This window comes from Virgibacillus sp. LDC1, from assembly GCF_025792345.1.
Lineage (GTDB): Bacteria > Bacillota > Bacilli > Paenibacillales > Paenibacillaceae > Paenibacillus_AQ > Paenibacillus_AQ lautus.
Genome location: NZ_JAOXLZ010000001.1, coordinates 461374 through 519044, shown reverse-complemented (window position 1 = coordinate 519044; position 57671 = coordinate 461374). Strand labels below are relative to the sequence as shown.

At 51.3% G+C, this 57671-nt stretch carries 54 protein-coding genes (2 of these 54 only partly in view); 15 read left to right on the top strand and 39 right to left on the bottom strand.

Features of this window, described 5'->3' with window-relative positions:
• Both OHJ21_RS02385 and OHJ21_RS02380 read right to left on the bottom strand, forming a co-directional pair.
• Nucleotides 1–179, bottom strand: partial view of a carbohydrate ABC transporter permease gene (locus OHJ21_RS02385; RefSeq protein WP_100536156.1) — the beginning only. Its footprint begins 742 nt before the window's first position; only the first 179 of its 921 coding nucleotides appear in the window; its start codon is at nt 177–179; its stop codon lies beyond the left edge, outside the window.
• A gap of 20 nt (nt 180–199) precedes the next feature.
• Nucleotides 200–1129, bottom strand: coding sequence for an ABC transporter permease (locus OHJ21_RS02380; RefSeq protein ID WP_100536155.1), 930 nt, complete (start codon nt 1127–1129; stop codon nt 200–202).
• A 315-nt stretch (nt 1130–1444) separates the two neighbouring features.
• On the opposite strand from OHJ21_RS02380, the gene OHJ21_RS02375 reads away from it, so the two are divergent.
• Complete coding sequence (locus OHJ21_RS02375) at nt 1445–3181, top strand: sensor histidine kinase (RefSeq protein ID WP_100536154.1); 1737 nt, start codon at nt 1445–1447, stop codon at nt 3179–3181.
• Entirely contained in the window at nt 3178–4800 is a 1623-nt protein-coding gene (locus OHJ21_RS02370) for a response regulator (RefSeq protein ID WP_100536153.1), read from the top strand. The genes OHJ21_RS02375 and OHJ21_RS02370 overlap by 4 nt, the downstream gene beginning before the upstream one ends.
• A gap of 138 nt (nt 4801–4938) precedes the next feature.
• Here the strand turns inward: OHJ21_RS02370 and OHJ21_RS02365 are convergent, their stop codons facing one another.
• The 7 genes from OHJ21_RS02365 to OHJ21_RS02335 all read right to left on the bottom strand — a co-directional run bounded on the left by OHJ21_RS02365 (nt 4939) and on the right by OHJ21_RS02335 (nt 11896).
• Complete coding sequence (locus tag OHJ21_RS02365; RefSeq protein WP_100536152.1) at nt 4939–6015, bottom strand: Gfo/Idh/MocA family protein; 1077 nt, start codon at nt 6013–6015, stop codon at nt 4939–4941.
• Between the two features lie 218 nt (nt 6016–6233).
• The gene (gene rbsB, locus OHJ21_RS02360; protein ID WP_100536151.1) at nt 6234–7151 is read right to left on the bottom strand and encodes a ribose ABC transporter substrate-binding protein RbsB; all 918 of its coding nucleotides are present in this window, start codon (nt 7149–7151) and stop codon (nt 6234–6236) included.
• Nucleotides 7152–7166: 15 nt separating this feature from the next.
• Nucleotides 7167–8135 carry a ribose ABC transporter permease RbsC gene (gene rbsC, locus OHJ21_RS02355; protein WP_076320794.1) on the bottom strand — a complete coding sequence of 323 codons (969 nt, stop codon included), beginning with the start codon at nt 8133–8135 and terminating at the stop codon, nt 7167–7169.
• Nucleotide 8136: 1 nt separating this feature from the next.
• On the bottom strand, nt 8137–9618 hold the full coding sequence (locus tag OHJ21_RS02350; RefSeq protein WP_100536150.1) for a sugar ABC transporter ATP-binding protein: 1482 nt from the start codon (nt 9616–9618) through the stop codon (nt 8137–8139).
• Nucleotides 9619–9633: 15 nt separating this feature from the next.
• The gene (gene rbsD, locus OHJ21_RS02345) at nt 9634–10032 is read right to left on the bottom strand and encodes a D-ribose pyranase (protein WP_100536149.1); all 399 of its coding nucleotides are present in this window, start codon (nt 10030–10032) and stop codon (nt 9634–9636) included.
• 2 nt (nt 10033–10034) lie between these two features.
• On the bottom strand, nt 10035–10913 hold the full coding sequence (gene rbsK, locus OHJ21_RS02340; RefSeq protein WP_100536148.1) for a ribokinase: 879 nt from the start codon (nt 10911–10913) through the stop codon (nt 10035–10037).
• Complete coding sequence (locus OHJ21_RS02335) at nt 10913–11896, bottom strand: LacI family DNA-binding transcriptional regulator (RefSeq protein WP_100536147.1); 984 nt, start codon at nt 11894–11896, stop codon at nt 10913–10915. The genes rbsK and OHJ21_RS02335 overlap by 1 nt, the downstream gene beginning before the upstream one ends.
• A gap of 237 nt (nt 11897–12133) precedes the next feature.
• On the opposite strand from OHJ21_RS02335, the gene OHJ21_RS02330 reads away from it, so the two are divergent.
• The 5 genes from OHJ21_RS02330 (at nt 12134) to OHJ21_RS02310 (ending at nt 17859) form a co-directional block, all read left to right on the top strand.
• Nucleotides 12134–13114 carry a carbohydrate ABC transporter permease gene (locus tag OHJ21_RS02330; RefSeq protein WP_100536146.1) on the top strand — a complete coding sequence of 327 codons (981 nt, stop codon included), beginning with the start codon at nt 12134–12136 and terminating at the stop codon, nt 13112–13114.
• A complete protein-coding gene (locus tag OHJ21_RS02325; protein WP_100536145.1) occupies nt 13111–13935 on the top strand; it encodes a carbohydrate ABC transporter permease in 825 nt (274 codons plus the stop codon). Before OHJ21_RS02330 ends, OHJ21_RS02325 begins: the two co-directional genes overlap by 4 nt.
• A gap of 139 nt (nt 13936–14074) precedes the next feature.
• On the top strand, nt 14075–15436 hold the full coding sequence (locus tag OHJ21_RS02320) for an ABC transporter substrate-binding protein (protein ID WP_100536144.1): 1362 nt from the start codon (nt 14075–14077) through the stop codon (nt 15434–15436).
• 232 nt (nt 15437–15668) lie between these two features.
• Nucleotides 15669–16574 (top strand): arginase, encoded by a 906-nt coding sequence (gene rocF, locus OHJ21_RS02315; RefSeq protein ID WP_326112535.1) that lies wholly within the window; start codon nt 15669–15671, stop codon nt 16572–16574.
• A 94-nt stretch (nt 16575–16668) separates the two neighbouring features.
• Nucleotides 16669–17859: an ornithine--oxo-acid transaminase gene (locus OHJ21_RS02310; protein ID WP_486019261.1), complete on the top strand. Its 1191-nt coding sequence runs from the start codon at nt 16669–16671 to the stop codon at nt 17857–17859.
• 13 nt (nt 17860–17872) lie between these two features.
• Here the strand turns inward: OHJ21_RS02310 and OHJ21_RS02305 are convergent, their stop codons facing one another.
• Nucleotides 17873–18838 (bottom strand): arsenic resistance protein, encoded by a 966-nt coding sequence (locus OHJ21_RS02305; RefSeq protein ID WP_486020991.1) that lies wholly within the window; start codon nt 18836–18838, stop codon nt 17873–17875.
• Nucleotides 18839–19062: 224 nt separating this feature from the next.
• Here OHJ21_RS02305 and OHJ21_RS02300 point away from each other — a divergent pair, with 224 nt between their 5' ends.
• Nucleotides 19063–19968, top strand: a complete 906-nt coding sequence (locus OHJ21_RS02300) for a TIGR01777 family oxidoreductase (protein WP_100536141.1) — start codon at nt 19063–19065, stop codon at nt 19966–19968.
• Between the two features lie 72 nt (nt 19969–20040).
• Here OHJ21_RS02300 and OHJ21_RS02295 read toward each other — a convergent pair whose 3' ends face one another.
• The gene (locus tag OHJ21_RS02295) at nt 20041–20631 is read right to left on the bottom strand and encodes a YdhK family protein (protein WP_486019260.1); all 591 of its coding nucleotides are present in this window, start codon (nt 20629–20631) and stop codon (nt 20041–20043) included.
• Between the two features lie 206 nt (nt 20632–20837).
• Here OHJ21_RS02295 and OHJ21_RS02290 point away from each other — a divergent pair, with 206 nt between their 5' ends.
• From OHJ21_RS02290 to OHJ21_RS02275, 4 genes are all read left to right on the top strand, one after another.
• Nucleotides 20838–21770, top strand: a complete 933-nt coding sequence (locus OHJ21_RS02290) for a helix-turn-helix domain-containing protein (RefSeq protein WP_486019259.1) — start codon at nt 20838–20840, stop codon at nt 21768–21770.
• A 121-nt stretch (nt 21771–21891) separates the two neighbouring features.
• Nucleotides 21892–23778 carry a class I mannose-6-phosphate isomerase gene (locus tag OHJ21_RS02285; protein ID WP_486019258.1) on the top strand — a complete coding sequence of 629 codons (1887 nt, stop codon included), beginning with the start codon at nt 21892–21894 and terminating at the stop codon, nt 23776–23778.
• The gene (locus OHJ21_RS02280; protein WP_486019257.1) at nt 23765–24769 is read left to right on the top strand and encodes an ROK family protein; all 1005 of its coding nucleotides are present in this window, start codon (nt 23765–23767) and stop codon (nt 24767–24769) included. The genes OHJ21_RS02285 and OHJ21_RS02280 overlap by 14 nt, the downstream gene beginning before the upstream one ends.
• Before the next feature lie 21 nt (nt 24770–24790).
• Nucleotides 24791–27280, top strand: a complete 2490-nt coding sequence (locus OHJ21_RS02275; RefSeq protein WP_486019256.1) for a glycoside hydrolase family 38 N-terminal domain-containing protein — start codon at nt 24791–24793, stop codon at nt 27278–27280.
• Nucleotides 27281–27387: 107 nt separating this feature from the next.
• Here the strand turns inward: OHJ21_RS02275 and OHJ21_RS02270 are convergent, their stop codons facing one another.
• The 20 genes from OHJ21_RS02270 to rpmG form a co-directional block, all read right to left on the bottom strand.
• Entirely contained in the window at nt 27388–27624 is a 237-nt protein-coding gene (locus tag OHJ21_RS02270; protein WP_041621962.1) for a DUF6953 family protein, read from the bottom strand.
• 85 nt (nt 27625–27709) lie between these two features.
• Nucleotides 27710–28429: a YwiC-like family protein gene (locus OHJ21_RS02265; RefSeq protein ID WP_486019255.1), complete on the bottom strand. Its 720-nt coding sequence runs from the start codon at nt 28427–28429 to the stop codon at nt 27710–27712.
• A 51-nt stretch (nt 28430–28480) separates the two neighbouring features.
• Nucleotides 28481–29995, bottom strand: coding sequence for a nitrate/nitrite transporter (locus OHJ21_RS02260; RefSeq protein WP_486020990.1), 1515 nt, complete (start codon nt 29993–29995; stop codon nt 28481–28483).
• A 167-nt stretch (nt 29996–30162) separates the two neighbouring features.
• The gene (locus tag OHJ21_RS02255; protein WP_071223733.1) at nt 30163–30810 is read right to left on the bottom strand and encodes a response regulator transcription factor; all 648 of its coding nucleotides are present in this window, start codon (nt 30808–30810) and stop codon (nt 30163–30165) included.
• Nucleotides 30807–31889, bottom strand: a complete 1083-nt coding sequence (locus OHJ21_RS02250; RefSeq protein WP_100536133.1) for a sensor histidine kinase — start codon at nt 31887–31889, stop codon at nt 30807–30809. Before OHJ21_RS02250 ends, OHJ21_RS02255 begins: the two co-directional genes overlap by 4 nt.
• A complete protein-coding gene (locus OHJ21_RS02245) occupies nt 31886–32350 on the bottom strand; it encodes a GAF domain-containing protein (RefSeq protein WP_100536132.1) in 465 nt (154 codons plus the stop codon). The genes OHJ21_RS02250 and OHJ21_RS02245 overlap by 4 nt, the downstream gene beginning before the upstream one ends.
• 51 nt (nt 32351–32401) lie before the next feature.
• Entirely contained in the window at nt 32402–33094 is a 693-nt protein-coding gene (gene narI / locus OHJ21_RS02240) for a respiratory nitrate reductase subunit gamma (RefSeq protein ID WP_100536131.1), read from the bottom strand.
• Complete coding sequence (gene narJ, locus OHJ21_RS02235) at nt 33081–33659, bottom strand: nitrate reductase molybdenum cofactor assembly chaperone (RefSeq protein WP_486019254.1); 579 nt, start codon at nt 33657–33659, stop codon at nt 33081–33083. The genes narI and narJ overlap by 14 nt, the downstream gene beginning before the upstream one ends.
• Nucleotides 33652–35187 carry a nitrate reductase subunit beta gene (gene narH, locus OHJ21_RS02230; protein WP_100536129.1) on the bottom strand — a complete coding sequence of 512 codons (1536 nt, stop codon included), beginning with the start codon at nt 35185–35187 and terminating at the stop codon, nt 33652–33654. Before narH ends, narJ begins: the two co-directional genes overlap by 8 nt.
• The gene (locus tag OHJ21_RS02225) at nt 35177–38851 is read right to left on the bottom strand and encodes a nitrate reductase subunit alpha (RefSeq protein WP_486019253.1); all 3675 of its coding nucleotides are present in this window, start codon (nt 38849–38851) and stop codon (nt 35177–35179) included. Before OHJ21_RS02225 ends, narH begins: the two co-directional genes overlap by 11 nt.
• Before the next feature lie 246 nt (nt 38852–39097).
• Nucleotides 39098–40072 carry a Gfo/Idh/MocA family protein gene (locus OHJ21_RS02220; RefSeq protein ID WP_394057027.1) on the bottom strand — a complete coding sequence of 325 codons (975 nt, stop codon included), beginning with the start codon at nt 40070–40072 and terminating at the stop codon, nt 39098–39100.
• A 33-nt stretch (nt 40073–40105) separates the two neighbouring features.
• Complete coding sequence (locus OHJ21_RS02215) at nt 40106–40567, bottom strand: hypothetical protein (RefSeq protein ID WP_394057029.1); 462 nt, start codon at nt 40565–40567, stop codon at nt 40106–40108.
• A 143-nt stretch (nt 40568–40710) separates the two neighbouring features.
• Complete coding sequence (locus OHJ21_RS02210) at nt 40711–41313, bottom strand: hypothetical protein (RefSeq protein WP_486019252.1); 603 nt, start codon at nt 41311–41313, stop codon at nt 40711–40713.
• Nucleotides 41306–43039, bottom strand: coding sequence for a sensor histidine kinase (locus tag OHJ21_RS02205; RefSeq protein ID WP_486019251.1), 1734 nt, complete (start codon nt 43037–43039; stop codon nt 41306–41308). The genes OHJ21_RS02210 and OHJ21_RS02205 overlap by 8 nt, the downstream gene beginning before the upstream one ends.
• A gap of 26 nt (nt 43040–43065) precedes the next feature.
• Complete coding sequence (locus OHJ21_RS02200; RefSeq protein WP_486019250.1) at nt 43066–43746, bottom strand: response regulator transcription factor; 681 nt, start codon at nt 43744–43746, stop codon at nt 43066–43068.
• Nucleotides 43747–44055: 309 nt separating this feature from the next.
• Nucleotides 44056–44244, bottom strand: a complete 189-nt coding sequence (locus OHJ21_RS02195; protein ID WP_100539301.1) for a hypothetical protein — start codon at nt 44242–44244, stop codon at nt 44056–44058.
• Between the two features lie 189 nt (nt 44245–44433).
• Nucleotides 44434–45336, bottom strand: a complete 903-nt coding sequence (locus tag OHJ21_RS02190) for an alpha/beta hydrolase fold domain-containing protein (RefSeq protein WP_486019249.1) — start codon at nt 45334–45336, stop codon at nt 44434–44436.
• A gap of 213 nt (nt 45337–45549) precedes the next feature.
• A complete protein-coding gene (locus OHJ21_RS02185) occupies nt 45550–46158 on the bottom strand; it encodes a DUF1349 domain-containing protein (protein WP_486019248.1) in 609 nt (202 codons plus the stop codon).
• Nucleotides 46159–46263: 105 nt separating this feature from the next.
• Complete coding sequence (locus tag OHJ21_RS02180; protein WP_486019247.1) at nt 46264–46737, bottom strand: hypothetical protein; 474 nt, start codon at nt 46735–46737, stop codon at nt 46264–46266.
• Between the two features lie 111 nt (nt 46738–46848).
• Nucleotides 46849–46998, bottom strand: coding sequence for a 50S ribosomal protein L33 (gene rpmG / locus OHJ21_RS02175; RefSeq protein WP_098742858.1), 150 nt, complete (start codon nt 46996–46998; stop codon nt 46849–46851).
• A 304-nt stretch (nt 46999–47302) separates the two neighbouring features.
• On the opposite strand from rpmG, the gene pdxR reads away from it, so the two are divergent.
• Entirely contained in the window at nt 47303–48739 is a 1437-nt protein-coding gene (gene pdxR, locus OHJ21_RS02170; protein WP_486020989.1) for a MocR-like pyridoxine biosynthesis transcription factor PdxR, read from the top strand.
• A 136-nt stretch (nt 48740–48875) separates the two neighbouring features.
• On the opposite strand, the gene arsC is transcribed toward pdxR, so the two are convergent.
• The 6 genes from arsC to OHJ21_RS02140 all read right to left on the bottom strand — a co-directional run bounded on the left by arsC (nt 48876) and on the right by OHJ21_RS02140 (nt 53961).
• On the bottom strand, nt 48876–49295 hold the full coding sequence (gene arsC, locus OHJ21_RS02165) for an arsenate reductase (thioredoxin) (RefSeq protein WP_394057039.1): 420 nt from the start codon (nt 49293–49295) through the stop codon (nt 48876–48878).
• A gap of 29 nt (nt 49296–49324) precedes the next feature.
• Nucleotides 49325–50617 carry an arsenic transporter gene (locus OHJ21_RS02160; protein ID WP_100536120.1) on the bottom strand — a complete coding sequence of 431 codons (1293 nt, stop codon included), beginning with the start codon at nt 50615–50617 and terminating at the stop codon, nt 49325–49327.
• Between the two features lie 148 nt (nt 50618–50765).
• Nucleotides 50766–51089: an ArsR/SmtB family transcription factor gene (locus OHJ21_RS02155; protein WP_100536119.1), complete on the bottom strand. Its 324-nt coding sequence runs from the start codon at nt 51087–51089 to the stop codon at nt 50766–50768.
• A gap of 64 nt (nt 51090–51153) precedes the next feature.
• The gene (trxB, locus tag OHJ21_RS02150; RefSeq protein WP_486019246.1) at nt 51154–52116 is read right to left on the bottom strand and encodes a thioredoxin-disulfide reductase; all 963 of its coding nucleotides are present in this window, start codon (nt 52114–52116) and stop codon (nt 51154–51156) included.
• A gap of 63 nt (nt 52117–52179) precedes the next feature.
• Nucleotides 52180–53586, bottom strand: coding sequence for an NAD(P)-binding domain-containing protein (locus OHJ21_RS02145; protein ID WP_486019245.1), 1407 nt, complete (start codon nt 53584–53586; stop codon nt 52180–52182).
• A 60-nt stretch (nt 53587–53646) separates the two neighbouring features.
• Nucleotides 53647–53961, bottom strand: coding sequence for an ArsR/SmtB family transcription factor (locus OHJ21_RS02140; RefSeq protein ID WP_394057044.1), 315 nt, complete (start codon nt 53959–53961; stop codon nt 53647–53649).
• Nucleotides 53962–54277: 316 nt separating this feature from the next.
• Here OHJ21_RS02140 and OHJ21_RS02135 point away from each other — a divergent pair, with 316 nt between their 5' ends.
• Nucleotides 54278–54787, top strand: coding sequence for an arsinothricin resistance N-acetyltransferase ArsN1 family A (locus OHJ21_RS02135; protein WP_394057046.1), 510 nt, complete (start codon nt 54278–54280; stop codon nt 54785–54787).
• Between the two features lie 43 nt (nt 54788–54830).
• On the opposite strand, the gene OHJ21_RS02130 is transcribed toward OHJ21_RS02135, so the two are convergent.
• Nucleotides 54831–56420, bottom strand: coding sequence for a sensor domain-containing diguanylate cyclase (locus OHJ21_RS02130; RefSeq protein WP_100536114.1), 1590 nt, complete (start codon nt 56418–56420; stop codon nt 54831–54833).
• A gap of 263 nt (nt 56421–56683) precedes the next feature.
• Here OHJ21_RS02130 and OHJ21_RS02125 point away from each other — a divergent pair, with 263 nt between their 5' ends.
• Nucleotides 56684–57262, top strand: coding sequence for a putative glycolipid-binding domain-containing protein (locus OHJ21_RS02125; RefSeq protein ID WP_486019244.1), 579 nt, complete (start codon nt 56684–56686; stop codon nt 57260–57262).
• Nucleotides 57263–57461: 199 nt separating this feature from the next.
• Here the strand turns inward: OHJ21_RS02125 and OHJ21_RS02120 are convergent, their stop codons facing one another.
• Nucleotides 57462–57671: the 3' end of an NCS2 family permease gene (locus OHJ21_RS02120; RefSeq protein ID WP_326112348.1), read on the bottom strand. Its footprint extends 1092 nt past the window's final position; the window shows 210 of its 1302 coding nt (coding positions 1093–1302); its start codon lies beyond the right edge, outside the window; the stop codon is at nt 57462–57464.

Sequence of the window (57671 nt, the reverse complement as noted above, 5' to 3'; positions counted from 1 at the left end):
CCATTCGCAACCGCCGCCGGCTCGCTGAACGAAGCGATGATGATGAAGTACAGCGGATAAATTAACACGATCAGCATCAAGACAGCGAATACATACAGGCCGATTTCCAGCACCTTGTCGGAAGATCGGGTATTCCTCTGCCGCGGCGCCGTCTTCTCTCTTACTTCCACTACACCCATAGAACCCTTCCTCTCTTGCGTTACCACAAACTGTTTTCGCTGTATTTTTTCGAAATCTGGTTGACCAGAATCAACAGAGCAAAATTAATGACCGTATTAAACAAATTGATGGCCGACGAGAAGCTGTATTGGCTGCTCAGCATCCCGATTTTGTACACATACGTGGAGATGACCTCACTGGAGGTAATATTGAGACTGTTTTGCATAAGGTAAACCTTCTCGAAGCCGACGCCAAGCAAGCTGCCGATCCGCAATATAAGCAAGGTCACGACCGTAGGCATCAGCATCGGAATATCGATAAACCGGATTTTCTGCCACCGGCTTGCCCCGTCCATCGTGGCCGCTTCGTACAAGCTGGGGCTCACCGCAGATAAAGCCGCGATATAGATAATGCTGTCCCAGCCCGTATGCTGCCACACGTCCGACCATACATACACGCTGCTGAACAAGCCGGCCGATCCCATCAGGTTCGGCGCTTGTGCACCGAAGAGCCGGAAGATATTCCCGATCAATCCCGAGCCCGGCGAGAACAGAATCAGCATGAGTCCCACCATCACGACCGTGGATATAAAATGCGGCATATAGGTTACGGTCTGGAAGAAGCGCTTGAACCCATTCTGGCGCATTTGATTGACCATCAAGGCAAGCATGATCGGAATCGGGAATGTCGCCACGCTGTATAAGCTGATGACCAGCGTATTGGTAATGGTTGACGAGAATTGATAGGAGTTAAAAAACTTCTCGAAATACTTCAGGCCTGCCCAGGGGCTGTCCATAATCCCGAGAGCGGGACTGTAATCCTTGAATGCGATCAAGATCCCGTACATCGGTACGTAAGAAAACAACAAAACCAGCACTACCGCAGGCAGCAGCAGCAAATACAGGCCCCAATTTTTTCTGATCCGCCCGAGGGTTGGGTGTGTGGTTCTATTCAGTTGGCCTGCTTTCAAATCGATTCCCCTTTCTGTACTCGTCGTCGTGAATCCGGTATGTCACGTAAGCAATTTCAGTATACTTCGCTCCGGAATCGTTATTTGGACCTCATGATGTCCTATTCGGACCTTCGCCTTGTTCCAGTTCAAGGAATCCTCGAGTCCCCATGCAAAGCATGCTATTATCCGGACTTTACGATGTGGTATCCGGACTTTATGGAAAATGCGCTCTCGTTCGCTCCTGTTTTTTTCGTCTTTTCCATTTATAATGATCAGTACCACTATTAAAACGCTTACATGTACAGGCGAATTGAAAGGAAACACGGCATCCCTATGGTTAAAGCACTCAATAACAAGCCTTATCCCATCCGTCACTATGTGAAAATCATGCTCTTTATCTCGATTTTTGCCCTCGTGGTGGATCTCGTGATCAGCTTCGCTTCCATCTTCATCGTGAAGCAGCAATCGACTCGATATTTGCAGGATACGGCGAATCTGTATATCAGGCAGATCAATCATGACTTCTCCTACATCAACCACTATATGGGCTGGACGCTGGCGAATGATGAGAGCATCAAGATCATGGATACCCTCGGCACAGACTACGTGGATTACATCAAGTCGAGCGAAAGAGTGCATAAACGGTTCAACGAGCTTCAAAAAAACTACGGCCAAGAATACAACTTCTTCTTCTATTTAAAAGAGCAGGATTTTTTCCAGAACTATGCGCCCATGTCCCTATCGTATACGGAGTTCCTGGAGCTAAAGGAACAGATCGTCTCCCTCACGGATTCCAAAAACGTATACGAAACGTTCTACTCCAACTGGAATCCGATCCTTGTTCAGGACACGCATTACATCATCAACATCGTCCCTTACCATAACCGGTATCTGATCTGCCTCATCTCCGCTGACGATCTGATCCGGCCGCTCCAACAGCTGGATTTGGGCGAGGACGGTTACGTTTCTCTTGTGGATGATCAAGGGGCAGCCCTTTCGAGTGCCGGTACCGGCGAGCTGGGGGCCAAGGTCGAAGCTGCCAAAGCTTCCCCCTTTAGCTTGTCACAACCGCGGACAACGGTCACTGAGGGATTCTCGAACGCCTCCTTCAACGTGCAGCTGGTCATTCAATTCGGCGTATTTGAGACCATCATGATCGCCCAACTCCTCATTATGCTGCTGTTTGTTATACTGACGTGCACGCTCAGCGTGGTTATGCTGTATTTCAAGAAGAAGGTGTTAAAGCCGATTCAGAATTTCTCGGAAAACGTAAGGCGCATCCATGAGGATAGCGAAAATTTGGATTTCATGAGCAGCGAGATCATCGAGCTCGAGCAGGTCAACTCCCAATTCAAACACCTGATCGAACAGATCAAGAAGTTTAAAATCGATATCTACGAGCAGGAGCTGGAGAAGCAAAGAATCCAGCTGGATTATATGAAGCTGCAGATCAACCCCCATTTTTTCCTGAACTGCCTGACGAACATCTACAGCATGGCGCAAATGCAGATGTTTAAGGAAATCGAATATATGTCGCTGTCCACATCCAAATATTTTCGTTACATCTTTCAAAGCGGCGATAACCTCGTGCGGCTTGCGGACGAGATCGAGCATGTCCGGATTTACCTGGAGATTCAGAAGCACCGCTACCGCGATGCCTTTTCTTATCATATCGGGTTTGAACAAGAGCTTGCCGGCCTCACGATCCCCCCTCTGGTGCTCCAGACCTTTATTGAAAACGCGGTGAAATACGCCGTATCCAGAGATCAGGTGCTGCAAATTCGCCTGACCGTCAGCTTGCAGGTGGAGGACGATAAGCCTTACGCGGTCATCCGGATCTCCGATACCGGCCCCGGCTTTCCGGAAGACGTATTGGATAAGCTGGCAAACGGTAAGCCGCTGGATCAAAGCGAAGGGAAACACATCGGGATCATGAACACCCTTCAGCGGCTGGAGCTGCTCTATCATCGCAGGGCACATGTGGAATTTTCAAATCGAGAAGAGGGCGGCGCTTGCGTCATATTAACGCTTCCACAATCCGTGCAGGAATGGAGAGGAGAAATTCAATGAACGTATTGCTGGTTGATGATGATTATTTTGTCGTGGCCGCACTGGAGAAGAAAATCGATTGGAAAGCCCTCTCGATCGAACAGGTCCATACCGCTTACAGCGTTGCACAGGCAAGGGATATACTGCAGCAGCATTCGGTCCAGATCCTCATCTGCGATATCGAAATGCCGCAAGGCAGCGGGCTGGAGCTTCTCGCCTGGATACGCGAGGAACAATACAGCATTCAGACGATCTTCCTGACCAATTACGCTGATTTCAATTATGCGCAGAAGGCTATTGAGCTGCAAAGCTTTGACTATTTCCTGAAGCCGATTGAATTCGATAAGCTTAGCCTCATCATTTCCAAGGCTGCCTATAAAGCAAAGGAACAGCAAAGCGATCAGGAAGCGATACAAGACGGGCAGCTGTGGAAAAAAAATCAAAAAAAGCTCCAGGAGCATTTTTGGAGCAAGCTGATAAAGGAAAGGAAAGCTTCTTCGGACCGGGTCGCCATCGCAGGATATATCGCGGAACAGAACCTGTCCTATGAGTTGTCGGATCTATTTCTTCCTGTGCTCATCACCATTTTTCCGCATGATAAAAGTTTGGGCAAAGAAGACAAAGACCTGTTTGACTATGCATTTCTCAACGTGCTGTCCGAATTGTTCCAGGACCCGCTCTTCACGGTTGAAGCCGCTATGGAATATAGGGATTACAATTGGATGGTCATGCTGAAATGGAATCATCCTCCGGATACCGGGGTCATTGAATCCATCTGCACTTCGTTCATTGACAAAGCCAATCAATTTCTCCGGAGCGATGCTTGCTGCAGCGTATCGATTTCGGTGGCTTTGGAGGAAATCAACAAGTCCATTCGGATTCTGCTACAAATGAATGAGGATATGATCAAAAAGCGGAATCAGATTGTTTTTCTGGAACACCATTCCCTGCAAGAAACCGCGTACGCCCCTCCGCCGCTGCAAGACTGGGAAGCGCTTCTCAGCGGTAACAATCCGGCTGGGTTTCTGGGAGAAACCCGCAAATACTTGCAAAACCTAGCCAAGAATGGCGTCTACAACGCCTCGGTGCTGCGTCTGTTCCGCTTGGATATCGTGCAGCTGGTGTATTCCTATCTGAAGGGCAAAGAGATCCAGGCACATAAGCTGTATACCGGCAAAACCAATGACCAGCTGTTCCTGCAATCCTTGAACTCGATTGAAGATATGGAGAAATATATGGAATATCTCGTCAGCACGGCAGCAGAATATCATGCCTACGCCGACCATTCGCATACGGTGGTGGAGGAGATCAAGCATTATATTCAAAGCCATTACGGGGATGAGCTGACGCGAACGAGCCTGGCGGAAATCGTCTATCTTAACCCGGATTATTTGGCCCGCGTGTTCAAGAAAGAGACGGGCGTCTCTTTGGGTACTTACATCATTCAGTCCCGCATCAAGGCAGCCAAGCATCTGCTGGAGACGACTCCATTGTCGGTGTACCAGATTGCGGCTAAGGTGGGGTACGCCAACTATTCCTATTTCTCGAAGCTGTTCAAGCAGGATACGGGCTGGGCGCCCAGCGATTACAGACGGGTGCTGCAAGCCGGGAGTTCCGGAAAGGTCGATCATGCGAAATAACATTACACGCTCGACGAGTTTCGCGAATGAGCTGTCAGCAACCACAACATGAAAAATAAAAAGTACCGCAGCCTCAAGCCTAATTCGCTTGGCGGACGCGGTACTTTTTCTATAATAATAAGTGCAAATCTGTATAGATTACGCAGGGTAAATATCGAAATCCTTGAGCGTTGCTCCCGTTCGGGCCGATTCAAACACCGCTTCGATCAGGTTCAGGACGCGCAGCACTTCCTCGTTCTTCACAATCGGTTCAGCCTCGCCTTGGATCACGGCCGCAAAGTTATCGAAGAAGCTGCTGGATTGACGGTATGGCTCCGGCAGAGCTCCCGTAATGGTAGCTTCTTCGGAAGGAGGCGCCATCGTTTTGGTCAAGCCTACCCCGGCTTGAATCGGCTTCGGCTCCACTTTCACGGCATCCTGGTTCCGGGTAACGATTCTTCCGTTTAACGACCAATCCTCAATAATACCGGTTCCCTCGGTTCCTTTGACGTACCAGCGTGGCAGCGTAATGAAGTTCGTCGTCCCCACTTCAATCAGAACCGATACGCCGTTCTCGAATTCGATAACCGACTCAAAGCCGTCATCCACCTCATCGCCCAAAATAAAGCTTAAGCGGCTGCTCAGGCTGGTCATCCGGCTGTCCACCATGAACAGGATCTGGTCCAGCAAATGCACGCCCCAGTCCAGCAGCATGCCGCCGCCGTGGGCTTCCAGATGGCGCCAGTCGCCCGGAATGCCGTTCGCCCCGTGTACCCTGGATTCGATACGGAACAAATCGCCAATTGTCTTCTCGTTATACATTTGCTTAATCGTCAGGAAGTCCTCGTCCCAGCGGCGGTTCTGATGAACCATCAGCACCCGGCCAGCAGCATCGGCTGCAGACACCATCTCTTTGAAGTCACTGACGGACAATGTCACCGGCTTCTCGCAGATGACATGCTTGCCGGCTTTAAACGCCTGAAGTGCCAATTCCTTGTGCACATCATTAGGTGTAGCAATGAGCACCACGTCAACCGCAGCATCGTTTAATACCTGCTCATAACTCTCGTAGGCAGGATACCCGTCCTGCTGGGACACTTCCCGGCGATCTTTCAAAATATCGTAGGTACCCGTAACCTCGAGAAATGCATTGTCCTTAATCAGCTTGGCATGGTAGCTGCCCATTCCGCCATAACCTACGATCACAATCGCATGTTTTCTTTTCTCCATTGTCATAGTTACATAGCTCCTTTTTCACATCTAAGCAGTAAACGCATACACAACCATTATCATATCATATGCGAAATAACTGTTCCCTTTTACGATATTGTATTCCTGCTGTCATCGCAAGGCTGTGAGTTACTTCGCAGCCCGGGATGGAATGATCAGGATGGCAAAAAAAAAGCGTTACCCTGCTTCTATCGCATAAGGTAACGCTCCTTCATCCCGCCAGATTACTCCTTCACAACCAGTTTCAGCGGTGCAGCGATATTCGCTTCCACCTCTTTGCCCTGCAGCACGTCCTTGGCTGCGCCGACAGCGAGCTGACCGATCAGCTCCGGCTGCTGGGCTACCGTGGCCGTCAGGTTGCCGGCTTCGATGGACTTCAGCGCATCGTCATTACCGTCAAAGCCGATGACCATGATGTCTTTGCCCGAGCTTTGGATCGCTTCGATTGCGCCCAGGGCCATCTCGTCATTATGGGCAAATATCGCTTTGGCATCCGGATTGCCCTGCAGCAGATTTTCCGTCACGGTAAGACCCTTTGTCCGGTCAAAATCCGCTGCTTGCTTCGCGACCACGTTCAACTGCTCATCTGCGATATCATGGAAACCCTTGCCGCGTTCACGCGTCGCGGAAGCGCCCGGAACGCCTTCGAGCTCAATGACCTTCGTATCTTTGCCCAGTTGTTCCACGATATACTCGGCTGCCATCTGACCGCCTTTGACGTTATCGGAGGCAACCAGCGCAGCGACCTCACCTTGATCCGCCGAGCGGTCGAGTGTAATGACCGGAATGCCCAAGCTATTCGCCGTTTGCACCACGGTTGAAATCGCAGACGAATCCGTCGGGTTAATCAACAGTGCGTTGACGCCCTGCTGAATCAAGTCGTCGACGTCATTGCTCTGCTTAGCCGAGTCGTTCTGTGCGTCAACGACAACGACTTCCATTCCCTGCTTCGCCGCTTCGGCGACGACGCCATCCTTCAAGGAGACAAAGAACGGGTTATTCAAGGTCGAGATGGAAAGACCGATTTTGATGTCTTTTATATCTCCGCTAGCCTTGGGCTTCGCCCATTCCGGCGGCTCCAGCGAACAGCCTGTTATGAAGATCAGCATAAGTGATACGAGCAGCAAAGTTGTTTTTTTCATCGTTCATTCTCCCCCTTAAGCCGATTTTCTACGGTCGAGCAGTACGGCAATCGCAATCACGACGCCTTTGACAACCATCTGATAGAAAGAGTTCACGCCGAGCAGGTTGAGTCCGTTGTTCAGTATGCCAATGATCAGCACACCGATTAACGTACCGACGATCCGGCCGCGACCGCCGGTCAGGCTTGTACCGCCCAGAACAACGGCTGCGATGGCATCCAATTCATAGGACGTCCCTGCTGTCGGCTGTGCGGAATTCAAACGAGAGGTTAGAATCGCGCCGGCAAGCGCGGACAGCATCCCTGCCAAGGAGTAGATCATAATTTTCACGCGCGGTACTTTAATACCGGATACTAGCGATGCTTTTTCGTTACCGCCGATGGCATAGGTCTTGCGGCCAAACGACGTTTTATGCAGGATGACCCACAGCACGGCAAACGTGATGATCATCGTAATGGCAGGTACCGGAATACCAAGCAGGTAACCGCGGCCGAACAATTGGAATGCAAGGCTGTCGCCGAGACCCGTAATCGGGTTACCGTTCGTATAGACCAGCGTAAGTCCTCGGAATATCGTCATGGTAGCCAAAGTGGCGATAAACGGCGCCATTTTCCCTTTGGTAATCATGAGACCGTTGATCATCCCCATGACACCGCCAAGCGCAACGCCGATGATGATCGATAGGATCGGGTCAAACCCGGCCACCATCATATTGGCGACAAATGCGCTGGAGAGTGCGAGAATCGAACCGACCGACAGGTCAATGCCGCCTGTCAGGATAACAAACGTCATACCGAATGCAATTAATGCGTTAATCGATACCTGACGCAGCAGGTTCAGAATGTTAAGCGGTTCCAAGAAGCTTGGATTCAGAACGGATACGATAACGATCAGAATGATCAGTCCGAGCAGCGGACCGAGCTTTTGCGTCAAACCTGATACCTTAAACCCTTTTTCCGCCTTGGCATCGTTAATAGTTGTCATATTACTGACCTCCTGTAGCTAGAGTCATGATGTGTTCCTGCGTGGCTTGTTCGCGATCCAATTCACCGGAAATTCTGCCTTCGTGAACAACCAGAATCCGGTCGCTCATCCCGAGCACCTCCGGCAGCTCCGACGAAACCATCAGGATCGCCACGCCGCGTTCGGTCAGCTCATTCATCAGCTGGTAAATTTCCCGCTTCGCCCCAACGTCCACGCCGCGTGTGGGCTCGTCCAGGATGAGCACGCTCGGTCCAATGCCGATCCACTTGGCGATTACGACCTTCTGCTGGTTACCGCCCGACAGATTGCGTGCCTGCGTCTCGGAGGAATGGGTTTTAATCTGCAGCCGCTTCGTCAACGTGTCCACGAAATCCTGCTCCTTCTTCCCGGAGATAAACCCTCTGGATGAGAAGCTGAACAGATTGGGCAGCGCCATATTTTCACGGACCGAGAAATCCAGGACCAACCCTTCATCCTTGCGGTCCTCTGTTATGAATCCAATACCGTGTTTCACGGCATCATCCGGCTTCTTGATCGAAACTTTCTTTCCGCGCACCCAGATTTCGCCGCTATCCAGCGGGTCCAATCCGAATATCGCTCGCATCATCTCGGTGCGTCCCGCGCCCATCAAACCGGACACGCCTACGATCTCGCCGGCACGAACCGAGAAACTCACATTCTCGAACCGGCCCTTGCCCGTCATATTTTTCACTTCCAGCACCGGTTCGCCCGGAGATGGATGTCGTGCGGGATATCGCTCGGTCAGCTCCCGTCCGACCATCTTTTTGACAACTTCGTCAAAATTCGTGTCCGGAATGGCTTTGGTATCAACGGATTTCCCATCCCGCATGACCGTGATTCGGTCGCAGATCGTAAAAATTTCCTCCATCCGGTGGGAAATGTAGACGATGGATACGCCTTGTTTTTTCAATGAACGGATGACATCAAACAGCTTCTCGATTTCCCTTTCGGTCAGCGCCGCCGTCGGCTCGTCCATAATAATGACTTTCGCTTTGGTCATGAGCGCTTTGGCGATCTCAATCATCTGCTGCTGTCCGACGGAGCATTCTCCCGCCTCCTGCGTCAATGGTATCGTCACCGCTAATTTATCGAACTGTTCCTTCGCAAGCGCCTTCATTTGTTTCATATTGAGGAAACCGAGGCCGGACGTCATCTCCTTGCCGATAAACAAGTTATCCAGAACCGTCATCTCCGGCCAGATGTTAAGCTCCTGATGGATGAAGGCAACGCCTTTCTCTTCCGCTTCCTTCGGATTAGCAAAATAGGTTTCCTTACCGTCGATGACAATCTTGCCTTCATCCCGGCTGTGAAGACCGGTTAATATATTCATCAGCGTCGATTTACCCGCGCCGTTCTCTCCCATCAGAGCATGGACCTCTCCTTCCCGGAGATCAAAGTCCACACCTGCCAGCACCCGGTTCGTGCTAAAAGATTTATGGATGTTCGTCATCTCAATGTTCATGGTGCTTCCTCCTTTTTAACCGAAATGAACACCGGCCTGCAAAATGCAGTTCGCGTAGGGCTTGGCTTCGCCTGTACGGATAACCGCCTTGGCGTTTCGCGTCCGTGCCTTGAACTGCTCATGCGAGCAGGCCTCGATCTCGCAACCGTGAAAGTTCTCCTGTATATAGTGCAGTGTTTCCTTATTATCAAGCTTCATTTCTTCAGCAATGACGATTTTTTCAATCACCATATCATTGGCAATCGCATTCACCACCTCGGTAAAGCTTGGCGTCCCCAGCGTTAATGCCAAGTCAATCTTGGGAACGCCGGGAGGAATCGGAAGGCCCACGTCGCCAACAACGATGGTATCGGTGTGTCCCAGATCTGCCAGCACTTTCGCGATGTGACTGTTCAGCATGCCGTTCTTCTTCATGATCAAAGACTCCCTTCCACTTCGAGGCGAGACGGCATTCCGCCCTGCGCTCCGAACTTCATGACCGACAAGGAAGCTGCGCGGTTCGCAAATCTCAGGCTGTCGGCAATGCCCATGCCTTCGGACAGAGCCACGGCAAAGGCACCGTTGAAGGTATCGCCGGCTCCCGTCGTGTCCACGGCATCAACCTTGTAGCCGGGAACCACAACCTCTTCGTTGCCGTCGAAATAACGAACGCCCCGCTTGCCTTCCGTCACGATCAGTTTGTTCGGATAACGGCGCAGCACGTCGCCTAATGGCTCATCTCCGAATAGGATAGCCGCTTCGTGCTCGTTTGGCGTAATGTATGCCGCCCGTTCAATAACAACGCTCGGCACCGGGCGGGCAGGAGCCGGGTTCAGCATCAATGGCACCTGATAATTCGCGCATAACTCACTCACGTGCACCACCGTTTCTTCCGGAATCTCCTGCTGAATCAACACGATATCCGCGGCCTTGATCACTTCTGCTGCCTGATCAACATAATCCGGGGTGATCCGATCGTTGGCAGCCTTCACCACCACGATGCTGTTGTCTCCCTCTGCCAAAATGATGTGTGCGGTTCCGCTTTCCATACCTGTAACCGGTTCCACATGGTTCGTAACAACGCCATTCGACTGCAAATTACTCAAAATCGTTTCGCCGAAGGAGTCATCGCCTACACAGCCAATCATCGTCACCTCTGCGCCCAGTCTCGCCGCCGCGACGGCCTGGTTGGCTCCCTTCCCTCCGGGTACCGTCTTAAAGCTGTCGCCAAGCACCGTCTCTCCCGCGCCGGGGCGCTTGGTGGAGGTGACCACCAAGTCCATCGACGCGCTTCCGATTACCACAATTTTCGCCATTATGATTCCACCTTTCTCGTTGTCTGCCGCTCTATAAATTCTACCGAGAATTCGATATTGCTTTTCTCAATGTGCTGCCCCTCAATAAGTCCGATAAGCAATCTGGCCGCTTCCCGGCCCATTTCATACGCCGGCTGATGAATCGTGGACAGCGGAGGGGCCAGCAGCCTGCTGAGCAAAATATCGTCAAATCCGATAATTTGTACGTCTTCCGGCACCCTTTTCCCCAGCCGATGCGCTTCCTTCACCACGGCCGATGCCATGATATCGTTACTGGCGATTACGCCGTCCGTGTCCGGAAACTCGCTGAACACTTTCTGGGCGAATTCTTCGGCATCGGTTAAAGAAAACGATGTCGTTTTCAGCACTTGATACGCAGCCGCCTGTTCTTCCAGAACCTCAACGGCTCCTTCAAAACGTTCCTGAGCAGGCCGCACATCCGCCGGACCTTGAATGACCGTTACAGCTTTACTCCCTCGCCGCACGATCTCCTGGGCGGCTATCCTTCCTCCCTGCCGACCATCCGCGTAAACGGAAGGGCGGTCCGACGAGGTGCGGTCCAGAAACACAACGGGAATGTTCAGCTCTGTATACATGTCGGCATCCGGATCATTGGTCGATGATATGACACCAACCACATTATTTTGGACAAAGGTTTGGATGTACTCCATTTCCTTCTTCTTGCTCTCGTCGCTGTTCCCGAATATCAGCCGATAATCATTCTCCTGCATCTCATCCTCAACTCCGCGAGCAAGCTGCGGGAAATAAGGGTTCATAATATCCGGAAGCAAAAGTCCAATCAATTTGGATTTTCTTTTATATAAAGAACGTGCTACTTCATTCGGCGTATAATTCAGCTCGCGAATGCTTTGTTCTACCTTGGACCTGGTGTCCTCATGCACGTAACCGTTTCCATTTAAAACCCGTGAAACCGTGGCTACGGACACACCGGCCCGATTTGCCACATCCTTGATCGTTGCCATTACCGTCATCACCTCATTTATGTGTAACCGGTTACAGCTATAAGATATCACATCCCTTCTCAACCTGCAAGCCTTTAAGGATTGGAATATTTTTGTACCGTGCGCTGACAAACGCTCCTTCAACAACTAAAAATGTCCGGCAATAAATTACGGTATTCTTACAAAATCCTTTACTGGATTTTACATCCGACTCCTATACTCAATACCTGTAAGGCCAAGCAGGAAAGTGAGGTAAACATGATTATGGAAAAAGATTTTACGCTTCCATCTCCGGGTCACTCTTTGACGCCGCCGGTCAGCGAAGCTGAGCTTGCGACAGCGGCAAAACCGATCTCCATCAAGAAAACAAGGCGCAGGGAAATCATGCTTGCTTATGCATGTTTAGCACCTTCGCTGCTCATTTTCGGTCTGTTCCTGTTCTACCCGCTGCTCAAATCGGTTTATCTTAGCTTGTTCCTGACCGATCCCCAAGGCCGGGTAGCCGAATTTGTAGGGTTCGATAATTTCAAGGAAATACTAGCCTCCGAGATGTTTTATACAAGCTTCGGCAACACGCTGCTGTTTATCGTGCTGACGGTCCCGACCGGCATGGCGGCAGCCATACTGCTCGCAGCCCTGACGCACAATAAGCTGAAAGGCATGAAAATATTCCGCTTCATCTTCTCGCTGCCGATGGCCGTATCCGTCGGCACCGGCTCGATGATCTGGATGATTCTCTACCATCCGACGTTGGGCATACTGAATTACTTTCTGTCGCTGCTCGGCACTCAGCCCATTCAATGGCTGACCGATCCGAAATGGGCCATGATCTCCGTTGCGCTCATGACCGTCTGGATGAATCTTGGATTTAATTACATCCTGATGCTGAGCGGCATGCAGGGCGTATCCGAGGATATCTACGACAGCACCAAAATGGACGGCTCCGGTCCGCTGAGAACCTTCTTCCGGATTACGATGCCGCTGATCTCCCCTACGTTATTCTTCACGTCCGTTGTCTCGGTTATCGGCGCCTTCCAAGCATTCGGACAGATCAACATCCTGACCAAGGGCGGTCCGATGAACAGCACCAACGTCATCGTATTCAACATCTATCAGGATGCATTCGTCAACTTCCGCTTCGGCATCGGCAGCGCGCAAGCACTCATCCTGTTTGCGATCATTCTGCTGCTGACCGTCTTTCAATTTAAATTCGTGGAGAAGAAGGTGCATTATCAATGAGCATGCGTCTCATGCCCAAAAGCTTCATCTACGTCGCGCTGCTACTCGGTTCATTGACTGTGGCTTTTCCGCTCCTGTACACCTTGTCGACATCGCTGATGAGCGAGGCCGAGTCGGCCGTATATCCGCCGCCTCTGCTTCCCGAAGCCATCAATCTGTCCAATTTCACCAAGGTGATCGATACGATTCCCGTTCTTACCTTTATCGGAAACAGCCTCGTTGTTTCCATCGCCATCATGCTTGGGCAGATCGTGACCGCGAGTTTGGCGGCATACGCTTTCGCTTTCCTGCGGTTCCCGGGAAAAACGCTGCTGTTCAGCCTCTTTCTCGCCACCATGATGATTCCGTGGGAAGTGATCATGATTCCGAATTATTTGACGGTCAAAAGCCTGAACTGGCTGGATACCTATCAAGGCCTCATCATTCCATTTCTGGCCACGGCCTTCGGAACCTTCCTGCTCAGACAGGCCTTCCTGCAGCTGCCGAAGGAGCTGTTTGAAGCGGCCCGCGTGGACGGCTGTGGACATGTCCGCAATTTCTTGAGCATGGTGCTGCCGTTATCCATCCCCGGAATTGCCACGCTGGGCGTGTACTCGTTCCTGAACCATTGGAACATGTACCTGTGGCCGCTCCTGACAACCAACCGCGTCGAGATGCGAACCGTCCAAATCGGGATCGGCATGCTGCAGTTCGAAGAGATGAATTCGTGGAATCTGATTCTCTCCGGCGTACTCCTGCTGCTGCTTCCTTCCCTGCTGCTGCTTGCACTCGGGCTGAAACCCCTTGTACGCGGCATCACGGCAGGTGCTTTGAAGGGCTGATGGCTAATATAGCCGGACCCTGCATGTTCAGCCTTGCGTGCCGGTTATCGATAAAAATCGGTCCCACGCAATTTCTGATAGATCAAACCATACTTTATTTTCAAAAAACCATTTTCAAAAAGGGAGAGATTAACCGATCATGAAACGTTTTGGTAAAAGGTCCTTCGCGCTGCTCCTGCTTTCCTGCTTCATGCTGATCAGCGCCGCTTGCAGCAATACGCCAGCCGCTGGAGAAACGACCGTTGCCGCCGGCAGCGAACCGGCCAAAGAACCTGTTAAGGTCGTATGGTGGCATTCCATGAGCGGTGAGCTCGGGACCGTCGCGGACAAGCTGATCTCCGATTTTAACGCAGCCCACAAGGATATTCAGGTAGAGGGCGTGTTTCAAGGAACGTACGATGAAAGCTTGAACAAGCTGAAGGCTTCCTTGGGATCGAACAGCGGCCCGACCATGATTCAGGTGTACGAAATCGGCAGTCGTTTCATGATGGACACCAAGGCGATCCGTCCGGTTCAGGACTTCATGGATGCGGAAGCATACGACATTTCCTCCTTGGAACCGAATATTAAAAATTACTATACATTCGACAACCAATTGTATTCGATGCCATTCAACTCCTCCAACCCGATTCTTTACTACAACAAGGATGCCTTTAAAGCGGCCGGACTGGATCCGGAAAATCCTCCAAAAACCTACGAAGAGGTAGCCGAAGCGGCTAAGGCGCTAACGAAAGGCGGCCAAGCCGGCGCATCCTTCGCGATCTACGGCTGGTTCATGGAGCAATTCCTTGCGAACCAAGGCGTTGAGCTGCTGAACAACGGCAACGGCCGCACTTCCCCGGCAACCGCTTCGCAAGTCAACAACGGCGCTGCCGTGAAGACGCTGGAATGGTGGAAGCAAATGCTGGACGATAAAGTTCTGCTGAACCTGGGACGTAAAACGGATGACACCAAAAAAGCTTTTGCAGCCGGCCAAATCGCTATGACGCTGGACTCCACGGCTTCGCTCCGCGGTATCGTCAGCGCAGCGGAAGGCAAATTCGAAGTCGGCACAGCTTTCCTGCCTAAACCGGCTGACGGCGGGGATGGCGGCGTTATTATCGGCGGTGCAAGCCTGTGGCTGATGAACAACAAATCGGAAGAAGAGCAGCAGGCAGCCTGGGAATTCATGAAATATTTGGCCGAGCCGCAAACGCAAGCCTACTGGCATGTCAACACCGGTTACTTCCCGGTAACAACCAAAGCTTACGAAGAGACCCTGGTAAAGGAAAATCTGGAGAAATATCCTCAATTCCAGACGGCCGTGGATCAATTGCATCAAACGACGGCCAATCTGGCAACGCAAGGCGCTGTCATGGGCGTGTTCCCTGAAGCCCGCCAGCTGACGGAAACGGCCATCGAGGAAGTGCTGAACGGTCAAAAAACGGCGCAGGAAGCACTGGACAAAGCCGCCCAGGAGATCAGCTCCAAGATCGAGACCTATAATAAAACGGTAAAATAAACGTCGATCATGCCGCGTACGCATACGATGAAGCATGAATCGAATTGAACGTATTACACACCCTTCATGCTGCATCATGGGGCCCTCTACGGTCACCTCATGAATCATGCATCAAGGGTGTTTTTCTCGTGGTATCCAAAACCTTCCACATTGGTCAGCTTGTATAGGGGTTTGCCCAAGTCACGCAGCCGGGCTCCTGAATACACTGATACAAAGTGGAGGTGAGCCTATGATGAGAAATCTTCCGTCCACCGTAACAATTGTCCCGGTGCCTTTCGACCGGGGAGCTACCCGACGTGGCGCCGGACAGGGACCGAACGCGATATTCGGAGCCGGTCTGAAACGCAAGCTTGACACACTCGGTGTATCCTACCAGGTCGATGACTTTGCTGCGCTCCCCGAACACAAGGATGAAGCGCACCATCCTCAACTAAAACATCTGAAAGAAGTCATAACGATTAACGAGCAGCTCGCAACTCGTGTGTCCGCCCTGGCAGAATCGGGTGTCTTCCCGCTTGTCCTTGGCGGTGACCATAGCATTGCAATCGGCACACTAGCCGGGCTTACGCGGCACTACCAAAGCCTGGGCGTCATCTGGATCGATGCCCACTCCGATCTCAATACGCCGGATACCACCCCCAGCGGCAATATCCACGGCATGTCGCTGGCCGTCAGCTTGGGAAAAGGCGATGGGCGGCTAACCTCAGTTGGCGGCGTAAAATCAACAATCAAGCCGGAACACGTAGTGCTCATTGGCGCACGCTCCCTCGATCAGGGCGAACGGGATTTCATCCGCCAGGAAGGCATTACCTGCTTCACCATGCAGGATATCGACCGCATGGGCATGTTCCGGGTCATGGAGGAAGCCATCCGAATATCGTCAACGGGGACGGATGGCGTTCATCTCTCCTTCGATATTGACAGCGTCGATCCAAAGATTGCACCGGGAACAGGAACGCCGGTTCAAGGCGGGCTGAGCTACCGGGAAGCGCACCTGGCCATGGAAATGCTGTCGGAATCCGGTATTCTAACCTCAGCCGAATTCGTGGAGAACAACCCGCTACTGGATCGCGGGCAGAAGACTTCCCGGCTGCTTGTCGGCTTAATCGCCTCCATGCTGGGCGAAAGCATCTTGTGACATGGCACCATGCTTGATATGAGAAGCCTCTTAAGCGCGGTATAAGGTATTTTCCGCGTTACAGGTTTCTTTAGACTCCCAAGGAGGTTAAGCCATGAACCCTTCCAACCCCCATATCGAGAAAGCCGAACGGTACGGCGCGAGAAACTACCACCCCCTTCCCATCGTCATTGCCGAAGCTGCAGGCATCCATGTGACGGATTCGGACGGCAAGCAGTATATCGACATGTTGAGCGCCTACTCGGCGCTGAACGCAGGTCATTGTCACCCCCGCATTATCCGGGCCTTGAAGGAACAGGCAGATAAAGTGACCCTGACCTCGCGCGCATTTCATCATGATCAATTGGGTGTCTTTTACGAGAAGCTGTCCGCTTTTACCGGCAAAGGCATGATGCTTTCCATGAATACGGGAGCCGAGGCGGTTGAGACAGCGCTTAAGGCAGCGCGTCGCTATGCTTACCGGAAGAAAGGTATTCCGGCAGATCAGGCTGAAATCATCGTCTGCGAGGGCAATTTCCACGGCCGTACGATCACGGTTACCTCCTTCTCCTCATCCCGCGAATACCGCGAGGACTTCGGTCCGTTTACGCCGGGATTCAAAGTCATTCCCTATGGGGACCTTGAGGCGCTGGAGCAGGCGATTTCGCCGAATACGGCCGCTTTTCTCGTGGAGCCGATCCAAGGCGAATCCGGCATCGTCATTCCGCCTGACGGATACCTAAGCGGGGCACTGGAGCTGTGCAGGCAGCACAACGTCCTTATGCTTGCGGACGAAATCCAGACCGGCTTCGGCCGAACGGGTAAACGCTTTGCCTGCGACTGGGAGTTGATCGTGCCGGATATGTACATTCTCGGAAAAGCGCTCGGCGGCGGCGTCTTTCCCGTCTCTGCCGTGGCGGCGGATGCGGATATTCTCGGTGTATTCGAGCCGGGGTCCCACGGCTCCACCTTCGGCGGGAATCCGCTCGGCTGCGCGGTGGCCATCGCCTCCATGGATGTATGCATTGAGGAAGGGCTGGAAGGCCGCTCCCTGGAGCTCGGCGAATATTTTCTCCAGCTGCTTCGATCCATCCCGCATCCCGATATCAAGGAGGTGCGCGGCAGAGGTTTATTTATCGGCATGGAACTCAAGGTCCCGGCCAGATCCTACTGCGAGAAACTAAAGGATCTCGGCCTGCTCTGCAAAGAAACCCATGAATCCATTATCCGCTTCGCCCCTCCGCTCATTATCACAAAAACGGAGCTGGACCAGGCCGCGGAGATCGTAAGGCAGGCGTTTGCGTGACGAATCGATCTAGTTATGAAATCGACTTCCGCTTCATTCTTCTTGTTACTAGCAGCAGCTGAGAGACAGCAGCAAGCACGGGCAGTTCGATCAGCGGTCCGATGACCAAGGCAAGGGCAATCACGGGCTGTTCCGGAAAAGCCGTCACGGCGATCGCGAGGGCTACCGGGGAGTTCCGGGCAATGATCGTTAAATGGAGGCTGACCGAATCCTCGTAGGAGAAACGCAGCATTCTGCCTACCACGCTGCCCAGCATGTAATTCATCATGAAATAAATCAAGATCGGAACAATGAGGATATACAACATGTCCAAGTTGTTCCATAAGTATGACCCTTGGGACGCAAACATCGCGACAATGGCAAGACCCAGAAAGACAATCTGTGCCCGGCCAAAGAATGGCATCAGCTTGTGCTCCAGCACCTCTTTCTTCGCTCTCAGCAAGAAACGTGTGAGATGTGCAAGAGTAAACGGAACAACGAGCACAAGCAGCACGCTTTCGATCAGCGTTGCCATCGCTATCGTTTCGATCGTGCCGGAGAACAAGAGCAAATATAGCGGAAGGAGCAGCACCTGGAGGATCAGATTAACGGGCAGTATCGAGGTTGACAAGGGCACGTTCCCCTTGGCAATCGAGGTAAACACCAAATACCAGTCGGTACAGGGGGTCACCATCAGCATGATGAATCCGATCCAGAGCGCCGGGTGATCCGACAGAAAGACAGCGCCAAGTCCCCAGGCAAGCAGCGGCGTCCAGATAAAATTAATGAGCGTGCTCGCCCCCAGAAACTTGATGTTCTTGAACGCCTCTCTTAGCTGCTGCAGCGGTATCGTCAAAAATAATCCATATAACATCAGCAGCAAAAAAGGAACAATCCCATATTCCGCATAGTCTGCGGCAGCCGGCAGCTGCCCCAATGCCAGCCCCATCGCCACCGCGCCCATAATGATCAAAGTTTGAAGTTTCTCTATAAGTCCCATCCCGCACCCCTTCCCGTTTCGAATCATGACAAACTGAAGTGATGACCGAAAAATCATATAACGGAATCATACCTCATTTCTTGTATAATGGATTGTATAATATTGGCTTCATCTTCGTAAGGAAACGTACTCTTATTACCTTCTCCGCTCATTTTAATGCATTACGAGTAATGATTCTCAGCCAAGTTTTGACGGGTTAATTATACGTTTAAGGAGGTTCACTCATGAGAATAGCCATCTGCGGGGGCACCGGTTTCATTGGCCAAGCATTAAGCAAGCGCTGGCAGCGCGACGGCCATGACGTTATCATCGTCACCAGGTTGAAGCCGGAAACTCCCGCTCATCAGATAAAAAAGCAGGTATCCTACTTGACTTGGGATGAGATGAAGTCTCATCCGGAGCGGCTTGAGGATTTGGATGCACTCGTTAACCTTGCGGGTTCCTCCCTGAGCCAGCGCTGGACGCAAGCAGGCAAGCAGAGAATTCTTCAATCCCGGCAACGAACCGTATCTGCCGTAGCCGACCTGATGCACCGCCTGGAACACAAACCTCCGGTCATTCTTCAAGCATCGGCGATGGCCATATACGGCACATCCGAGCAGGCAACGTTTGATGAGGAAAGCCCTGCAACGATTATGGACTTCCCGTCCGAGGTTGTGCAGCAATGGGAGCAGGCGGCCGACCGCATCCCGGTCGACCGGTTAATCAAGCTGCGCATCAGCGTCGTGCTTGGCAATCAAGGCGGTGCACTCCCCAAAATGCTGCTGCCTTACAAACTGGGCGTTGGCGGCAAGATCGGCAGCGGCAAGCAATGGCTCTCCTGGATACATATCGACGACATCGTGGATTTAATCGATTATTGCATCCGGCACGAGGACATTTCAGGAGCCGTGAACGCCGCTTCCCCGCATGCGGTCACGAATGAGGAATTCGGCAGGAGCGTCGCCAAGGTTTATCACCGTCCGCATTGGCTCCCCCTGCCTGCCTTCATGCTCCAAGCCATCCTGGGTGAAATGTCGCTCATTCTGCTAAAGGGCCAGCGAATCCTTCCGGCCAAAGCGCTGCGTCACGGCTTCCAGTTTCGATATCCGGAAGTGACGGGTGCACTGCAGCAGATCAAAGGAAGCTGAGCATCCCCCCATATGCATAAAAAACCATCGCTCTCTTGTCTTAAGAGAGCGATGGTTTTATTCTATGAAACTTTATTGGACCGGGGATAACTCACTCTCTGTCACCCACTTATGGTTCTTGACTTCTTCGCCGGTTGTTGTCGTGAAATCCACCATATAGACCGTCGTTTGTTCGGCGGAATCGATGACGGCAGTGGCTCCCTTCATCCCCTCCATATGATCCGCATTCACGACCGCTTCCGTTCCAGGTTCCAAGGGCTCCTTTCCGGCATCCTTCAGCTCCTCATGAATTACCCATTTATGATCCTTCACTTCGGGTCCGCCGTTCGTCGGCGTATACGATATGGTGTACACCGTCGTATCATAAGCTCCGACTATCGTTGCTTTTGCCCCCTTCATCCCGGGCATGTGATCGGATTCAATGATCGCTTGGGTCTGGACCGCATAGGTTGGATTCTCTGCCGACTTCAACCCATCCGGAACCTCGCCCGAGCCGGAATGATTCATGCTGCCATGATCCATGCCATCCATGTTCCCGGTGGCCTCCGTGCTTTCCTTGCTATCCGGATCTGCGCTTTTCGTATTTCCGCAGGCACCCAGTATGAGGATAAGGGATGCTAACGCAACCAGAAAAAGCGGCTTCAATCGTTTCGTAGCTGACATATAATGAACTCCTCTCTTATATTGAATGTTCATAGCATAGCAACTACTTATGAAGAACTTGTGTAGCTGTCTATGCATGACATCACGATACCCATTTTTCCAATAAAACTAATCTATGATATAAAATAGAGAGTGATCATAAGTCCCATTTAGCCCATATTCTTGGCAGGGAAATCCGCCAATTCCGAAAAGGAGTACCATCTCCCATGCACATCGATGACGATGCTTTCATCCCCTTATTTAAACGGGCCAATTCCATATTAAACCGAACCTTGAACCGTATTGAACAGCAGGAACTGAACGTCCGGATCCACTACTGGGGATTTATGCCGCGCCACTTCGACAATACGGAGCATAAGCATTCATTTTTTGAAGCTTGTTACGTGTTGACAGGCTGCGGCTCGTATATCGAAAACGAGACAGAATTCCATCTTCATCCAGGCACCCTGTTTCTCTCCAGGCCGGGCATTCAGCACCAAATTAAGAGCAGGGAAGGCTTGGCTTTATGTTATGTTGCCTTTGAACTGGATGAATCGGCAAACAACGATCTCCATACGGCTGCTTTTCGAAGGTTAGCCAGCCAAGGCATTCCGGTGCTTCAGGAAGGTGCCGGGCAAGCGCCCGGACTCTTGTGGCTTTCGCTGTTATCGGTGTTTCATTCGGGCTCTGGCGGTAAGCAGCACCCGCCGCATATGCTGAACAGCCTGGCGATTTCGCTCCTATTATCGATTCTGGCTGCGCACGGCCCCGGTTTCTACCAAGAACCTTCCGAAGTTGGAGCAAACGAAGAAGGGGCTTCGATGTTTCATCAAGCCGAATTGTTTATCAAGGATAATCTGGGCGAGCCGCTCTCTCTGGAGCGGGTGGCTGGCCATCTTCACGTTACGACCCGTCATTTGACCCGGCTGTTCCGTAAATACGGACATCAATCCTTTGTTCATTATGTGCAGGAGCAGCGCGTGCAGCAGGCTAAACACCTGCTTCTGAATACAGACCGGCAGATCAAAGAGATTGCCGTCTCTTGCGGATTCGAGTCCGTGCACTACTTCACCCGGGTGTTTACGTCCAAGCTTGGCGTAACCCCGGCCCGCTTCCGGCGATCGCAGTTTTCGGAAGGACGTTACGACTCCGAGCTTTAGCGCTTAGGGGCCGATGTCCTGATCGTACAAAAACACTTCCTCTTTTTATAAAGACGGATCCTCCCTTGCCTTCTACAATGAAGTCGTAACAGACATTCCGGAAGGGAGGATCCATCAATCCATGAAACCTGCAACGGCCTTTCAATCACACCCAATCAACCACTTGGACTTTCGCAACCAACCCCTATTTATGAAGAATGGGATCGACTCCTGGTGCTCGCTTATCATGTCGGCCTACAAACAAAAAAACCAGCATCTAGTACAAGAAAAGCGCAGTACCTTCATTACACTTGACGGAACGCACGGCGCCGGTTTCGATAAACTGCTGGGGAAGCTTCAGCAAACCTGTGAGCAGGAAGGGATCGCCTTCTCATGCGATTCCACATCCAATTACGTCAAACCCGAAGCCGAGCTCCGGGTCGAGATGGCTCCTTATCTGACTGATAATCGGGCATTCGGCTATAAAGCAACCGATGTCCGCCCCATTCAATATTTTCAACAGGACGCACGGACTGCCTTGAAAAAAAGCGCGCTTGAATTTGACGCAATGCAAGGCATATACGTACTGCACGGACCCGGTGCTTCGCTGCTTGAAGGCCAGACCCCCGACCTTCGCTTCTACGCCGATTATTCCCGCGAAAATCAGCAGCGGCGCCATGCCCAGCATATGGGCAGCTTTGGCTTGGGCAGCTCCAACGATAAGGTTGAGACTTACAAGAATTGTTTATTTCTCGAATGGCCCATCTGGGAGACTTACCGTCGCGACTGGTTAGCCCATTATACCCATTCCGAACACTCGGATAACCAAGCTTACTACATGGACTTAAATCGTCCGGAAGAGCCGGTGTGGCTGCCGACAGCAGACTTGGTGAACGTACTGCATAAAGCTAGTCGGCAGCCGTTTCGGGTCAAGCCGTTTTTTGCTCCGGGGATATGGGGCGGTCAATACCTTAAGGAATTGTGCGGTCTTCCCGACGAATGGCCGAACTGTGCCTGGAGCTTTGAACCCATCGCTCCCGAGAATACACTTCTGCTGCGCGTGCAGGATATCACCCTTGAGGTTCCGTTCACGTTATTAATGGAATCGGCTCCCCAAGAGATCATGGGAGAGCGGAACGCCCGGCTATTCGGCGATTACTTCCCGATCCGGTTTGATTATCTGGATACGATGCAGGGCGGCGAACTGTCGCTGCAGGTGCATCCGCTGCAAGAATATGCCGAGTCGCGGTTCAATGAACATATGACACAGCAAGAGTCGTACTACATCATGCGGAATGCCCCGGGAGCCAAGGTGTATCTCGGGCTGAAGGAAGGAATAAGCGGCGGACGGCTGCTTGAAGCAGTAGAAGACGCCCAACTTCGGGAAGAGCCGCTTGAGCTTTCCGACTACGTTAACCAGTACTACTCGCAAACGGGGGATCTCTACCTCATTCCACCGGGCACAGTCCACTGCTCCGGCAGGGATAATCTGGTGCTGGAAATCTCCTCGACCACCTGGTGGTTTACGTTCAAAATCTACGATTATCTGCGGCTGGACGCAGATGGCAAGCCACGCCCGATGAACCCTGAGCATGCACGCCACAATATCAATGACGCCATGAATACGTCAGCGGTAGAAAACGGTCTTATCGCCCAGCCAACCGTCATAAGGCGACAAGGCAGCAGTTCGGAGGAGCTGCTCGGTCAACGGGATGATCTACTGTTCCAGGTCAGCAGGCTGACCCTGCATGAAACATGGAATGCGGACACACAAGGAGAATTCGTCATGTACAACCTCGTGGATGGCGAACGCGTCCGCCTTGTACCGGCAGCGGACGAAGGTGCGGCCGTTGAATGGGGTTACGCGGAATCCTACATCGTCCCGGCATGTGTGGGAGAATACCGTCTGGAGAACCTGTCCGGGTCCCCATGCACCTTGATTGCCGCCAGAGTCAATCCCGAGTGGAATCATCCGCTGCTTCCGCCTTCCCGGACATCCGGAACGGAGAGTTTCCATGTTGCGGAATGATGGGGCGGATCCTGGGGGCATGCCCACCCCGGCCCCCATCACCATCGCGCTGGATGCCGGCGGCACCGCCTTGAAGGGAGCGCTTATCGTGAACGGTCAGCTTGTTCACGGATCGTTCTTAACCCGGCCCTCGGAATCGCAAGGGGCTGCGGCCGATACGATCGCCAGCTTCGCCCAAGCCTGTCATGATCTGATCACCTATTACGCTTCGGCCTACCGGCCGTTGGATTATCACGATTCCATTCGGATCGGCTTTGCTTTCCCGGGGCCCTTCGATTACGCAAAAGGCATCGCGCTTCTTCAAGGCATCGGCAAATATGAAGCTCTGTTCAAGCTGTCGGTTCGGGATCTGCTCCGCTTCGAATTTCAGAGACTCAAGCCATTCTTCCCGGGTGTCACGATGAATCGACTGACCGCCGCCGATATCCGGTTCGGGAATGACGCCTTCATGTTCGGGCTTGGGGCCTCCATCCGGTTCCCTTCGGAACGTCTCCTATGCCTTACGCTCGGTACAGGCCTCGGCTCTGCCTTTGTGGAGAATGGTCAAATCGTAGCCGGCAGGCACGGCATCCCAAGCAGCGGAATGCTGTTTGCGGAGCCTTACCGGGATCACATCGTGGACAGCTATTTCGGGAGAAGGGGTATTCTGAACATGGCTTCGGAGCGGGGGCTCCTGGCTGACGGGATCGACGTAGCCGACCTCGCTGAAGCAGCCAAAAGCGGTAACGCACAAGCTCAGGATGTATTCCGGGAATACGGCAGCAAGCTGGGAGAGATGCTGCTGCCTTATCTATCCGAGTTCAAACCGAGCCGCCTGGTGCTGGGCGGACAAATCTCGGGCAGCTTACCCTTATGGGAAAGAGATATCCAACTGGCTTTAGGCAGGTACGCCGTTCCTGTTCACGGTCTCGCGGATGGGACGGCGGCTGTGTTTAACGGCATTGAGAAGCTATTCGAGGATACGGATCATCATGCATCCGCTCCCAATTAATCTATAGGAGGTCACCATTATATGAACCTATCCACCCAAGGCGGTCATGAACCCGCCCGCCCCTGGACGATTTATGTCATTCATCATTCTCACACGGATATCGGCTACACCGAGCGACAAGAGAGGATTGAGCAGTACCATGTTGATTTTATCCGCCAGGCACTAGGCATCGCGGAAGCCGCAAACAGCGGAGATCGCCCGGAATGGAAAACATTCCGCTGGACTTGCGAAACCTTTTGGGCCGTAGAGAAATTTCTCGAAGCAGCAACTCCGGCAGAAAAAGAAGCTTTTCAACAAGCGGTAAAACGCGGCGATATCGAACTGTCCGGAACCTATCTCAATATGACCGAACTCCCGGATTACGACCTCCTACTGCGGAACCACGGCAAGGCGCAAAGGTTCGCGGAGACCTTCGGACATCGGATCGACAGCGCCATGACCGCCGACATTAACGGGTACGGCTGGGGGTACGCGGATAGCCTGCTGCAAAATAACATCGAGCATCTATTTTCATGCATTCATACGCATCACGGCATGTATCCGTTGGGCCGCAAACAAACTCCGTTCTGGTGGGAAAGCCCGAACGGCGGCAGACTGCTTGTTTGGAACGGCGAGCATTACATGTTCGGCAACGAGCTCGGGTTCTGTCCGGACGCACTGGGTAAATACATCATCAAGGACGAGCTTCAGCATAACCTGATGGAGCCTGAACAACGTCATAACGACATCGCTGCTTTACGGATTAACCGGTATTTATGGAATCTCGAGCAGGAAGCCTACCCGTATTCCTTCGTTCCGGTCATGGTCTCCGGCCTGGGCACGGACAATGCATCCCCGAATGCGGATATCGCGGAGTGGATGACGAAGTGGAATGAACAATACGGCGACCGAATCACCATTAAGCTGGCTACGCTGTCCGAATTTTTTGCGGCCTTGAAACAGGAGGACCTGTCCGAGCTTCCGGTACACCGGGGGGATTGGCCGGACTGGTGGACCGATGGGGTGGCTTCAACAGCGATGCATACCCAGATTTACCGGGATGCCCAGCGTACCCTTCGCAAAGTCAAGCGGCTCGATCCGGCCCATGGTGCGGCAAGCCTCGCCGAGATCGAGGATGCCTCACAGGCGCTGACCATGTACGCGGAGCATACATGGGGCTATCATTCCTCCGTGTATGAGCCATGGCATCCGCAGGTGCAAATGCTGGAGGTACGGAAGCAGGCCTATGCGGCTGAAGCCAGCAAACTTGCTTACCGGGCATTGGACAAAGCGCTCGTGGCCCGTCATGGCGCGCTGCTTGCCCCTCATCGTCCCTTGCGCTACGAGGTGATCAACACGGAGCCGGCCGCGGCGACGCTGCAGGTCGCCATCCCGCTGGATGGTTGGGAACATGTGATCTTGAAGAAAAAGTTCGAGCTCATCGACGAAACGACCGGGCAGGCGCTACCGTACCAATTGGCACACACGGGGGCGCTTGTCACGCAGCTCTCACTTGAACCGGATGAGTCCCGGATCTTGTACATCCATCCGCACGAAACGCCAGATGCCCTCTCTGCTTTCGGGAACATGGTGACTGCGCGCAACACCGAACCGATTGCGTGCGAAGGAATCGCAGACATCCAGACTCAGCCCATAACTCCATATCCAATCGTGGTGGGCAAGCGTTCGATCGAATCCGAATCCTTCCGGATCGAATGGGAGATGAACGAAGGCATTACGGCATGGATCGATAAGACACGCTCGGCAGACCTGCTGGACGATGCACGCGAGCACGCGCCATTCACCCCCGTGTACGAGGTTACGCCGGCTCAGGATGAGCATAATCCGTCCGAGGTGTGCTCTACCCGCCGCCGCATGGGTCGCAATCGGAAGGGCGTCAACGTCCAGCGGGATACCGGACGCTTGACCCGAGTCACCGTGCTGGACAACGGACCGCTGTTTGCCCTGGTGGCGCTGGTCTTTGACGTGAAAGGGCTCAGCTACTATGCCCTCCACATCAAGATGTATGCGAATCAGCCTCGTGTCGAGGTGTCCGTCCGTTTCCACAAAGACAGCGTCTGGCTGCCGGAAAATGTTTACGTGGCTTTGCCATTCACCATGGGCACTGAAGCCGAGCTATATGTAGAAAAAGCAGGCTGTCACATCCGCCCATGGAAGGATCAGATTCCCGGATCCTGCCTGGATTACACCAGCGTCCAAGAGGGGATATTCTGGCACTCGGCTAAAGAACGGGAAGCGCTCATCCTGTCCATGACAGACACGCCGCTCGTACAGCTGGGAACGCTGGAGCACGTGCCCCGGCAGCTCCACACCATGCAGCCTGCGGACAGCCGTCCTTCCACGTATGCCTGGATATTGACCAACTACTGGGAAACCAACTTCAAGGCTACGCTTGGCGGCTTCTACGAGTTCAGCTATGCGGTAGAACGACATCGCCAGCTGGACCCGGAGCAGGCTGCGAAGACCCTGCACGCTTCAACCGGACAATTCACGGTTCACCGAATCAAATAAGTCGTAATGAAAAACAGCTGCCCTGGTTTCAAGGCAGCTGTTCTCATTATGATAGGCAGGATGGCCCTCAAGCCGCTCCAGCCCTTATTATTTTTTTCGAAGCAAGACTACGTCCATGCCCACATGAATCCGTCACGATCCCAAGCGATCCGACCGCCATGCAGTTTGCGGAATGCCTTCTTCACGTCCTTGGACAGTGAGGCATTCCCGTTTTCGTTAACGAAAACAAACTCTTCCCCGAAGTTCTCGCGTACATAGCGGATGGCCTCCGTCTGATACAAATTACCCGTAAACCGGATTTCCTCCACCATCCATTCAGCCACCTGCTGCGCTGTATATGTCATATAAACATCGTTCCCTTCTGTATGCCTCCACTTATTATAACAGAATGGACGATGGAATCGATTTTTATGAAAACGGCAGACTACATCACATCATGGACAGCAACAAAAACTGGACGGAACCTACAATCTCGATGATTCCGACCTTCATCGGTTTCATTACTTTTCCGGAATACAGGAACGTCTTAATGAACGGAAATACGAATGGCAGACACATCCACGGATTCCCGAAGATGATCGGCAGAACCAACATGACGGCATGATATATTCTTGCGTATATCGTCCAGCGCCTGTTTTTCCGCTCACGGAATACCGATTTGACAAAGAACACGGTGCCCGTAAAATATAGGAAATTATACGCAATGACGGCGGCAAGCATCGGATCGAAACCACCGCCCCCCAGCATATAAGCAGCGGCACCTCCGGTACAGAACAGCAGAATCGCGCAAATATCATTTAACAGCGCACGCTCCGCTTTCTGAAGGACATGCCAAACGTTCACCATGATCAGGATGAGCAGCACAGGTGCAAACCAGAGCATCGACGGCTTGAAGACAAGCACCGGAATCAGAAAAACCACGGCGATAAGGGTATAAATGATCCCCCAGGATATCCAAGTTTTACGTTGGGACGTCTTCTTTAAGGATTGCAGAAACGGATAGGATGCCATGTATAAACCTAACCACGCCAAAAATAGCGGAAGGTGCAGCAGAGCCGGTTTGGCTGCCGCCATTCCTATGATATAGGGTACACTGACCATAGCCCAGCCACCATGCTCCCGCGGGATGACAATCCTCGTCTTTTTCATGCGTTTCTCCCTCTCCAATCCATCAACTCATAGCCATCGTGATTCATATCTTCAGCCATTCGAACAACGGCCAGGCGGATGATAAGTAATATCGCTGAAGGTACCCACATACTGAACGATGTCACCCGATTCGTCCTTTACCGCGTTAATCGTCAGCAGCTCCAAGTACTCTTCTCCATCTTTCCGGCGGTTCCAAATCTCCCCCTGCCAGCTCCCGTGTTCCCTGATTTCAGACCACATCGCCTGATAAAACGCCGGTGATTGTCTTCCGGACTTCAATACGCTCGGATTTTTGCCGAGTACTTCCTCCTCCGAATATCCGGTTAACTTCGTGAATGCCGGATTGACGGCATTGATCCTACCGTTCGGATCCGTAACCAGAATCCCCTGGCCGGTGGAGTTAAACACCTCCGATTGTACGGTGAGTTTGTCCTGGTAGTACATCCATACCACAATAACGAAACTGGCGAGCGCAACCTGGGATAAGGCCATAAATCCAATGGAGTACTGCCCCGTAGCCGAATGGATGAAGGAAAGCATCAGCGGCGGGAAGAATCCGCCAAGGCCGCCCATCATGGACACGATACCGTTCACAATGCCCGCCTGCTTGTTGAAATAAAGGGGCACGAGTTTGAAAATAACCCCGTTTCCGAGACCGGCACCAACGGCAATGGTTAAGCATCCGGCCGTATATAAGCCAATGGATGGAGAGAATGCCAACAGGATGGCCGCAGCCGTGAGCCCTATGAATACGCCCATTAATAAGAACAGCGGTTTAAATTTATCCGCAAGCCAGCCGCCTACGGGACGTAATAAAGTGGCTACCAAAATGAACCCTGCCGTCCGCATCCCGGCGTCCACCTTCGCAAGCTCAAAATGGGTCACCAGGAAGTTTGGCAAGTACACTGTAAAGGCCACGAACGAACCGAATGTAATAAAATAAAAAAGCGAGAAAAACCACAATTTTTCATTTTTATACACGCCCTTGATCTGTTCCATTACCGGTGTTTTTACCTTTATTTCTTTGCGATCGCCTAAAAATGCATTTAGCACGGCAAATATCAGAAGTAGAACCAAATACAGCTGGACGGTTTTGGACCATCCGATCTGAGTCGCGATGACCGGTGCAGCAAATGTGGTAATGGCGGTACCGATGTTGCCCATCCCGTAAATCCCATTCACGAGTCCCAGCTTCTCTTTCGCATAATATTTAGGCAATGAGGTCACGCCAACCGAGAACACGGCCCCCCCGATCCCCAGGAACAAACCTCCGATCACCAGATGCGTAAAGGAGGAAGCCGCGCTGATAAAATAGACCGGAAACAGCAGCAGGATGAAGCTGGCGATAAAAACAATTCGTGCTCCCACCACATTGGCGTAATAGCCAAGCGGAATCCGGAGAACGGAACCCAGCACCACCGGAATAGCCGTCAGAATCGCGAGCCGGTCGGCCGAAATGGAGATGTCCTCTCGAATAAACGGCAGGAGCGCGGAGATGATGACCCATACCATAAAGCCAAGCACCAGATTCATTGTTTGCAGCGGAAGCTGCAGCTTTTTGATCATTTCCATCACCTTTTCTAAAGCATAATGAATGGCATATTGATCCCCAGCTCCTATTGTACGTGCACCTATTCACAATGCTAATAGGGAAGTTCCCTGAATCTCTCCGGGGAACTTCCCTATTCCTTAAAGCAACGACCCTTAATTGCGCCCTCTTGTATATGTAAGGACTAAAAATCCAGCAATTTTTTCTTCAATGCATATTCCACTAACTCCGGACGGCTTTTCAAATTCAGCTTTTCCATGATTTTGGCCTTGTGCGCTTCCACCGTCTTGACCGATACGAATAGTTTTTCTGCGATTTCCTTATTGCCATAACCCTTGGCGATCAGAGGCAGGATCTCAATCTCCCTTTTGGACAGACTGTTAAACGGATCTTGCTCCGCACTCTCACTATCTTTCTTAATAAACTCCCGAACCAGGGATGTAGCCATCTGGGGATGGATATAGGTCCCTCCCTTATGCACCATGCGGATGGCGGAGATTAATTCATCATCCGGCGCATTTTTGAGTACGTAACCTGAAGCCCCGTTTTTTAAAACATGAAACAGATAATCGTCATCATCATACATGGTTAGAATCAGAATTTTCGTTTCCGGAAATTCACTGCTGATCTTGCCGGTCGCAATCAGCCCGCTTTCGCCGGGAGGCATGCTTAAATCCATCAACAGCACATTCGGCCGGTGCTTCGCCACCATGGTGTAAGCTTCCATGCCGTCTGCCGCCGTCGCGACAACCTCCATATCTTCCTGGTAATTCAGAATCATGGAAAATCCGCTGCGGACCACGGCATGATCATCCGCAATCACAATTTTCATGTACCCATCACCTCCAGCTTGTCGTCACCATTCGTAAGCGGAATGTTAAGCTGAATCGTCGTACCCTCACCGGGAGCGGAAAGCAAAATAAACTGACCACCGACCAGCTCTGCGCGTTCGCGCATCCCGTACAGTCCCAGTCCGGTTCCCTTAGCTTCATCAATGACCCTGTTAAACCCGACTCCACGGTCCCGGACGGTTAACTGAAGGTAGCCATTCACTTCACATAAGCGTACATGCACCTCATCCGTTCCTGAATATTTCATGGCATTCAGCACCGCTTCCTGGCATACCCGGTACACAACCGTTTCAATCTCGCTGCCGTAGCGTGCTGCCGCTAACTCCGCAGAAAAATCAACCAGCACTCCGTAGTTCTTTCCAATCCATTTAAAATGGGAGCGGAAGGCAGCCTCAAGCCCCAAATCATCTAATGAAGCCGGCCTGAGTTCAACGGATAAATGCCGGATATCATCCAGAAGCCTGGTTAAAGATACCTCGGTCTGGTGCAGTTTCTTGAGCACATCCTCGCCCACGTTCATATATTTAACAACACGCAGGTCGACCAGTGAGCTGAGCAGCTCTTGAGCCACGCTATCATGCAGTTCGCGGGATATCCGCTTGCGCTCGTCCTCCTGTGCCTTGATAACGTATTTCAGCATATTCGTCCGCTGCAGTATTTCCTGTGTCTTCTGCTGCTTCGTCAGATCGAGGAGCATCATGACCCGGATGCCGCGAGCTTCATCGATGATATGGTAACTGGCCGCATAGGGAACGATTCCTTCGCCACGTGTCTTCAGATAGACTTGGAACGATGAAAACTCTCCATCCGGATAATCCAGATAGCAAGTGGAGCAGGTTATGAGATCCTGTTCATCGGTGTAGCCTTTGCAGGTTTGGCAGAAGGAACCATCCGCACCGGACTGCATCCTCTCGATCACTTCAATGTCTAGGATGTTCTCCGCTGCCGGATTCATTGCCACCACGCTGCCCTTTTCGTCAATAAAAAAAATGGCCTCCATGCTATTCTGATACATATTTCTAAGCAGTTCGCTTAAATGCTCATCCGTCATTTGAATCAAGGCTGTGATACCTCCTTGGCATAAAAAGCCCCAAATTCCGTGCCTATTCCTTCCTGAAACGATTCAAAGGACAGTGGATCCAGCACGTTTTCCTTGCGATAGCCCACAAGCAAAACACCCCTGACGCGAGAGCCTTCCCACAGCGGTAATGCGCCAAGGCTTTTCAACTGCTCGGCAACGATAATCGGATAATTATACAAGTCCTTTGATTCAATATCGGCATTCACGTTTTGAATCAGCATCGGTTTTCCCGTCTTAAACACCATGCCGGCGATGCCTTTGCCGGAATGTAAAACGATACGCTTATACCTCTCGTTTATGTTTCCCGAGGCATACTGCCAGGTCAATACAAATCGGTCTTCAGCCGGCTGCACCAACGCCATGGACACGAAATCGAATTGAAACCGGGCTCGAAGCTTATCCATTTCACTTTGGTAATTAAAGATCGGCTGATTCTTCATTTCCATTACTCCTCTGACGTAGAAAAGAAGGCCAAACAGCCTTCTTCCGCTCTACGATTCAAATTTACGGTGCTTTCTATACAGGATATATCTTCTACCCACATAATTCAACGGAACACTCCACACATGCACCAATCGGGTAAACGGCCATAAGCCGAAAATGCCAAATCCCGCCAGAATGTGAATTTTAAACGATAGTGGCACATTCACCATCAATGAAGCATCCGGACGGAGCATAAACAATCCACGGAACCACACGGAGACCGTTTCCCGATAATTGAATTCCGGCTGCACCGCGTTCGTGACCAGCGTGCTGTACATCCCCATAAATACGATAAACAGCAGGAGGACATTAACCATCATATCGGAAGCGGAGCTGAGTTTTCGGACATTTCGAATGGTGAACCGCCTGGCGGTTAACAATACCATACCTGCCAGCGTTAGAAAGCCAAATGCGCTCCCGATATACACCGCCCCGATATGGTACATATGATCACTGACGCCCAGCGACTCCATCCAGGATTGAGGGATAGCTAGACCTGCGACGTGCCCCCCGATAACCGGAATGATGCCTAGATGAAACATGAGACTGCCGAGCTTGAGATGCTTCTTCTCGATAAACTCGCTGGATTTTGCCGTCCAGTTAAACTGGTCCGTACGGTATCGGTAAATATGACCGACAATAAACACGGCAAGGCAGATGTAGGGAAAAATGACCCACAAAAACTGATTAATCATGCTCATGAGCTGCCGCCTCCCGATGGACACACGCTTTGAACGTCTCTCGCAGACCTTGAATGAGATAGCGATACGGACTCTTATACTTCTCCAAAGCTTTCAGCAGATGATAAGTGCCGTCTTCCATGACAGCCATCATCAAATCCAGGCTCTCCGCCGCTTCCTGTTCACGCCCCTGCCAATTTGCTGCATACAAAAACTCACACATCAGCGGAAGATAATCCGATAATTCCGAGCCCTCGATGCCGAGGCCAAACATCTCATACGTCTCTTTAAGTCTGGCGAGCATCTGACCACGTTCCCTGCCATCCTCAAATTTATAATAGGTCATATACAATGTAGATTTCGCCTGAAAGTCGAAGGTCTGGACGTAGAGCTCTTCAATCTGTTCCATGCTGTATTCATGCATGGTCATCCAGTACGTTCTGACGGATTCATAGGCCGGGTCTGAGGAGCCAAGCGACTCCTCCATGACCGACGGATGGAAGTCCAGCTTTTCCGGATACGTGAGCTGCTGAGCGAAAAAGCCGAAAACATGTTTATTATCATGCAGCTTTCCGAGATTAATCACGCCAGATCCCCCCGTAGAAGTTTTCTTCGTACAGCTCTTTGCCCGTTTTGCCCTGCAAACCCTCCGGTCCGCAGCCGCCGCAGCTTGCGCTAAAGCCTTCGGAACCCTGTGAACGGTAAACATCCATATGGCTTTCTTTATGCGAAGTCGGAACAACAAATCGGTCATCGTATTTAGCGATAGCAAGCAGCCGGTACATCTGATTCATTTGATAAGCGGTCAAGCCAACCCGTGCTAGCCGTGTCTCATCAAACGCAGTCCCCGACGATTGCGCACGCATGTAAGAACGCATCATGGCCATTTTTTGCAGAGCTTCCTTCACCGTCACCGTATCCCCTGCCGTGAGCAGATTCGCGAGATACTGGATCGGTGTACGCATCTCCTCGATTGCCGGGAAAATCATGTCCGGGTTCTCAATCGAATCCCTGCCTTCAAAATAGTTCATGATCGGACTGAGCGGCGGCACGTACCAAACCATCGGCAGCGTCCGGTACTCCGGATGGAGCGGAAAGGCCAGCTTGTATTCAATGGCCAGTTTATATACGGGCGAGTTTTGGGCAGCTTCGATCCATTCTTCGGTTAATCCGTCCTTGCGCGCCTGCTCGATCACAGCCGGATCATGCGGATCCAGGAACAGATCGCACTGAGCTTGATAGAGATCCTTCTCATCCGGCGTGGAGGCTGCCTCCTGTACCTTGTCGGCATCGTACAGCAGCACGCCCAAGTACCGGATACGTCCTGTACAGGTTTCGGAGCATACCGTAGGCAGCCCGGCTTCAATTCTCGGAAAACAGAAGGTGCATTTCTCCGCCTTGTTCGTTTTCCAGTTAAAATACACCTTTTTGTACGGGCAGCCCGTCATGCAGTACCGCCAGCCGCGGCAGGCTTCCTGGTCCACCAATACGATGCCGTCTTCATCCCGCTTGTACATGGCTCCGGAAGGACAGGACGCTACGCAGCTCGGGTTCAGGCAGTGCTCGCACAGGCGGGGCAAATACATCATGAACGCCTGCTCAAAGTTGAACTTGATTTCTTCCTCGATCTTTTCGATATTCGGATCTTTTGGGCCGGTCACATGGGCTCCCGCCAGATCGTCTTCCCAGTTCGGACCCCATTCCAGATTCATCGTCTCGCCGGTTACCGCCGATTTCGGACGGGCCACTGGCTGATGCTTCTTCTCCCCGGCATTGGTTAGATGCTCATAGTTATAGGTCCACGGCTCATAGTAATCTTTCATTTCCGGCATATCCGGATTGTAAAAGATTTTGCCGAGCGCGATTTTGGACAGCTTGCTGCCGGATTTCAGCTGCAGCTTGCCCTTTTTCAGCGTCCAGCCTCCCTTGTACTTCTCCTGGTCTTCCCAGCGGATCGGATAGCCTACGCCCGGCTTCGTTTCCACGTTGTTAAACCACATGTATTCCGCACCCGGACGGTTCGTCCAGGTGCTCTTGCAGGTGACGCTGCACGTATGGCAGCCGATGCATTTATCCAGATTCATGACCATGGCGACTTGTGCCTTAATCTTCAAGCCAATCCACCTCTTTCATTTTGCGGACAGCCACGTACACATCCCGCTGGTTGCCGATCGGTCCGTAGTAGTTAAATCCATAGCTGAGCTGTGCATAGCCCCCGACCATCTGGGTCGGCTTCACATGTATTCTCGTCGGCGCGTTGTGGCTGCCTCCGCGGTCCTTCGTAATTTCCGAGCCCGGCACGTTGATGTGTTTATCCTGGGCGTGATACATGTACATCGTGCCTTTCGGCATCCGGTGGCTGACGACGGCGCGGGCGGTGACAACGCCATTGCGGTTGTAGACTTCCAGCCAATCGTTGTCCTGAATGTCATTAGCCGCTGCGTCATCGTTGTTAATCCATACCGTCGGGCCTCCGCGGAACAGCGTCAGCATGTGCAGATTATCCTGATAGGTGCTGTGAATGTTCCATTTGCCATGCGGCGTCAGATATCGGAGCACGAGTGTATCCTTCCCCCCGGTAATCTTCTTGTCGCGCGGTCCGAATACCATGGGCGGAAGCGTCGGTTTATACACCGGCAGCGCCTCTCCGAACTGCAGGAAAATTTCGTGGTCGATATAAAAATGCTGTCTGCCGGTCAGCGTACGGAAAGGTACTAGCCGTTCAATATTCGTTGTGAACGGGGAGTATCTTCTTCCCATTTTGTTCGATCCGCTGAATACTGGCGTCGGAATAACCTCCCGCGGCTGGGCCGTAATGCTCTGGAACGTGATGCGCTCTGCGGCGCGGTCCGCGGAAATGTCTTTCAGCTGCACGCCGGTGTCCTGCTCCGCCGATTCCCAGGCTCGCTGTGATACTTTGCCATTCGTGGCCGAAGACAGATTCAAAATGGCGTCCGCCGCATTTCTTGCCGTATGGAGTTTGGGCAGGCCATTTTTGATGGTGTCATCGAAATACGTTCCGTTCAAACGCTTCAGCTCTTCATACTCTTCGGCGACCGAGAAGCTGACGCCGTGCGCTCCGACTTTGCCTGTAGCCAGGTTCGGACCGAGCGTGATATATTTGTCGTGAATTTTCGTATAGTCCCGCTCAACCACCGTCAGATTAGGCATCGTTTTGCCCGGAATCGCTTCGATCTCGCCCTTGCGCCAATCCTTCACTTCACCGTATGGCTGGGCAATCTCGCTAATGGAGTCATGAGAGAGCGGTGTGGTGACCAAATCCTTATAAATTCCCGGCAGATGAGTCTTCGCCATGTCGGAGAAGACTTCGGCAATCGTTCTGTATATATCCCAGTCCGACCGTGATTCCCAGAGGGGATCGACTGCCGGGTTAAACGGATGCACGAAAGGATGCATATCGGTTGAAGACAAGTCCGTTTTCTCATACCAGGTTGCTGCCGGAAGAACGACATCTGCGTACATCGGAGTTGATGTCATCCGGAAGTCCAAGGCAACCAGCAGATCCAGCTTGCCTTCCACGTTATCGCGCCAGACCATTTCCTCCGGCTTATCCTCTTCATTCGGCGTCGAGAGCAGGCTGTCGGAAGCGCCCAATAAATGCTTCATGAAATATTCCTGACCCTTGGCAGAGCTCGAGATCAGGTTCGAACGCCAAACGAACAGCGATCTCGGGAAGTTTTCAGGCGCATCGGGATCTTCGGCCGCAAACTTCGTATCCCCGGAAACCACTTGTTCAAGCGTATGCTTCACAATTTCCTCATGGGTGGTTTTCCCCAGCTGAGCTGCTTCCTCCGCAAACTTCAAGCTGTTTTTGTTAAACTGCGGATAAGATGGGAGCCATCCCAGTCTCGCGGCGAGCACGTTGTAATCCGCCGGATGCTGGTAACGGATCTCCCCGCCCGTTGGCGATTTCAGGGAATCGGCACCCATCTCTTCGTACTTCCATTGGTCGGTCGCAAAATAAAAGAACGAAGTGGCGTTTTGCTGACGCGGCGGTCCCTGCCAGTCTTTGGCGAAGGCGACCGTGGACCAGCCCTCGATCGGGCGGCATTTCTCCTGGCCGACGTAATGCGCCCAGCCGCCGCCGTTTACGCCTTGGGAAGCCGTTAGAATGACCAGATTCAAAATGGAGCGGTAGATCGTGTCGCTGTTGAACCAGTGATTAATACCCGCGCCCATGATGATCATGGAGCGGCCGCCGGTATCCAGCGAATTCTGCGCAAATTCCCGGGCGATCTGGACTACGACGGAGGGCTTCACACCGGTGATCTTCTCCTGCCAGGCCGGGGTATAGAAGGAGTCCGCATCCTTATATCCGTCTGCACCCAGCCCGCTGTCTGCCTGTCCAATGCCATATTGGCTCAGCATCAGATCGTACACCGTTACCACCAGACGCTCCGTTCCGTCCGCCAACTGAATGGTCTTCGCCGGAATTTGGCGTTTGAAGGTGCCGTTGGCGTTGTTGTCGAAGAACGGGAAGGAAATGACCTGCCGCTCCCCACCCTGAGGCTCCACGGATAGCGCCGGCGCAATGACCGAGCCGTCCTCGCGCTCCAGGATCAGGTTCCATTTCTTGTCCTGCTCCCAGCGCTGTCCCATCGTGCCGTTCGGAACCGTGATTTCGTTGGTGTTCTCGTCGATAATCACCGGCTTCCACTCGGCATGCTGCGTGGTATCTCCCAGATCGCTTGCCCGGAGGAAACGTCCTGCCTTGTATCCCCCCTCAAACTCATCCAATAGAATCAGGAAAGGCATATCCGTATATTGTTTCGCATAATTCAGGAACATCGGTTCCTGACGATCATGATAGAATTCTTTTAAGATGACATGCGTCATGGCCTGTGCAATGGCCGCATCGGTTCCGGGATTCGGAGCCAGCCAGTTGTCGGCGAACTTAACGTTCTCGGCATAGTCCGGCGCGACCGACACAACCTTCGTGCCTTTGTACCGCACCTCCGTCATAAAGTGGGCGTCCGGCGTCCGCGTTAACGGCACGTTCGAGCCCCACATGATAAGGTAACCGGCATTGTACCAATCGCTGGACTCCGGCACGTCGGTCTGCTCTCCCCAGATTTGTGGAGATGCCGGCGGCAAGTCCGCATACCAGTCATAGAAGCTGAGCATTTCTCCCCCAAGCAGGGAAATAAATCTGGCCCCTGAAGCATAACTGATCATCGACATGGCCGGAATGGGCGTAAACCCGGCAATGCGGTCCGGGCCGTATTTACGGATCGTATAGATTAACTGGGCGGCGATCAGCTTCGTGGCCTCCTGCCAGGACACACGGACATGACCGCCTTTCCCGCGTGCTTGTTTATAGGACTTGGATTTCTCCGGATCTTCGACGATGCTGGCCCAAGCGGCGATCGGATCGCTGTGTTGGCTTAAGGCTTCTTGCCACATATGCCATAGCCGGCCGCGCATATAAGGGTATTTCACCCGCAGCGGACTGTATTCATACCAGGAAAATGAAGCTCCGCGCGGACAGCCGCGCGGTTCGAATTCCGGCATATCCGGCCCGCAGGAGGGATAATCAATCTGCTGGTTTTCCCAAGTGATGATCCCGTTCTTTACAAAAACCTTCCAGCTGCAGGAGCCTGTGCAGTTCACGCCATGCGTCGTCCGTACCACTTTGTCATGCGACCAGCGCTTGCGGTACATATCTTCCCATTCCCTGCTTTTCTCCTCCAGAACGGACCAATTGTCAGAATAGCTTTCCATCCTCTTGAAGAACTTCAGCCCCGACTTTCGTTTCATAGGACAGTTCAACTCCTTCTGCTTGAATGACAATGATTGGGGAATCAATGTGCCGTCCTTCGTATAGCTTTATTATGGGTGCCTTCTTCATCGGTTCCTATTAGGGAAACACCTATATTCCTGCGAGAATTCCCTTGGTTAAGGCAGGCGGCGATTCATGCACGGTTCTCTTTGAAACGAAAAAAAGATGCCCCCGGAAGACCTGATGGTCTTCCGGGGGCATCTTGGGGTTCTAACGGGATATGATCATTCCCCGATCTTCACCGGGACCCCCGTTTCGGCCGACTGCAAAGCAGCAAAGGTAACTTCCATGGTTTTGACGGCATCCTCATAGGTCGATAAGATTCCGGAAGCATCGCCTGTGCGCAGCGCATGGATGAAAGCTTCATTCTCTCGAAGATAAGGATTAGCTGCATTGCGGATTTCCGTCATTCTTCCTTTTTCCTTAACGATGAGTTTATCGGATTGAATGCCGATGACCCCCTGCTCCGTATAAATATCCAAGCCGGCCCGATCCGACTCCGGCAGCATGCAGGTATTGGAGATCGTTGCCACGGCGCCGGATTTTAATTTCAGCGTCGCGGTACCTACGTCGTGCACCGTTACCCCCTCATGAATATCCTTCATTGCTCGATGGGCATAAGCCGCATACACTTCATCCGCTTCACCCAGCAGGCAGCGAAGCAGGTCAACTATATGGGTGGTTTGCTCGATGAATTGCCCTCCCGAGCCTTCCTGCTGTCTCCACCAGTACACCTGCGGCATGTCTCCCATCCAGTAGCCAAGCGCCATCCCGATCTCCCGGCTTTCCAGCAGCTCGGCAGCCTTGATGGCTGCATCCGTATAACGGAAATGGTACCCGGCAGACGTAATCAAACCGGCCTTCTTCACCTCATGCAGAATCTGCCTTGGCGTATCCAGGTTCGTGCCCAGCGGCTTTTCGACCAAAAAAGGAATGCCCCGCTCCACGATCTGGGCTTCGATCTCTCCGTGCGCAAACGGCGGGACGCAGATATAAACCGCATCCGGCTTCGTTGCATCCAGCATCTGTTCAACGTTGCTGTACGCCTTGGCCCCGGCATAGCCCCGCACCGCTTGTTCCGCTTTCTCCTGACTCGTCCCAACGAAGGCGGCAACGTTAACTCCATCCATGTTGGACAAAATATCTGCATGTACTTTGCTAAACCAGCCTGTGCCTATGATTCCAATTCGCAATGCCATGTAATCCTAAGACCTCCCCTTTGATTAGAGATACTATGGTTTTCTTCTCAGCCATTGATATACAAATCCTGCAGCGAACACAACCAGCATCAGGACGTAAGCGATGATGACGATCTCCGTGGAGCTGATGTCTCCAGAATACATCAAATGAACCTGGGTTCCAATGATAATCATGAATAACACATAATATTGGGACAGACCGGCGAGCATCATGTTCCTGGAGGCCTCGTCCACAAGTACGAACTGCCAAATGTAGAGCAGGAAGGATGGCAGCCAGACCAGGTTACCCAGCAGGAAGCTGTACATCTTACTCCTCGGAAGCAGGGCGAACTGCCGCCCGGCCCAGAACCAGAACAGCATGAATCCTATATTGACCGTCCAGAGCAAAAAACCGGAAAAGGGCAGCATAACCATTAATGAATTAAACAACCAGCCTCCGATTAATGGCGCCAGCACAATCAAGCCGTATTTGTTTTTCCTCAAAAAAAGCTCCAAAACCTCACTCCTTACTGAATGATTCTTTTCCTATTATAAGAGATGTCAGCGGGTGATTGCTGAAAATCGTGCCTTTCAGCGATTGAAAAAACGAAGAGGCGGCCGCATTCGGCCGCCCTTCTGTCTGTATTACTTGTTCCACGCTATTTCAGAGTCAATGTTTTCTCCCAGGTTAACTCATGTCCCTGCTCATCGATAAAACGGAACAAGACCTGGCCCTCCTCGCCCTTCATCCCGTCAGGATAGATAAACCCGGAAAATTGTCCGTTTCCGCTGATATAAAATCCGTCTTCCCCGGTCTGCCCGTGTTCAATCGCTTCTTGAACCGTGCTCTTGATCTCGGTTTTGTCCGATTTCCACTCCATTTCACTCAAGGAGTAACCCTCCGGAAGTTTGGTCACGCCAAAGTCGAAGCTGTTTCCCGTAATCGGCTTGGGGGTTTGATCGATCACAATAAGGATCTGCTGATCCCCTTCCGCCGGTGGATCCTGGATTTCGTTTTGTTTTTCCTGATCAGGATCTTTGGTTGCTTCCGAGTCTCCTTGGTTCGATTCGGGATCCGCTGAAGCATCGGTCCCGTCTTGAGCGGACGGCGATTCAGGATCAACCTCGCCGACTTGATCCATTTCAATCGGCGAACCCGTCTGGGTCGCCGGAGACTCGGTGTCCGGCTTTGCGCCGCACGCGCTGGTCAGAAGCAGCACGAGCAGTGCCGACATAAGATAGATGGTTTTTTTGTTATTCATGAGCATGAATGTCCCCTCCGCTTTCGTTTAAAGTAAAATAAAATGCTACACCGCGTTCTGTATTCATCACGCCGTAGTCGCTTTCATGAAGCACCAGAATATGTTTGACAATCGCGAGTCCAAGGCCCGTACCTCCGGATTTGCGATCCCGGGAACGCTCGGCTCGGTAGAATTGGTCCCAGATCCGCCCCATTTCCGCTTTCGAAATGGGCTTGCCGGCATTTTCAATGATCGTGGTGACCTTCCCTGGAGACATCCGCAGTAACCTTATGGTAACGACGCTGTTCTCCTCGGCATGCCGGATGGCATTGCTCAATAAATTGAGAATAACCTGTTCAATCCGTCTCGAATCCGCCTGAACGATGGCCTCTTCATCTTGACCTTGGTGGATGCTAAGCTGGAGACGTTTGTCCTCCAACTGCCGGGTAAACGAATCCGCCGCCTGTTGGATAAGATCAGTGAGCGAAAAACTTCGGGGCTGGAGCCTTATAGCCTTCACTTCGAATTTGGAAAGCTCCAGCATATCCATAATCAGCGCATTCATTCGATCCGTTTCATTGACGATGAAGGCAAGGTACCGTTCTCTTTTATCGTCCGCCACGCCATCCTGCAGCCCTTCCGCAAATCCTTTGACAATCCCCAGCGGGGTCTTTAATTCGTGGGAAATGTTCGCGATCAGCTCTTTGCGGAGCTGTTCGGATCTCAATTTCTCCTCCACGTCTTCCTGCAGCCTGGCATTCGCCCGGGTAAGCTCCTTCAGGGCTGCATCCAGATTCTGCGATAACGTGATCATGCTGCGTGACAGCTCCCCGAACTCATCCTTGGAACGGATTTCCGCCTGCGCGGAAAAGTCCAGCTTTGCCAAACGCGCCGCCGACCGGTTTAACTGCACCAACGGCCTAGAGACCATGCGGGAATAGATCAGGGACAGGACCATGACAAGCACCACAATCATCGGCGCGATATAGATAACATACTGCTTGAGCGTACCGACGGCTTCCCCGACCGGCTGCATCGAGGTCATGACAAACAAATAACGATCCTCTTGGCCCTCTTCCGCAAGCGAGCGAACCAGAACCACGTAATCGACCCCGCTCCACTTGTCGGTCCATGACATCCGAACCGGTGACCCCTTTTGCAGGAGCTTCAGATCCTGTTCCGGCTGCTGCGTCCATTCCAGAAGGGCATCGTCAATGAGCGCATCCTGATATAACGGGTTATACGACCGCTTCTCCGGCAGCATCATGTCCGTAACCTTCCCTCTGATCCGCACCAATCCCTCATCCGCCTCCGAATCGGTTGGCTGAAAGACTACAGGCTGCATAACCGTGTCTATCTCGTCCATAAAGATGCCATCAACCACCAGCGTATCGCCGGTCTTGATCCCCTGCGGGATGTCTTCCAGAGCCATTCCTTCCATTGGAAGAAGAATCGTGATGTTCTTGCCGTCCTCTGCTTGCAGCTCCAGCACGTAGGGATTGATATGCAAGCGAGCAAACCGTTCGTTCAGCATCGCGATGCTGGCATCATTCTCATTCATGAAATGACCGAGCAGCCTTGCCGTCTGTCGTTCTCCCGCCTCCAGCTCTTTAAGCTGCAGCGCGAATTGTTTCATATTCCGCTCTAATGCATGGATTTTGGACGTACGGTAGAACCGCTCGAAGAACAGTCCTTCCGCTACCATCACCAGTGAAAAGACGATCAATATCATCACAGACGTCACCATGAACAGTTTGAAAACGACGCTTCTTCTCATGATTCCGTCTCGAATTTGTAGCCTGAACGGATAACCGTGCATATATGGCGGCCTTCATCCCCGAGCTTGGCTCTCAGCTTTTTGATATGCGTATCGACGGTGCGAAGGTCGCCCAAATAATCGTAACCCCAGACCGCATCCAGAATATAATCACGGGACAGGACTTTCCCGTAATGCTTGATCAGAAAGAGAAGCAGGTCATACTCCTTCGGGGACAGATTAACTTTATTGCCCGCAACCGAGACGGTATGCGCCGTTCGGTTTACGTATAAATCGCCGTAGACCAGACGATCCCCCTCACGTCCAACCGTGCCTTCTTTTCTCTTCATTAATGCAGCGGCACGGGCTACCAGTACTCTCGGGCTTAACGGCTTTGTCACGTATTCATCGGCCCCCAGCTCGAACCCCATGATGTGATCATCGTCCTCGGCTCTTGCCGTAATCATGATGATCGGCACGTCCGACTTCTCGCGAATGCGCCGGGATACCGACCACCCATCCATTTCCGGCATCATGATATCCAGTACCATCAGATCGATGGAGATCTGCTCGAAAATTTCAAGCGCAATCCTTCCATTCTCCGCTTCATGCACTTCCCATTGTTCCTTTTTGAAATAGTCCGTTATGAACTCCCGCATCAGCAGGTCATCCTCGACCAACAATAGACTCCGTTTCATTGCATAACACTCCGCATCTGTCATAAGCTGAAGTTTCCATATACCCTCATGTTAACACAATGAACTGCGAATCACGTTCATCCTGTATGACCGACAGCATCCATAATTCGCCATACCGTGCATCTGTCCTCCACACCTTTCGTCTCTAAGTTCAAGACCTAGTATAGAGAAGTGCTGTGTACATCGTGTGTACTCGGTTTGAACTTCAGCAGCTCCTATCACGAGATGATCGTCGGACACCCCCGAGTCCTTTATCTGAATAGCAAAAGGCCGCTCCCCGGTCATCGTTCCAGGAAACGGCCTTTACAGTTATCTAAAAATCATCCATATCAAAATAAACGCAATTAACGAAACAAGATAAATGATGAGCAGCTTCGTGAGATTGGTTTTGGTTTTCCGCTCATAGTTCGGGTTTGCCTTCTTATTCTCCTGAGATAATCCTACAACAAGCGTGGAAACTCCTCCAATTAAAGCCAGCGCGATGACGATAATATACATAACCAACCACAAACAACCCCATTCGATTATTCATTATATACAATCTATTATAGAACCTGAGGCATCAGGATCAACAGTAATCATCATTCTTTTATCATTTCTGCCTCATTATAATGAACAATCGGCTAATGCACACCATCCAATTTCGCCACAGTTTGACCATCCAATTGGATGGTTCGTCACCCTCCATTAGAGCCTTCCTCCATCGCATGCCACCCATTGATGCAACCGCTCCAGTGCCTCTTCGGCTTCAGGCATCGGAAACAGAGGCCACACATGCATCATATTCTCGTACTCCCAATACTCGGTATCAACGCCTTCTCGGACCAGTTTATCGCGCAAAAGACGAGCGTCCGGGAGCAGGGAATCATCGGTTCCGATGAGAATGACCGTGCGGGGAAGGCTTCCCATCTCGTCAAACAAAGGACTGACCGCCGGATCGTCCAGCGAAAGGCTTCCAGCATACATCCTTCCGACTTCACCGAGCCCGACCGGCTGGAGAAAGACGTCGCGCTGCGGTATACCGAGCGCGGCAATCTGCGGATTGTCCGTAGCTGCATCCACCCATGGGGAGAGCAGGATCAACCCCTTGGGTGCATGCGGAGTTCCCTTCACCGACTGGGCCATATCGAGAGCCAGCGCGCCACCCGCCGAATCGCCCATTAGAAATACTGGACTCCACACCTGGGTGCAGATGTACTTGTAAAATTCGCGCATCAGCCCCGTCAGCTTCTTCGCATCCATAGCTGGGACGGTGGGATAATTGGGTAGAATGACGCTGAATCCGGTTCGCTTCGTCCACTGTTTGGCATAAGTGAAATGGGGCGGCAAAATCTCTTCGATATAAGCTCCGCCGTGCAAATAAACAACGGTTCCCTGTTCCTTCGCGCCATGCGATACATAATAATTCATGCTTACCCCCGATTCGCTTTGGAAACAGCGGGTTTCAAATCCTTCCTGTTTCTCTGATAACGCAGGATATGGAGGCAACGTTTCGATATATTGCCGAATCGTTCCGGCATTTTCCCATTTATGATGAAATCCCTCTGCGGTTAGCAGTTCTTTGATAGCAACACTTTCTTTGCTCGGCATATGGCTTCATCCCCTTTGCTGGACGTGATCAATATATGGCAGGTAAGTGTGTGACCACCCTCAATATATCACCACACGCGGCATGGCCGCTGTGGCAATTGATACAGAGCGGGCTGCATATAAAAAGAGACCTCACCGATCACGAAAGGATGGGTGAGGTCTCTTTGCCGATATGTCTGTTGGTTAATCTCAAGAATCTAGGTTAACTCTTTCCTACTCTTCAATCGGCGGGTCAACATGAATATCGCTGTCCGGCTGCGTGCTCACCCAACGCGTGAAGGTCACGATCAGACCGGAGCGGGTCGGCGAACAGACAAAAGGCCCTGCTTGACTTTCTGTTCGGGCGGGGAAAGGTGCCACGCGAACGGTTCGCCAAGGATGCTTCCCGGTTCTCGCCCTGATGATGACGGCATCATTCAGCCTTGAGGCACGGATCGTGACACGCTCACCAACCCACTCCGGCACGGGCGCGAGTGACCAATCCGAATATTCATGGGTGACGACCGTTGCCAGCTGCGGGATTCCGTCATTGATTTCGATCCCGGCTTTGATCCACTGTCCCGGAGCGTTCATTAGCATCAACCCGGCCTGATCATAAAGTTCCGTAAAGGCATCCAATTCAAATGTGACCTCCATGGCTGCATCCTGATCCCACGCCGCAAGCAGTGAATGGCCGCTGTCGCTTTGGAACCCATACAGGGTTTTCTCCCAATAATCACTGCCTTCTCTGGACTCAACCTTCAGATTCAACTCTTCCTCTGTCACCGATACCGGTGCGGTTGTCCATTGGCCTGAATGCCAAGCAATTCTCCCTTTCGTCATCGATCACGACTCCTTATTTCATCTAATAGGGATGTTCGAAGCTAAGCTGCTCAAAGGACTCTGAGCTGGCAAAACAATAGAACTTCTATGTAAAAGCCCCGTATTCTACTGGGCTGAATCTCTTAGTAACTGATCCGCGCTGTGCTGGAGAAGAAGACAAAAGGACCGGTTATGTCCGATAAAAAACGACGATACGTCATAGCGGTGACGGGCAGGCTCATAGGTAATCAGCGCTCGATGCCTCATATTTCCCATCAGTATGTTAGCGAACTGCTCCGCAGGACCGCTCGAGAAAAAAGTGAGGTAGGCGTACAGAGAATGATCAACAGGTTCATCAAGAGGACTTACGCCCGCGCAGGAAAACTCGGTGTCCAATCCCGCCTGCTGCAGCCGGATCAATATCGGATATAACTGCTCATCCACAGGGGTGTTGCCGAATAACCGTGTCCGTTTGGGCTGTTTGCATATTTTAGGTCTGTTGATCCACTCGTTTAGCTCCTGTCTTCTCCGCCTCCACTGTTCCGGGGTATGTTTGCTCAGGAGCAACTCTCCGCTGGAATCATGTCGTTCCTCGTTCATCCCATCCATCCCCTCATAGACATAGCTGCATTCTGCTACTTTTAGTGTAATCCCAATTCGTTCGAAGTCAAATAAGCCGGATGATAGGTCCGGCTTATGATTTGTATTCGTTTAACGGGTTTCCCGATGAAGCGTCACCCGCTTCAAGCGCGGACAATATTTGCGCAATTCCATTCGCTCCGGGTGATTTCTTTTATTTTTGGTCGTTGTATAGTTACGGTCGCCGGTTTCCGTGCATGCCAATGTTACCGTCACTCGCATATTCAGCACCTCCTATTCTCGCATTTATTGTATAATCGTAATAATTACGATTAACTCAAACCATACTTTATTCCTATTTTTACGTTTTGTCAAGAAACCGAAAACGACATACAGCCACATCCGGTAAGGGTGGATAAGTTGCCCCATCCAATCTACAATCAGATCCGCCATCCATGTTTACCGGAGTTTTGGATATTTGTCATCGTAATGATGAAATTATGAAAACACTTCATTTATGCACAATGATATGATTAACATTACAGACAAAAACCAGCCTGAATATGTTCATGAAAGGATGAGGAAGGTGTGGAAGCCGGATCGCAACAGCACACAACCTCTATATCAGCAAATTGCAGATGATCTGGAGCAAAAAATATCTTATGGTGAGTTTCCACCAGGCAGTTTACTCCCCTCCGAGCGAAAACTGGCGGAGCAAATCGGAGTTAATCGAAGCACCGTGGTTCTGGCTTACTCGGAGCTTCGGGCGCTAGGAATTATAGAAAGCCGTTCCGGAAGCGGAACACGGGTCAGCAACTCCAAGTGGGGAGCCACGCCTAAGCATACGCCGAACTGGCACCGTTATGCGGAGGGAGGAAATTTCCTGCCGAATCTCCCTTTTCTCCGCCGGATTCGGGAAGCGCTGGCGCATGATCCTTCTTTGATTGATTTTGCCAGCGGAGAGCTTGCCGGTGATTTGGCGCCGATCCAAGAAATGAATACGTTAATGAGCCAAAAACCGAACACGTCCTATTTCGGATATGACAACCCGCAGGGATATGGTCCGCTCCGACAGGCATTGGTTACGTATCTGAAAAAGTATCGGGGGATCCGGACCACCGAATCATCCATATTGATCACGTCAGGATCACAGCAGTCGCTGTATCTCATTACGCAGTGCTTGTTGTCGCCTGGCGACGCGGTGGCTATTGAAGACCCGTCGTATTGCTATTCGCTGCCGATGTTTCAATCGGCTGGCCTTCGCTTGTTCAGACTCCCTGTTGATGAACAGGGAGTGCGGCCCGAGGACATTCGCTCGCTGTACAAGAAACACCGGATCAAGATGATTTTCATTAATCCGAATTTTCAGAATCCGACTGGCACCGTCATGGCTCAGGAGAGAAGATCGCAGCTGCTGGATGCAGCCAGTGAACTTGGACTTCCAATCGTGGAGGACGACCCCTTCAGTTTGACCGCCTACCAGTGCTCGCCGCCTGCCCCTTTAAAATCCGTCGATTCCATCGGGTCGGTGCTGTACATCGGATCGCTCTCGAAAATAGCTGCATCCGGCCTCCGCGTAGGCTGGATGGTCGCCCCGAATTCGGTGGTGGAGCGGCTCGCGGACGCCAGGCAGCAGATGGATTTCGGATTGAGCGTGGTGCCCCAAAGCTTGGCCGGACAGTTTCTCAATTCTTCCTATTTTGCTCCGCACCTGGACAGACTGAGAGCGAGCTTGCTGTACAAGCGGGATTTACTGATCGAGGTCCTGCAGAAAGAACTGCAAGGCCTGGTTCATTTCCATGTGCCGGAGGGCGGCCTCCATCTCTGGTGCAAGATCGTCCCGGAAGTGAATGACAGCAAACTGCTGGAGGCCGCCATTCAAAAAGGAGTGATTTTTGCGCCAGGAAGTGTATACGGTTCAGCTTCCGGACATGTGCGATTCACTTATGCCCGTGCCAGAGCCGAGGATATCCCATCGGGAATATCCAAGTTCGCTCAAGCTCTGCACGCCGCAATTCAATAGGGAGAACCGGTAACTGGAGGTCCTCCCGACAAAAAGAACGCCCCGAGTAGGGGCGCTCTTGGTATACATAGACGCAGGCTTACAATGTTTTCTCAAGAATTCTCTTAGAGTTCGGACCCAGGCATAAGGCTTTGTCTTATTCGCCGGTTTCAGCGAATTTTTGAATACGCTCGCCGATTTGATCGCGAACGCGCTGGAAAACAGCCCATTTTTCTTCGTCGGTCCCCTGAGCCTTCGCCGGATCGTCAAATCCCCAGTGCTCACGGCGAACATGCGGAGGCGTCATCGGACAACGATCGGCTGCATCACCGCACAAGGTGACCACCAGGTCAGATTGATTTAACAACTCCGGATCAATGATATCGGAAGTTTGTTTCGATATATCAATACCAACCTCATTCATCGCTTTGACGGCATTAGGGTTCAGGCCATGAGCTTCGATGCCGGCGCTGTAGACCTTCCAATCATCACCCAGATGTTTTTTGGCCCATCCCTCCGCCATTTGGCTGCGGCAAGAGTTGCCAGTGCACAAGAAGTAAAGTGTCTTTTTCTCCATGATTCGTTTCTCTCCTTTTATCCTGCAAATTACAGTATGGTCAACCAGATATATAAACCTAAGAGGGTTATAAATAAAGTTGGAATCGTCAGGATGATGCCTGTCTTAAAGTATGTCCCCCAGCTAATCTTCACGCCTTTGTTCGAAAGGACATGCAGCCATAGCAAGGTTGCCAGCGAGCCAATCGGCGTGATCTTGGGACCTAAATCGGAACCGATGACATTGGCATATATTAATGCCTCTCGAATGGCTGCCGATGTGCTTGTCGCATCAATTGCCAGCGCATCAATCATGACGGTCGGCATATTGTTCATGATGGAAGAAATCATCGCTGCGATAAATCCCATCCCCATGGTTGCCGCAAGTAGTCCTTGATCCGCGATGCTCTGTATGACGCTTGCCAGTAGATCCGTAAGACCCGCGTTACGCAAGCCATATACGACCACATACATGCCAATGGAGAAAAACACGATTGCCCACGGAGCACCTTGGAGGACTTCCTTGGTTTGCACAGCCGGACTTTTCCGCGCCATCAGCAGGAAGAAAATCGCGATAACCCCAGCTACGATCGATACCGGAATACCGACAAATTCGCACACAAAGTAACCGATAAGGAGCACACTCAACACGATCCATGATAACCGGAACATCGCAGGGTCTTGAATCGCCGTTGATGGCTGCTTGAGCTGGGTGCCATCAAACTTCCGCGGGATACTTTTGCGGAAAAACAAGTAAAGCACCAGGACACTTGCTGCTAAAGAGAACAGATTGGGAACCAACATTCGGCTGGCGTATTCGGTAAACGTGATGCCAAAGAAATCGGCCGATACGATATTCACCAGGTTGCTGACCACTAGCGGAAGGGAGGTTGTATCCGCAATAAAGCCGCTTGCGATAATAAAGGGGAATACCTTCTTTTCGTCGAAATTCAGCGCCCGTACCATGGCAAGCACAATCGGGGTTAAGATCAGTGCTGCACCGTCATTTGCAAAAAAAGCAGCGACAACCGCTCCAAGAACGGATACATAGACAAACATCCGGATACCGTTTCCTCGAGCGGCGTTCGCCATATGCAATGCCGCCCATTCGAATAAACCGATTTTATCCAGAATCAATGAAATGATAATAATGGCGACAAAGGCAAGCGTAGCATTCCATACAATCTGGGTGACATCCCAAACATCTTGAAAGTCGACAACTCCAACGAGCAGTGCCAGTACAGCACCTCCGCAAGCCGACCATCCAATGGACAGATTTTTAGGCTGCCAAATAACAAAAACCAATGTAACAAGAAAAATGATGCTAGCCAAAACAGAAACCAATGTACAAACCCTCCAATGACGTGTTGAACTAAAATACCGTTATTGCTTTCCCTCTATTAATCAATATATAACGATATACTTATATATTAAGCAGCGATTATAACTCTCATCAACCTGAGAGCTATTGCTCATACGGGCTGATTGCCGTTTAATCACAGGAACAGTTGATTTCCTTATTAAACGTTGACAATATTTCTTGAGAACTTGGCATCTCATTCAACACCGCTTGGATATATGGCTTATCCTCAACATGCAAAGAATAATAAACCCATTGGCCTCTTCTGGCTTCATTTACGATCCCTTGAGACTTAAGCTTTCTTAAGTGCTGGCTGATTGCAGGCTGTGACATGTCAAAAATATCAACAAACTCGCAAACGCACCATTCTCTTTCCTTAAGGAGCGTCAACATGGTAAGCCTTGTTTTATCCCCAAGCAATTTGAGTTTCTCGGCTATTTCGTTCATATGCTCCAATAAGATTCATCCCTTTCCTCTGATAAAATGAGATTAATGAATCCATAACCATATAATTTAATGCTTATATATTAATGGAAAGTGTGCCTGATTTCAAGTGCGCAGATTCTTCCTCCAAAAATCTCTCACTATCCAGCGCGGCCATGCATCCTGTGCCTGCAGCGGTAATTGCCTGACGGTACTTCGGATCCTGTACGTCTCCGCAAGCGAATACGCCAGGAATGTTCGTTTCGGTCGTTCCAGGCTTCACCCGAATATATCCGGCTGGATCCGTATCGATCTGTCCTTTCAAAAATGCAGTATTGGGCATATGACCCGTCGCGATAAAAATTCCGTCGGTCTCCATTATTTCTTCGTTTCCGGTTTTCATATCCTTGACGCGCAGACCGGTAACTCCGCGATCATCGGCGATAATTTCAGTGGATTCTTTACTAAGGGCCCAGCTAATTTTAGGGTTTTGTCTAGCGCGTTCCTGCATGATCTTTGAAGCACGCAGTTCATCCCGCCGATGAACGACCGTTACCTTCGAAGCGAACTTCGTGAGGAAATTTGCTTCTTCCATGGCGGAATCTCCCCCGCCCACGACCAGCACTTCTTTATTACGGAAAAAGAAGCCGTCACATGTCGCGCAAGTGCTTACGCCGCGGCCGATATTCTCTTTTTCGCCTGGTATGCCACCGAGTAAATTTGCAGATGCACCCGTCGAGAGAATAATCGTATCCGCTTGTAATTGACCCAGCCCATCAACCGACACTCGAAACGGACGGGATGAAAAATCCACTTCATTCACCCAGCCATTCCTAAACTCAGCACCGAATCGAATCGCTTGTTTTCTCATATTATCCATGAGCTCCGGACCCATGATTCCATCAATGAATCCAGGGAAATTTTCAACTTCTGTAGTTAATGTCAATTGGCCACCCGGCTGCGGTCCTTCAATAACAAGCGGACTCAGGTTAGCTCTGGCTAAATAAATGGCAGCGGTCAAACCTGCTGGACCCGTTCCTATAATGATTGACTTATACATGTCGCTCACTCCTCTGTTTCATTTATCCGGGAGAACCAGATCTTGATTCCCCCTTGATATAAATTAATTGCAGCCCGAAGTAGATGAGGCAGCGGGCATGCAGCAATCATTGGCATTCGGCGCACTGTTAATACCGCATACGCCGGTCTCCGGCAGCTCTAATTCAACTTTTAACGCGGATTCTAAATCGCCATCCAGATATGCAGCAATGGATCTAACCTGTTCGTAGCCCGTCGCCATAAGGAAGGTAGGTGCTCGGCCATAACTCTTCATCCCAACGAGATAGAAATTCTTATCTAAATGACGCAGCTCTTTTTCGCCATGGGGTCTTACCGTTCCGCAGCTGTGTACATTGGGATCGATAAGGGGCGCAAGCGCTTCAACACTCTCCGTAGCAGGATCAATGCTAAGTCTGATCTCGCTCAGGAATGAAAAATCAGGTCGGCTCCCTGTATTTACGATAATTTCATCGATTCCTTGTATTTCCTTGCCTTCACCGTTTGCAGTCGCCTTGATGTTCATTCTTCCATCGTGTTTGGAAAGCCCCTCGATCAAGAACGGAGTGACCACTTGGATTTGGCCGGCATCAATCAACTGGTGAATGTGGCTTCCAAGTGCCCCTCGTGCCTCTAACTGATCATTCTCTTCACCGCCGTAAGCTTCATCCACAGATTTCTTTCTCATCACCCAAATAATCTCAGTGGTCGGATTCGTTTCTTTGAGCTTGGCTAAATCCAGTAAAGTGTTGATCGCAGAGTGCCCGCCTCCTACAACTGCAACACGTTTCCCGGCGTACTTCTGCCTTTGTTCGGATGATAAATCCGGAATCCCGTAATAAATATGGTCCTTCAAATCACGCTCTTCACGTGTCCATATCCCGTCTGCATTTAGCGGATTCGAATGTCCCCAGGTTCCGGAGGCATCGATTACTGCCCTGGCTTCAAGGCGTTCGGTATTGCCGTTTCGTTCAACATAAAGTACAAACGACGCAGCTGCGCGATTAGCGGATTTCATTTTATCAGCATTTTTCTTCGATATGGACACCACTTTAGCATTCAACATGATGTAGGGCTCCAGTTCAGGGAGTTGCGCTAAGGGCCTCAAATACTGATTCACAATCTCTTGACCGAAAGGCAATTCCGTTAATACAGGAGGCTGCCATCCTTGTTTACGCAAAAGTCGCTCCGCAGCTTTATCGATGTTGTACTGCCATGGTGAAAAAAGACGCACATGTCCCCATTGCAGGATGTTTTGACCTATGCTGGGTCCGGCTTCAAAAAGAATGAATGGTTGCCCTCTTTCGGCCAAATGAGCTGCTGCAGCCAAGCCGATAGGACCGGCACCAATAATCGCGACAGGCAGGTTACGGTTGTCCGGAACATATTCCTCCTTCACTGTTTCCTTGGTGTTTAACGGTACTCGGGGTGTACAACAAGAAGATGAGGCTACCTTGAATTCAATGTTTTTCATATTGAAATCCTCCTTATGTTTTCAATCCATCAATTTTTTTTGATGTATTGGTTAAAAAAATTATGTTTTTGTACTCGGATAGAAAACGCAGCATAGCTTTTCGGATAATAGTCCTTTGATTTCTTCATCGTTTAATTCGTAGTAATTCCATTTTCCGATGCGTTCCATCAATATAATATTTGCATCCAGCAACATTTTCAGATGGTACGACAGTTTCGATTGAGGCAGTTCCAGCATGTCGGTAAGGTCGCATACACATACTTTACCTCGTTGATTTAATTCATAAATGATTCTGAGCCGATTCTTATCGGATAATGCTTTGAATTTCTGTTCATACAGGCTTAATACGTCTTCATGTATTGTAGAGACCTTCATGTTGTCACCTCTTTACTTCCCATCAAATAATTTTGATGTGCTCATTGTAGCAAGCCATCCGCGACACGTCAAGCATCAATTTTTTTTGATTTGTTTAGGAGTGTTTGCAGAATGACACTCAGATATACGATAGAACTGACTGCAGCGATACAACGTTAAATTACTTGCATATTGCAAATATATGTTGTATAACAATCAGAGGTGATATTCCAGACCAAGCCATGGCTAAATCCAGTACATGCTGCAGCCCATTATCCCAATAACTTTTGGCTGAGCTGTCATTCATTTAAAGAGAAAGGTGAGGAACCCGCCGCTGATGAACCCAATTACGATTAAAACAGCCCACACGAACGACGTGAAACGAATATTGCGTATTTATAATCAAGGAATTGAAGATCGCATTGCTACCCTGGAAGTAGAGACAAAAGATATTACATATATGCATCATTGGTTCCAACAACATGCGGAGCGTTACGCTGTCATTGTCGCTGAAAGCGCAGGCGAGGTGGTCGGTTGGGCTTCCCTCAACCCTTATTCTCAGCGCTGCGCCTATGATGGTGTTGCCGACCTATCCATATATATCGATCGGGCATTCCGAAGCAAAGGAATTGGAAGCATGCTGCTTCATCGCCTTGAGACGATTGCAAAGGAAAATGGTTTTTATAAAATCGTGCTGTTCACCTTTCCATTCAATCAAGGCGGGCAGGGTTTATATCATAAACTCGGGTACCGTGATGTTGGTGTTTTTCAAGACCACGGCATCTTGGATGGTAAGTTCGTGGACGTAACAATTATGGAGAAGTTATTAAATAATGTTCTCTCATAAATATACTTTAACCCGGTAATCAAGGGATTGGCCGCTTGTACTATTACGCCGATAATCCTGCCGCGATCGTCCGGTTACGTCCTTCGTCCTTCGCCCGGTATAAAGCCATATCCGCTGCCTGGAATACATCCTCGCGGTTCCCGCCATGTTCAGGATACAAGGAGACGCCGATCGATACGGTAAGCGTTAGGGAATACGGCGTTTGGGAAATCAGGATCGCGTTGCGTATCCGCTCAGCCATACGGTAGGCCTCTTCCATACTATGCTTGCGAAGAAGAATGACAAACTCCTCTCCGCCAAAACGGGAGCAGACCGCACCCGCAGGAACGCAACCGCTCATGACCGCCGCCACCAGCTTCAGGACTTGGTCGCCGGTTTGGTGGCCATAGGTATCGTTTACGTTTTTAAAATGGTCAATGTCCAGCATTAAAACGGCATACGGATCCCCAAGCGAATCCCACGAATCAAGGCAGCGTTCCAGTTCTCTGCGATTGGTCAGCCCTGTCAGTGGATCCGTGCTGGCTTCCTGCTGCAACGAATAGGCCTGCTTGGCCAGCGTTTCGGCAGCGGCCCCCATAATCTGGTTTAATTGATCAGCTTCCCGATTCCAATGCGGCTGGAATTCTTCAGAGGACACCGTTTGACCGGCTGCTATCGATTTTGTTAACTTATACAGCTGGGTAAATGGCGCGGCAATTCTTGTAGCCATATATGCGGCGATGACCAGCATGATCATGATCGGAAGGAGCATACTTCTTAGCTGATCCTGCAGGTTGCGATTGACATCGTCCAGAATGGAACTTACCGATGTCTGCATGACAATCCCCCAACCATTCATCGAAACGCTGGCGTAACCCGTCAAGTAATCGTTACCTTGCGTATTCATGACACGTTGCATACCGCTCTCGCCATCCATGAGCCGCTGCACCACGACGTTAGAACTTACATCCTCCCCCACCCGGCTTTTATCCAGATGATAGAGCAGCTTCCCGCCGGAATCGACGATGTAGGAGTAGGAGTCCTTTTCATTTCCCGCGCCAGATCCGAAAATCCGATGCAATATGTTATTTTCTTCTAAGTAGATCGTGCCGGCAATCATCCCATGATACTTGCCGGAGCTGTCGAAAATCGGCTCGCTCGCAAGAATCATCCAGCGTCCGGTCGGGCTTCTATAAGGTGCCGATATGTAGGACTTTCTCTCATTTAGCGCCTTAGTGGTCCCTTCCGTTATTAATCGGGCCGGATTCAAATGATTCCCCTCAGGAGAAACCACTCGAATGGTACCCGCTTGATCGGCCCAAAATACGGAGTTGAAGTAAAGGCTGCTCTGAAGCATAAGATCAAAAATGACCTGCAGCTCCTTCTCATCGGATGCCGCACTGGCCTCTATTGCCGGGTTGTTGGCAGAGGCACGAAGGCTTTGGCGCATCCCTGATAAAAGCGCTTCAATGGTAACCGCCATTTTTTGTGCGGAGGATAAATTAAGCGACATGGTATTGTTATATAGAGATCGTTTCTCATTTTTATACTGAATATAGATCATAATCGACATCGTCATGAGAATGGATAATGAAACCAGCGCAGGCATGACCATGGCTAGACTGATTTTAATGCGTTTTTTAGGTATGTTCATGGCGGCTGCACTCCTACTCTTGATGAAACCTATTGCCGGATTATTATACGATCTTTACATATTACTTCACAAACCTTTTGACGTCCATATATGGAATAAGCGTTTTCCGTGGAAGTCTCCAATTTGTAATCCATGCATTGTATTTATCGCTTTATAGCAAACATATGTTCGTTATATAATATAGAGGGGCAACACCCATTCATACTCTTTTTGATAAAGGACGTGATCTCGCTTTGAACGACAATATACATACTGAAGCAAACATGCAAAAAAACACAAGCCCTGGTCGGCTTCTGCAATCGCTGCTCTGGAACCGACACGATCTGCCCTCTCTGGAGCATGGCCGGCTCTATCAACATCATGACGGATTCACGCTCACCGGAATGATCGTAGCCGAACTGGAAGGCCGTCAGCTCCACTGCTCCTACGAGGTTGGAACCACCAGCAGCTGGCAGACCCGGAAAGTCCGGATTACTCTCTCAAGCGGCACGGAAGAACAGTCTCTTCACCTGGAGCGGGATGATGAAGGCTGCTGGTGGAACGGCGATACCGAGCTCACCGCCTTTGCCGGCATGAACGATATTGATCTTGGCATTACCCCGTCCACCAACACGCTGCCGATCCGGCGCTTGGGACTGAAGCCTGGGGAGAGCGCGTCCATGACCGCAGTCTGGATTCAGTTCCCGAGTTTAACCATCGCCCCCCTTGCCCAACAGTATACGCGTACGGGTGAGTATGCCTACCGTTATGAGAGTAACTATGGAGCCTACCAAGCGGATCTGGAGGTTGACGAGCACGGCCTCGTTACGAGGTACGCGGACGTATGGAGCCGTGCTCGCTAAAGCTCGGTGCATCCACGGCCGGCTGATGAGAAGGTATATCCTCTTAACCGGTCGAAAACAACAACCCGGAACCATTGCACTATCTCCTCTTCCGTTACAAATAATCCTCACACTTATACGTTTATCGGCATGCCAAAAATCCCCTGCCGGGTCTGCTCAGACCTTGCAGGGGATTTCCATGCGCCTAGTACTCCCTGAATCAATGCGGGACAAAGACAAGCTGCAGCACGAACAGCACGGCAAAAATATACATCAGCGGGTGAACCGCCTTCCACTTGCCCTTCACGATTTTCATCAGCGGGTATGAAATAAAACCGAGGGCGATCCCGGTCGCGATGCTGGACGTAAGCGGCATGGTCAAAATGACGAGAAACGCGGGGAACGCTTCATCAAAATCATTCCACCGGAT

Excerpts from the sequence above, each read along its gene's own strand:
- OHJ21_RS02375 (WP_100536154.1), top strand. The coding sequence starts at position 1,445 with ATGGTTAAAGCACTCAATAACAAGCCTTATCCCATCCGTCACTATGTG.
- OHJ21_RS02370 (WP_100536153.1), top strand. The coding sequence starts at position 3,178 with ATGAACGTATTGCTGGTTGATGATGATTATTTTGTCGTGGCCGCACTG.
- OHJ21_RS02365 (WP_100536152.1), bottom strand. The coding sequence starts at position 6,015 with ATGACAATGGAGAAAAGAAAACATGCGATTGTGATCGTAGGTTATGGC.
- rbsB (WP_100536151.1), bottom strand. The coding sequence starts at position 7,151 with ATGAAAAAAACAACTTTGCTGCTCGTATCACTTATGCTGATCTTCATA.
- rbsC (WP_076320794.1), bottom strand. The coding sequence starts at position 8,135 with ATGACAACTATTAACGATGCCAAGGCGGAAAAAGGGTTTAAGGTATCA.
- OHJ21_RS02350 (WP_100536150.1), bottom strand. The coding sequence starts at position 9,618 with ATGAACATTGAGATGACGAACATCCATAAATCTTTTAGCACGAACCGG.
- rbsD (WP_100536149.1), bottom strand. The coding sequence starts at position 10,032 with ATGAAGAAGAACGGCATGCTGAACAGTCACATCGCGAAAGTGCTGGCA.
- rbsK (WP_100536148.1), bottom strand. The coding sequence starts at position 10,913 with ATGGCGAAAATTGTGGTAATCGGAAGCGCGTCGATGGACTTGGTGGTC.
- OHJ21_RS02335 (WP_100536147.1), bottom strand. The coding sequence starts at position 11,896 with ATGGCAACGATCAAGGATGTGGCAAATCGGGCCGGTGTGTCCGTAGCC.
- OHJ21_RS02330 (WP_100536146.1), top strand. The coding sequence starts at position 12,134 with ATGATTATGGAAAAAGATTTTACGCTTCCATCTCCGGGTCACTCTTTG.
- OHJ21_RS02325 (WP_100536145.1), top strand. The coding sequence starts at position 13,111 with ATGAGCATGCGTCTCATGCCCAAAAGCTTCATCTACGTCGCGCTGCTA.
- OHJ21_RS02320 (WP_100536144.1), top strand. The coding sequence starts at position 14,075 with ATGAAACGTTTTGGTAAAAGGTCCTTCGCGCTGCTCCTGCTTTCCTGC.
- rocF (WP_326112535.1), top strand. The coding sequence starts at position 15,669 with ATGAGAAATCTTCCGTCCACCGTAACAATTGTCCCGGTGCCTTTCGAC.
- OHJ21_RS02310 (WP_486019261.1), top strand. The coding sequence starts at position 16,669 with ATGAACCCTTCCAACCCCCATATCGAGAAAGCCGAACGGTACGGCGCG.
- OHJ21_RS02305 (WP_486020991.1), bottom strand. The coding sequence starts at position 18,838 with ATGGGACTTATAGAGAAACTTCAAACTTTGATCATTATGGGCGCGGTG.
- OHJ21_RS02300 (WP_100536141.1), top strand. The coding sequence starts at position 19,063 with ATGAGAATAGCCATCTGCGGGGGCACCGGTTTCATTGGCCAAGCATTA.
- OHJ21_RS02295 (WP_486019260.1), bottom strand. The coding sequence starts at position 20,631 with ATGTCAGCTACGAAACGATTGAAGCCGCTTTTTCTGGTTGCGTTAGCA.
- OHJ21_RS02290 (WP_486019259.1), top strand. The coding sequence starts at position 20,838 with ATGCACATCGATGACGATGCTTTCATCCCCTTATTTAAACGGGCCAAT.
- OHJ21_RS02285 (WP_486019258.1), top strand. The coding sequence starts at position 21,892 with ATGAAACCTGCAACGGCCTTTCAATCACACCCAATCAACCACTTGGAC.
- OHJ21_RS02280 (WP_486019257.1), top strand. The coding sequence starts at position 23,765 with ATGTTGCGGAATGATGGGGCGGATCCTGGGGGCATGCCCACCCCGGCC.
- OHJ21_RS02275 (WP_486019256.1), top strand. The coding sequence starts at position 24,791 with ATGAACCTATCCACCCAAGGCGGTCATGAACCCGCCCGCCCCTGGACG.
- OHJ21_RS02270 (WP_041621962.1), bottom strand. The coding sequence starts at position 27,624 with ATGACATATACAGCGCAGCAGGTGGCTGAATGGATGGTGGAGGAAATC.
- OHJ21_RS02265 (WP_486019255.1), bottom strand. The coding sequence starts at position 28,429 with ATGAAAAAGACGAGGATTGTCATCCCGCGGGAGCATGGTGGCTGGGCT.
- OHJ21_RS02260 (WP_486020990.1), bottom strand. The coding sequence starts at position 29,995 with ATGATCAAAAAGCTGCAGCTTCCGCTGCAAACAATGAATCTGGTGCTT.
- OHJ21_RS02255 (WP_071223733.1), bottom strand. The coding sequence starts at position 30,810 with ATGAAAATTGTGATTGCGGATGATCATGCCGTGGTCCGCAGCGGATTT.
- OHJ21_RS02245 (WP_100536132.1), bottom strand. The coding sequence starts at position 32,350 with ATGAAGAATCAGCCGATCTTTAATTACCAAAGTGAAATGGATAAGCTT.
- narI (WP_100536131.1), bottom strand. The coding sequence starts at position 33,094 with ATGAGCATGATTAATCAGTTTTTGTGGGTCATTTTTCCCTACATCTGC.
- OHJ21_RS02225 (WP_486019253.1), bottom strand. The coding sequence starts at position 38,851 with ATGAAACGAAAGTCGGGGCTGAAGTTCTTCAAGAGGATGGAAAGCTAT.
- OHJ21_RS02220 (WP_394057027.1), bottom strand. The coding sequence starts at position 40,072 with ATGGCATTGCGAATTGGAATCATAGGCACAGGCTGGTTTAGCAAAGTA.
- OHJ21_RS02210 (WP_486019252.1), bottom strand. The coding sequence starts at position 41,313 with ATGAATAACAAAAAAACCATCTATCTTATGTCGGCACTGCTCGTGCTG.
- OHJ21_RS02205 (WP_486019251.1), bottom strand. The coding sequence starts at position 43,039 with ATGGTGACGTCTGTGATGATATTGATCGTCTTTTCACTGGTGATGGTA.
- OHJ21_RS02200 (WP_486019250.1), bottom strand. The coding sequence starts at position 43,746 with ATGAAACGGAGTCTATTGTTGGTCGAGGATGACCTGCTGATGCGGGAG.
- OHJ21_RS02195 (WP_100539301.1), bottom strand. The coding sequence starts at position 44,244 with ATGTATATTATCGTCATCGCGCTGGCTTTAATTGGAGGAGTTTCCACG.
- OHJ21_RS02190 (WP_486019249.1), bottom strand. The coding sequence starts at position 45,336 with ATGCCGAGCAAAGAAAGTGTTGCTATCAAAGAACTGCTAACCGCAGAG.
- OHJ21_RS02185 (WP_486019248.1), bottom strand. The coding sequence starts at position 46,158 with ATGACGAAAGGGAGAATTGCTTGGCATTCAGGCCAATGGACAACCGCA.
- OHJ21_RS02180 (WP_486019247.1), bottom strand. The coding sequence starts at position 46,737 with ATGAACGAGGAACGACATGATTCCAGCGGAGAGTTGCTCCTGAGCAAA.
- rpmG (WP_098742858.1), bottom strand. The coding sequence starts at position 46,998 with ATGCGAGTGACGGTAACATTGGCATGCACGGAAACCGGCGACCGTAAC.
- arsC (WP_394057039.1), bottom strand. The coding sequence starts at position 49,295 with ATGGAGAAAAAGACACTTTACTTCTTGTGCACTGGCAACTCTTGCCGC.
- trxB (WP_486019246.1), bottom strand. The coding sequence starts at position 52,116 with ATGTATAAGTCAATCATTATAGGAACGGGTCCAGCAGGTTTGACCGCT.
- OHJ21_RS02145 (WP_486019245.1), bottom strand. The coding sequence starts at position 53,586 with ATGAAAAACATTGAATTCAAGGTAGCCTCATCTTCTTGTTGTACACCC.
- OHJ21_RS02140 (WP_394057044.1), bottom strand. The coding sequence starts at position 53,961 with ATGAAGGTCTCTACAATACATGAAGACGTATTAAGCCTGTATGAACAG.
- OHJ21_RS02135 (WP_394057046.1), top strand. The coding sequence starts at position 54,278 with ATGAACCCAATTACGATTAAAACAGCCCACACGAACGACGTGAAACGA.
- OHJ21_RS02130 (WP_100536114.1), bottom strand. The coding sequence starts at position 56,420 with ATGAACATACCTAAAAAACGCATTAAAATCAGTCTAGCCATGGTCATG.
- OHJ21_RS02125 (WP_486019244.1), top strand. The coding sequence starts at position 56,684 with ATGCAAAAAAACACAAGCCCTGGTCGGCTTCTGCAATCGCTGCTCTGG.